The organism is Robertmurraya siralis (genome assembly GCF_005502275.1).
Taxonomy (GTDB): domain Bacteria; phylum Bacillota; class Bacilli; order Bacillales; family Cytobacillaceae; genus Robertmurraya; species Robertmurraya siralis.
The window spans coordinates 1-57671 of record NZ_SWLZ01000025.1; the positions used below are offsets into that span (position 1 = coordinate 1).

Annotated in this window: 48 protein-coding genes, 8 tRNA genes and 1 rRNA gene (1 of these 57 running past the window's edge); 52 read left to right on the forward strand and 5 right to left on the reverse strand. The window is 34.5% G+C overall.

The genetic code is table 11. The features are described from left to right. Position 1 precedes the first annotated feature (1 nt). The 10 genes from rrf to rocF all read left to right on the forward strand — a co-directional run bounded on the left by rrf (position 2) and on the right by rocF (position 2642). A 5S ribosomal RNA gene (gene rrf, locus FCJ93_RS20610) occupies positions 2–118 on the forward strand. Positions 119–278: 160 nt separating this feature from the next. After that, a tRNA-Asn gene (locus FCJ93_RS20615) sits at positions 279–353 on the forward strand. Positions 354–397: 44 nt separating this feature from the next. Next, positions 398–470: transfer RNA gene (locus tag FCJ93_RS20620), tRNA-Thr, on the forward strand. Between the two features lie 18 nt (positions 471–488). Continuing rightward, positions 489–560 (forward strand) — tRNA-Glu (locus tag FCJ93_RS20625). 27 nt (positions 561–587) lie between these two features. Further along, positions 588–663 (forward strand) — tRNA-Val (locus FCJ93_RS20630). 92 nt (positions 664–755) lie between these two features. Continuing rightward, a tRNA-Thr gene (locus FCJ93_RS20635) sits at positions 756–831 on the forward strand. A gap of 12 nt (positions 832–843) precedes the next feature. Beyond that, a tRNA-Tyr gene (locus FCJ93_RS20640) sits at positions 844–927 on the forward strand. Between the two features lie 162 nt (positions 928–1089). Next, a tRNA-Gln gene (locus tag FCJ93_RS20645) sits at positions 1090–1164 on the forward strand. A gap of 6 nt (positions 1165–1170) precedes the next feature. Then, positions 1171–1243, forward strand: a tRNA-Lys gene (locus FCJ93_RS20650). Between the two features lie 502 nt (positions 1244–1745). Next, complete coding sequence (rocF, locus tag FCJ93_RS20655; protein WP_095314603.1) at positions 1746–2642, forward strand: arginase; 897 nt, start codon at positions 1746–1748, stop codon at positions 2640–2642. A 72-nt stretch (positions 2643–2714) separates the two neighbouring features. Here rocF and FCJ93_RS20660 read toward each other — a convergent pair whose 3' ends face one another. Beyond that, complete coding sequence (locus FCJ93_RS20660) at positions 2715–2873, reverse strand: aspartyl-phosphate phosphatase Spo0E family protein (protein ID WP_095314602.1); 159 nt, start codon at positions 2871–2873, stop codon at positions 2715–2717. 219 nt (positions 2874–3092) lie between these two features. Between FCJ93_RS20660 and sigW the strand changes: the two genes are divergently transcribed. From sigW to FCJ93_RS20725, 14 genes are all read left to right on the forward strand, one after another. Continuing rightward, positions 3093–3656, forward strand: a complete 564-nt coding sequence (sigW, locus tag FCJ93_RS20665; protein ID WP_137744581.1) for an RNA polymerase sigma factor SigW — start codon at positions 3093–3095, stop codon at positions 3654–3656. A 15-nt stretch (positions 3657–3671) separates the two neighbouring features. Further along, positions 3672–4337 (forward strand): anti-sigma factor family protein, encoded by a 666-nt coding sequence (locus FCJ93_RS20670; protein ID WP_095314600.1) that lies wholly within the window; start codon positions 3672–3674, stop codon positions 4335–4337. Positions 4338–4627: 290 nt separating this feature from the next. Then, entirely contained in the window at positions 4628–5455 is an 828-nt protein-coding gene (cdaA, locus tag FCJ93_RS20675) for a diadenylate cyclase CdaA (RefSeq protein WP_137744582.1), read from the forward strand. Beyond that, positions 5448–6683: a CdaR family protein gene (locus FCJ93_RS20680; RefSeq protein WP_095314598.1), complete on the forward strand. Its 1236-nt coding sequence runs from the start codon at positions 5448–5450 to the stop codon at positions 6681–6683. The genes cdaA and FCJ93_RS20680 overlap by 8 nt, the downstream gene beginning before the upstream one ends. A gap of 29 nt (positions 6684–6712) precedes the next feature. Continuing rightward, on the forward strand, positions 6713–8062 hold the full coding sequence (glmM, locus tag FCJ93_RS20685) for a phosphoglucosamine mutase (protein ID WP_137744583.1): 1350 nt from the start codon (positions 6713–6715) through the stop codon (positions 8060–8062). Positions 8063–8774: 712 nt separating this feature from the next. Further along, entirely contained in the window at positions 8775–10577 is a 1803-nt protein-coding gene (glmS, locus tag FCJ93_RS20690) for a glutamine--fructose-6-phosphate transaminase (isomerizing) (protein ID WP_137744584.1), read from the forward strand. Positions 10578–10648: 71 nt separating this feature from the next. Continuing rightward, complete coding sequence (locus FCJ93_RS20695; protein WP_137744585.1) at positions 10649–10927, forward strand: hypothetical protein; 279 nt, start codon at positions 10649–10651, stop codon at positions 10925–10927. An 820-nt stretch (positions 10928–11747) separates the two neighbouring features. Next, positions 11748–12233 (forward strand): YkyB family protein, encoded by a 486-nt coding sequence (locus FCJ93_RS20700; RefSeq protein WP_235879557.1) that lies wholly within the window; start codon positions 11748–11750, stop codon positions 12231–12233. Positions 12234–12310: 77 nt separating this feature from the next. Beyond that, positions 12311–12484, forward strand: a complete 174-nt coding sequence (locus tag FCJ93_RS25110; protein WP_170211369.1) for a hypothetical protein — start codon at positions 12311–12313, stop codon at positions 12482–12484. 552 nt (positions 12485–13036) lie between these two features. Beyond that, positions 13037–13555 carry a hypothetical protein gene (locus FCJ93_RS20705; protein ID WP_137744587.1) on the forward strand — a complete coding sequence of 173 codons (519 nt, stop codon included), beginning with the start codon at positions 13037–13039 and terminating at the stop codon, positions 13553–13555. 77 nt (positions 13556–13632) lie between these two features. Then, entirely contained in the window at positions 13633–14208 is a 576-nt protein-coding gene (locus FCJ93_RS20710) for a hypothetical protein (protein WP_137744588.1), read from the forward strand. A 161-nt stretch (positions 14209–14369) separates the two neighbouring features. Continuing rightward, a complete protein-coding gene (locus tag FCJ93_RS20715) occupies positions 14370–14990 on the forward strand; it encodes a hypothetical protein (protein ID WP_137744589.1) in 621 nt (206 codons plus the stop codon). A 131-nt stretch (positions 14991–15121) separates the two neighbouring features. After that, on the forward strand, positions 15122–16480 hold the full coding sequence (locus FCJ93_RS20720) for a homing endonuclease associated repeat-containing protein (RefSeq protein ID WP_137744590.1): 1359 nt from the start codon (positions 15122–15124) through the stop codon (positions 16478–16480). A 193-nt stretch (positions 16481–16673) separates the two neighbouring features. Continuing rightward, entirely contained in the window at positions 16674–17279 is a 606-nt protein-coding gene (locus tag FCJ93_RS20725; protein ID WP_137744591.1) for a hypothetical protein, read from the forward strand. A gap of 94 nt (positions 17280–17373) precedes the next feature. Here FCJ93_RS20725 and FCJ93_RS20730 read toward each other — a convergent pair whose 3' ends face one another. Then, a complete protein-coding gene (locus tag FCJ93_RS20730; RefSeq protein WP_137744592.1) occupies positions 17374–17982 on the reverse strand; it encodes a helix-turn-helix domain-containing protein in 609 nt (202 codons plus the stop codon). Between the two features lie 225 nt (positions 17983–18207). On the opposite strand from FCJ93_RS20730, the gene FCJ93_RS25115 reads away from it, so the two are divergent. The 13 genes from FCJ93_RS25115 (at position 18208) to FCJ93_RS20790 (ending at position 37465) form a co-directional block, all read left to right on the forward strand. Continuing rightward, positions 18208–18357: a hypothetical protein gene (locus FCJ93_RS25115; RefSeq protein ID WP_170211370.1), complete on the forward strand. Its 150-nt coding sequence runs from the start codon at positions 18208–18210 to the stop codon at positions 18355–18357. A 241-nt stretch (positions 18358–18598) separates the two neighbouring features. Continuing rightward, on the forward strand, positions 18599–19027 hold the full coding sequence (locus FCJ93_RS20735; RefSeq protein ID WP_137744593.1) for a helix-turn-helix domain-containing protein: 429 nt from the start codon (positions 18599–18601) through the stop codon (positions 19025–19027). A 403-nt stretch (positions 19028–19430) separates the two neighbouring features. Next, positions 19431–20528: a hypothetical protein gene (locus FCJ93_RS20740; RefSeq protein ID WP_137744594.1), complete on the forward strand. Its 1098-nt coding sequence runs from the start codon at positions 19431–19433 to the stop codon at positions 20526–20528. Positions 20529–20672: 144 nt separating this feature from the next. Then, on the forward strand, positions 20673–20924 hold the full coding sequence (locus tag FCJ93_RS20745; protein WP_235879558.1) for a TIGR04540 family protein: 252 nt from the start codon (positions 20673–20675) through the stop codon (positions 20922–20924). Positions 20925–20951: 27 nt separating this feature from the next. After that, positions 20952–21548, forward strand: coding sequence for a DUF1819 family protein (locus tag FCJ93_RS20750; RefSeq protein WP_137744596.1), 597 nt, complete (start codon positions 20952–20954; stop codon positions 21546–21548). 3 nt (positions 21549–21551) lie between these two features. Beyond that, a complete protein-coding gene (locus FCJ93_RS20755) occupies positions 21552–22118 on the forward strand; it encodes a DUF1788 domain-containing protein (RefSeq protein ID WP_137744597.1) in 567 nt (188 codons plus the stop codon). Positions 22119–22137: 19 nt separating this feature from the next. After that, complete coding sequence (gene brxC, locus FCJ93_RS20760; protein WP_137744598.1) at positions 22138–25710, forward strand: BREX system P-loop protein BrxC; 3573 nt, start codon at positions 22138–22140, stop codon at positions 25708–25710. 10 nt (positions 25711–25720) lie between these two features. Then, entirely contained in the window at positions 25721–29176 is a 3456-nt protein-coding gene (pglX, locus tag FCJ93_RS20765) for a BREX-1 system adenine-specific DNA-methyltransferase PglX (RefSeq protein ID WP_137744599.1), read from the forward strand. An 88-nt stretch (positions 29177–29264) separates the two neighbouring features. After that, positions 29265–30128 (forward strand): hypothetical protein, encoded by an 864-nt coding sequence (locus FCJ93_RS20770; RefSeq protein WP_137744600.1) that lies wholly within the window; start codon positions 29265–29267, stop codon positions 30126–30128. A gap of 168 nt (positions 30129–30296) precedes the next feature. Further along, positions 30297–31850, forward strand: coding sequence for an RNA-directed DNA polymerase (locus tag FCJ93_RS20775; protein ID WP_137744601.1), 1554 nt, complete (start codon positions 30297–30299; stop codon positions 31848–31850). Positions 31851–31939: 89 nt separating this feature from the next. Further along, positions 31940–34498: a BREX-1 system phosphatase PglZ type A gene (gene pglZ, locus FCJ93_RS20780; protein ID WP_137744602.1), complete on the forward strand. Its 2559-nt coding sequence runs from the start codon at positions 31940–31942 to the stop codon at positions 34496–34498. Positions 34499–34516: 18 nt separating this feature from the next. Continuing rightward, positions 34517–36574: a protease Lon-related BREX system protein BrxL gene (brxL, locus tag FCJ93_RS20785; protein WP_137744603.1), complete on the forward strand. Its 2058-nt coding sequence runs from the start codon at positions 34517–34519 to the stop codon at positions 36572–36574. A gap of 87 nt (positions 36575–36661) precedes the next feature. Next, positions 36662–37465: a Shedu anti-phage system protein SduA domain-containing protein gene (locus tag FCJ93_RS20790; protein WP_235879559.1), complete on the forward strand. Its 804-nt coding sequence runs from the start codon at positions 36662–36664 to the stop codon at positions 37463–37465. Between the two features lie 75 nt (positions 37466–37540). On the opposite strand, the gene FCJ93_RS20795 is transcribed toward FCJ93_RS20790, so the two are convergent. Then, a complete protein-coding gene (locus FCJ93_RS20795) occupies positions 37541–37822 on the reverse strand; it encodes a hypothetical protein (RefSeq protein WP_042357726.1) in 282 nt (93 codons plus the stop codon). Further along, positions 37819–38796, reverse strand: a complete 978-nt coding sequence (locus FCJ93_RS20800; RefSeq protein WP_137744605.1) for a ParM/StbA family protein — start codon at positions 38794–38796, stop codon at positions 37819–37821. The genes FCJ93_RS20795 and FCJ93_RS20800 overlap by 4 nt, the downstream gene beginning before the upstream one ends. Positions 38797–38994: 198 nt before the next feature. Here FCJ93_RS20800 and FCJ93_RS20805 point away from each other — a divergent pair, with 198 nt between their 5' ends. The 7 genes from FCJ93_RS20805 to FCJ93_RS20835 all read left to right on the forward strand — a co-directional run bounded on the left by FCJ93_RS20805 (position 38995) and on the right by FCJ93_RS20835 (position 46341). After that, the gene (locus FCJ93_RS20805; RefSeq protein WP_137744606.1) at positions 38995–39696 is read left to right on the forward strand and encodes a hypothetical protein; all 702 of its coding nucleotides are present in this window, start codon (positions 38995–38997) and stop codon (positions 39694–39696) included. An 83-nt stretch (positions 39697–39779) separates the two neighbouring features. Continuing rightward, complete coding sequence (locus tag FCJ93_RS20810; protein ID WP_170211371.1) at positions 39780–40487, forward strand: helix-turn-helix domain-containing protein; 708 nt, start codon at positions 39780–39782, stop codon at positions 40485–40487. 137 nt (positions 40488–40624) lie between these two features. Continuing rightward, complete coding sequence (locus FCJ93_RS20815; protein WP_137744608.1) at positions 40625–42391, forward strand: hypothetical protein; 1767 nt, start codon at positions 40625–40627, stop codon at positions 42389–42391. Between the two features lie 1439 nt (positions 42392–43830). Further along, complete coding sequence (locus tag FCJ93_RS20820) at positions 43831–44745, forward strand: DnaB-like helicase C-terminal domain-containing protein (protein WP_137744609.1); 915 nt, start codon at positions 43831–43833, stop codon at positions 44743–44745. Positions 44746–44774: 29 nt separating this feature from the next. Next, complete coding sequence (locus tag FCJ93_RS20825) at positions 44775–45167, forward strand: four helix bundle protein (protein ID WP_137744610.1); 393 nt, start codon at positions 44775–44777, stop codon at positions 45165–45167. Continuing rightward, positions 45167–45571: a four helix bundle protein gene (locus FCJ93_RS20830; protein ID WP_137744611.1), complete on the forward strand. Its 405-nt coding sequence runs from the start codon at positions 45167–45169 to the stop codon at positions 45569–45571. Before FCJ93_RS20825 ends, FCJ93_RS20830 begins: the two co-directional genes overlap by 1 nt. Further along, entirely contained in the window at positions 45568–46341 is a 774-nt protein-coding gene (locus FCJ93_RS20835; protein ID WP_137744612.1) for a hypothetical protein, read from the forward strand. The genes FCJ93_RS20830 and FCJ93_RS20835 overlap by 4 nt, the downstream gene beginning before the upstream one ends. A 139-nt stretch (positions 46342–46480) precedes the next feature. Here FCJ93_RS20835 and FCJ93_RS20840 read toward each other — a convergent pair whose 3' ends face one another. Further along, a complete protein-coding gene (locus FCJ93_RS20840) occupies positions 46481–47227 on the reverse strand; it encodes a peptide arginase family protein (protein WP_158022204.1) in 747 nt (248 codons plus the stop codon). 327 nt (positions 47228–47554) lie between these two features. On the opposite strand from FCJ93_RS20840, the gene FCJ93_RS20845 reads away from it, so the two are divergent. The 8 genes from FCJ93_RS20845 to qatC form a co-directional block, all read left to right on the forward strand. After that, positions 47555–48124 carry a recombinase family protein gene (locus FCJ93_RS20845; protein WP_137744613.1) on the forward strand — a complete coding sequence of 190 codons (570 nt, stop codon included), beginning with the start codon at positions 47555–47557 and terminating at the stop codon, positions 48122–48124. 154 nt (positions 48125–48278) lie between these two features. Beyond that, positions 48279–49136 (forward strand): TnsA endonuclease C-terminal domain-containing protein, encoded by an 858-nt coding sequence (locus FCJ93_RS20850; protein WP_235879560.1) that lies wholly within the window; start codon positions 48279–48281, stop codon positions 49134–49136. Continuing rightward, the gene (locus FCJ93_RS20855; RefSeq protein WP_170211373.1) at positions 49114–51186 is read left to right on the forward strand and encodes a Mu transposase C-terminal domain-containing protein; all 2073 of its coding nucleotides are present in this window, start codon (positions 49114–49116) and stop codon (positions 51184–51186) included. The genes FCJ93_RS20850 and FCJ93_RS20855 overlap by 23 nt, the downstream gene beginning before the upstream one ends. After that, a complete protein-coding gene (locus FCJ93_RS20860) occupies positions 51179–52762 on the forward strand; it encodes an AAA family ATPase (protein WP_137744616.1) in 1584 nt (527 codons plus the stop codon). The genes FCJ93_RS20855 and FCJ93_RS20860 overlap by 8 nt, the downstream gene beginning before the upstream one ends. After that, on the forward strand, positions 52763–54622 hold the full coding sequence (locus tag FCJ93_RS20865) for a TnsD family Tn7-like transposition protein (protein WP_137744617.1): 1860 nt from the start codon (positions 52763–52765) through the stop codon (positions 54620–54622). It abuts the gene before it with no gap. A gap of 121 nt (positions 54623–54743) precedes the next feature. Next, complete coding sequence (locus tag FCJ93_RS20870) at positions 54744–56621, forward strand: KAP family P-loop NTPase fold protein (protein WP_042357707.1); 1878 nt, start codon at positions 54744–54746, stop codon at positions 56619–56621. 1 nt (position 56622) lies between these two features. Continuing rightward, the gene (locus tag FCJ93_RS20875) at positions 56623–57342 is read left to right on the forward strand and encodes a hypothetical protein (protein WP_137744618.1); all 720 of its coding nucleotides are present in this window, start codon (positions 56623–56625) and stop codon (positions 57340–57342) included. Beyond that, positions 57335–57671 carry the 5' end (the start) of a Qat anti-phage system QueC-like protein QatC gene (gene qatC, locus FCJ93_RS20880; protein ID WP_137744619.1) on the forward strand. The gene runs 1091 nt beyond the window's last position, so 337 of the gene's 1428 nt are visible here — the first part of the coding sequence; it begins with the start codon at positions 57335–57337; its stop codon lies off the right edge, out of view. Before FCJ93_RS20875 ends, qatC begins: the two co-directional genes overlap by 8 nt.

Here is a 57671-nt window from a genome sequence, read left to right on the forward strand (position 1 = left end):
GTCCGGTGACGATAGCGAGAAGGTCACACCCGTTCCCATACCGAACACGGAAGTTAAGCTTCTCAGCGCCGATGGTAGTGAGGGGCTGTCCCCTTGTGAGAGTAGGACGTTGCCGGGCGAACATTTTATTAATTTTCCGCGGTAGCTCAGTGGTAGAGCAACGAGCAAAGCATCATGAAAGTGCTGCGAGTTGTACTCATCGAGCTGCTACTTGAGCTAACTTTCTGAGATGAGGACAATCGGGAAGTATTCAAGGTAGAGGAATGTATTATTAATTTTCCGCGGTAGCTCAGTGGTAGAGCAATCGGCTGTTAACCGATCGGTCGTAGGTTCGAATCCTACCCGCGGAGCCATTTTAGTCACTTTATTAGTAGTATAATTGTGAGCTAGAATGCATGCTTCCATAGCTCAGCAGGTAGAGCACTTCCATGGTAAGGAAGAGGTCACCGGTTCGAGCCCGGTTGGAAGCTCTTTGAAAATGACATTGCGGCCCCTTGGTCAAGCGGTTAAGACACCGCCCTTTCACGGCGGTAACACGGGTTCGAATCCCGTAGGGGTCATATTAAAGTTGCACTTGTTGCAACTTTGGAGGATTAGCTCAGCTGGGAGAGCACCTGCCTTACAAGCAGGGGGTCGGCGGTTCGATCCCGTCATCCTCCACCAACATTTTTTCGCGGTAGCGAAAATAATGTACTTCTTTATTTTTTCGCGTCAATGAAATAATATATCTTTTAATTTTTTGTGTTAATATGTATGCCGGCCTAGCTCAATTGGTAGAGCAACTGACTTGTAATCAGTAGGTTGGGGGTTCGAGTCCTCTGGCCGGCACCATTTTTATGTTTCGGAGGGGTAGCGAAGTGGCTAAACGCGGCGGACTGTAAATCCGCTCCTTCGGGTTCGGCGGTTCGAATCCGTCCCCCTCCACCAACCTTTTTTCGCAATAGCGAAAATAAGGCACCATTATTAATTACAAAGTCAGTAACAAATTTTCATTATAGGGCGCTAGTGGAAATAAGAGTTATATCATAAAAACATAAAAACAGGACAAGCTATAAGTAGTCCTTTTTATTTTTGAATTTTACATATTATTGGGCTATAGCCAAGTGGTAAGGCAACGGACTTTGACTCCGTCATTCGTAGGTTCGAATCCTGCTAGCCCAGCCAATTTTAGAGCCATTAGCTCAGTCGGTAGAGCATCTGACTTTTAATCAGAGGGTCGAAGGTTCGAGTCCTTCATGGCTCATACCTCTTAAGATAGTTATCTTAAGAGGTTTTTTGTTTTATCATGCTATCATGAATCTATGATAAAGGCGGTTATTTTAGAATTTCGATAGGTTTCAAAAAATTTCTAGACTTAAATTATTTCCAGAATAATGATTCGTGAGGGAAGTCCGATAAAGTGACTATTACATTAAATCATCATGTAAGTAAGTCTATTTATAAAAAATCATTGAAAGCCCGTATGTACATATCTAATTATTTCTACGATGTATAAGTCATTTATAGTCTCGAGCTATTATTGCTCTTCAGCTGATTCTCTTTTCCCAGCTTTAAATCTCCATTTTATGCGAATATTAACTTCAATATTGTTCAAAATACTCCATGTATTTATATGAATGTGTATGCTCTGGTATTTGGATTTTACTGAATTTTCAAACGTATATATATACATTATTTTGTCGAGTTGAGTCAAAGGAATGTAAGCGTATAAAATAAGAGTAAGACAAGATGGGAGGGAAAAGCAGGTGCGAAAGTTATCTATTATCGGGATGCCGATGGATTTGGGGCAAATGAGGCGTGGTGTAGATATGGGGCCAAGTGCCATTCGCTACGCGGGAGTAAATGAAAGGTTACAAATGTTATTTGATGAAGTGATTGATCTTGGTGATATTTCAATTGGGAGACCGGAGGTTCGGATTGATAAGGAGTCAAAGCTAAGGAATCTTGAATTGATTGCTGAGAAAACGGCTATCCTAGCTGACAAAGTAGATGAAGTCATTCAATCCGGCGCCTTCCCTTTAGTGTTGGGTGGCGATCATAGTATTGCCATAGGAACTCTAGCAGGTGTATCTAGGCACTATCAGAATCTGGGCGTAATCTGGTACGATGCTCACGGTGATCTAAATACGGCTGAAACATCACCGTCTGGTAACATTCATGGAATGCCCTTAGCTGTCAGTATTGGTTTAGGGCATCCGTTGTTAACGAAGATAGGCGGTTATCAACCAAAAGTAAAACCTGAAAATATCGTGATTATTGGCGCTCGTTCATTAGATGAAGGCGAGAGAGCACTCATTAAAGAAAAGGGAATTAGAGTCTATACAATGCATGAAATTGATCGTTTAGGGATGACAAAGGTCATGGAAGAATCAATTCAATATTTACAGGAACGGACAGATGGGGTACATTTGTCACTGGATTTAGATGGGTTGGACCCAACAGATGCGCCTGGAGTCGGAACTCCGGTGAATGGAGGGATAAGCTATCGTGAAAGCCATTTAGCGATGGAGATGTTAGCTGAATCGGAAATTATCACTTCAGCTGAATTTGTTGAAGTAAATCCAATCTTAGATGAGAAAAACAAAACAGCGTCAGTGGCGGTGGCTTTAATGGGTTCCTTATTTGGTGAGAAATTATTATAAAATGTAATAGAGAGACATATTTGATAGTAAGGGCTGCACCCCCAACGCTAGGTATGGGGGTGCAGTTTACTATTATTTTAGGGTTTCTTCGTATTCTTGATACTGATTTAACAAAACATCAAGTTCTTTGCTAAGCTTAAGTACTTCTTCATCTGTAAGTGAAGTCGAGGCGGCAATGGAGATCATTTGATTACGACACGATTCAATTTCCTGTAATAATTTTGTCCTCATAACACCATCCTTTAAATTCTTTATTCCCGATGTCCAAATTCTTAAACCTTTTTGTTAAAATAGAAGGTATATAAATAATCATGGTTCCATTTACTTACGTAACTTTGATACTTTAGCTTAGAATAGAGAATTAATAAATTGTTCTCGTAAATAAATGAAACTTTTTCTGCTATCGATTCGTATATCGACTAGCCGCATAGAGCGGAGGTAAATAGAAAAATGGATGCAATAGTCAAAAAAAGAATTAAGCAAGTACTGAAAGGCGATCAAAATGCCTATGCGGAAATAGTTGAAATCTATAAAGATAAAGTATTTCAACTATGCTTTCGAATGCTGGGGAATCGCCATGAGGCTGAGGACATGGCACAGGAGGCATTTATCCGAGCATATGTAAACATTGCAAGCTTTAATATTGATTTAAAATTTTCAACGTGGCTATATCGAATTGCCACAAATCTGTGTATTGACCGGATTAGAAAAAAGAAACCGGATTTTTACCTGGATGCGGAGGTCTCTGGTACAGATGGGTTAACGATGTACTCGCAAGTTCCTTCTGATTCAGCGTTACCAGAGGAAGAGGTCGAAAGTATTGAACTACATGAAACGATCCAGAGAGAGATCGCAAAATTACCTGAAAAGTATCGCTCTGTCATCGTTTTAAAGTATATCGAAGAACTTTCGTTAAACGAAATCAGTAAGATTCTGGATATGCCTTTAGGAACAGTTAAAACCCGAATTCATAGAGGGCGAGAAGCGTTGAGACACCAATTACGGAATGTTTAATGAGAGGTGAGAACAGTGAGTTGTTCTGAAAAATATGTTGCTTATATGCATGAATATTTAGATGAGGAGATCTCAACAGAGCATGAAAAGGAACTGAAAGAACATCTTCTAAAATGTCCTGAATGTCAAAAGCATTTTCAGGAACTAGAAAAATCTTTGGCTTTAGTAAAGAGTATTGCCCATGTGACAACATCAGATGACTTTACATTGAATGTGATGAATAGATTGCCAAAAGAAAAGAAAAAAGTAGGTTTCCAAAGATGGTTGAGGCATCATCCGCTGTTAACCGCGGCCTCTTTGTTTCTAGTTTTGATGGTGGGCAGTCTTTTTTCCTCATGGAACACAGGCCATAATTTGTCTGTCTCGAAACAGCCAAACCTGATTGTTAAAAATGATACGGTTATTGTACCAGAAGGCGAAGTTGTCAAAGGGGATGTTGTTGTTCGAAACGGCAGCCTTAGAATTGACGGACAGATTGATGGGAATGTAACCGTTATAAACGGAACGGTTATAAACGGGGAGAAATATTTAGCTTCCGCCGGAGATGTTACCGGAGAGATTGAGGAAATCAATGTGATCTTCGAATGGGTATGGTATCATTTGAAGAATATGGCGAAAGAAGCGATTAACTTCTTCGAAGAGTCGGAGCAGTCACAAGGTGTGACTGCTTTTCTATGGTGAATAATATTTAATGGATCGATATCTATTGAACTTTAAGGTCCTTTTTATTTGAGCATTGAAGAGAGGAAGTTTTTAACGAAAGCACTATACCCTCCAGTATGTATGAAGGGTTCATTCTCGCAGGTAACGTTTTTTTTCGATTTTTCCGAAGGCGCACTGAGCTTTTTTTGTATTGCGGATCTTTCACATGTGATTAAAATGGCGTTTCTTTGAAATATGGTATACTATAGGGTAAAATGAATCGAAATCAAAGCATGCTTGCTTTTAAATATATAATTGGAGGAAGTCCCATGTCGATTGGAAATTTCAATCTCTTTGATCTACTGATTAATGCCATTGACATTCTCCTAGTAACTTTCGTGATATACAAGCTCATCATGGTGATAAAAGGAACGAAAGCTGTTCAATTGTTAAAAGGAATCTTTGTTGTTTTGATTGTAACTTTGATCAGTGACAAGTTTCATTTACAAACGCTTAATTGGATGATGGAGCAAGTACTCATATGGGGAGTCGTCGCATTTGTGATTATATTCCAGCCAGAGTTAAGAAGAGCCTTGGAACAATTGGGAAGAGGCGGCTTTTTCTCGCGCTCTGGGCATCAGGAAGAGGATGAACAAGAAAAAATGGTAGAAGCCATTGTGAAGGCAACAGATTATATGGCAAAACGACGGATTGGAGCCCTTATTTCCGTTGAGCGAGAGACGGGGTTAGCAGACTATATAGAAACTGGAATTCCACTTAATGCGAATATATCATCAGAGCTATTAATCAATATTTTTATCCCAAATACACCGTTGCATGATGGCGCAGTAATTTTACAAAAAAATTCTGTTGCCGCAGCAGCATGTTATTTGCCCTTGTCGGAGAGCCCTTTTATTTCAAAGGAACTAGGGACAAGGCATCGGGCAGCATTAGGTATTAGTGAGGTTACAGATAGCTTAACAGTCATTGTTTCAGAAGAAACGGGCTCGATTTCATTAACGAAGAATGGCGAGCTGCATCGTGATCTGAAGCTCGATAAATTCAGAGAGTTAATAGGAGCGGAACTACTGTCCGGGGTAAAAGCTAAACAGACTTCTTCAGGTCGCTGGAACTGGAGGGGGAAAGCGAATGGATAAATATATTAATAAATTGATCGAAAATAAATGGTTTATTCGCGTGATAGCGCTAGTGTTGGCATTATTACTTTTTGAAAATGTGAATGAGGAAAATAAATCGGTTGTCAATGTTCCTCAGGATCAAGAATCTGAGGTCATTGAAGCAGTGCCGGTAACAAGCTATTATGATGCGGACAATCTTGTTGTAACAGGTGTGCCGGAAACTGTGAAGCTGACGTTATCGGGTCCTCGCTCAAATCTTCAGCAAGCTCTAGCGCAAAGAGGATTTGAAGTATACGTTGATTTAACAGAAGCAGAAATTGGTACCCAAGAAGTACAAATTCAGATTCGGGACATATCAGAAAGATTAAAGGTTAGCATTGATCCTGCGACCATTACGGTATCCGTACAAGAAAAAGTATCGAAGGAATTTAGTGTCGAAGCAGAGTTCGATAGCAATATTTTAGCAGAAGGTTATGTTTCAGATGTTGCCGTTGTAGAGCCGAATAAAGTAACGGTGACAGGGGCGAAGGATGTCGTTGAGAGCATTACGTATGTGAAGGCGACATTAGATATAAAAGGGCCAATTAATGAAACGATCAAAAGAGAAGCAAATATATTAGTCCTTGATCAAGCTTTAAATAAATTGGATGTTCTTGTTGAACCTAGCACGGTTCAAGTGACAATTCCGGTAAAAGCATCAACGAAGACAGTCCCGATCAACATTGTGCAATCGGGAAGATTGCCAGCGGGTGTCACGATTGAATCGATCAGATTGGAAAAAGATGAAGCGAAAATCATCGCCCCTGAGGATGTATTAGACAAAACCGATTCAGTCCGGGTAGAACTAGATGTAAGTGAAATTGAAAAGGATACTGAGCTGACCCTACCTGTCATTATCTCTGAAGGGGTTATTGCCGTTGACCCACAAGTCGTAAAAGTATCGATTCGGGCCAATAAAACAGAAGATCGAACGTTTTCTAATATTCCTATTGGTATAGAAGGACTATCAAATTCATATGAAGCTGTGTTTCGTGAACCAGCGAATGGCTCGACAAGCCTGACGCTATCAGGCAGCAGTGGAGACATCGCCTCCTTATCAGCATCAAGCTTTCGCCTTTTTATTGATGCATCAAATTTGGAACCAGGGGAGCATGAAGTCAAGATTCAGGTCGATGGACCGAACAATGTGGAATGGAAATTAGCGAGAGAGACTGTGAAAATATTAATAACTCAAGAAGATGAGTAGTGATTGAATAGGAAAAGGAGCGAGAATAGATGGGTAAATATTTCGGTACGGATGGAGTTCGCGGAGTTGCCAATAGCGAATTAACGCCAGAGCTTGCCTTTAAATTAGGCCGCCTTGGAGGATATGTTCTAACGAAGGATCAGCCTAGACCAAAAGTTTTAATTGGTCGCGATACACGCATTTCAGGTCATATGCTAGAGGGAGCGTTAGTTGCTGGGTTACTATCGATTGGTGCGGAGGTCATGCGCTTAGGTGTTATTTCCACCCCAGGGGTCGCCTATTTAACAAAAGTACTCGGGGCGCAAGCTGGAGTCATGATTTCAGCGTCGCATAATCCAGTTGCTGACAATGGGATCAAATTTTTTGGTTCAGATGGTTTTAAGCTTTCGGATGAACAAGAGCAGGAAATTGAGCAATTATTGGACATGGCAGAGGATGAGTTACCAAGGCCAGTCGGTGAAAATCTTGGACAAGTTAATGATTATTTTGAAGGTGGTCAAAAGTACCTGCAATTCTTAAAGCAAACGGTGGACGAGGACTTTTCCGGCATACATATTGCTTTGGATTGTGCTCATGGTGCGACATCTTCATTGGCAGCACACTTATTCGCTGATCTTGAAGCGGATTTATCGACAATGGGGGCTTCTCCTAATGGTCTTAATATTAATGATGGGGTTGGTTCTACTCATCCAGAAGCATTGGCGGCCTTCTTAAAAGAAAAAGAAGCAGATGTCGGTCTTGCTTTTGATGGAGATGGCGATCGCCTCATTGCCATTGATGAGAATGGAGACATCGTTGACGGTGATCAAATCATGTTCATATGTGCGAAATATATGCATGCCAATGGACGCTTAAAGCATAACACTGTTGTTTCTACTGTGATGAGCAATCTTGGCTTTTATAAAGGCCTTGAAGCAAATGAAATCAAGAGCGTACAAACAGCAGTTGGCGACCGTTATGTGGTTGAAGAAATGAAGAAAAACGGTTTTAATTTGGGGGGCGAGCAGTCCGGCCATATTATTTTCTTAGAATACAATACGACAGGTGATGGTCTGTTGACAGGGCTGCAGCTCGTCAATATTATGAAAATGACAAAAAAGAAGTTATCAGAGCTTGCCGCTGAAATGGAAAAATTCCCGCAAAAGCTTGTCAATATTCTTGTTACAGATAAACATCATGTCACCGATAACGAAAAAGTAAAAGCGATTATTGCAGAAGTAGAAGCTGAGATGAATGGCAATGGTCGTATTTTAGTTCGTCCGTCCGGAACGGAGCCATTGGTTCGTGTTATGGCAGAGGCGCCGACAGAAGAGCAGTGTCAATCATACGTAGAACGTATTGCTGAGGTTGTTAAAGAGGAAATGGGACTTCAAGAATAAAGAGAGAGATCCTATTAAGGATAAAAACATACTGCAGAAATTTTTATTTTGAACTCTAATATTTAGTGTTATACGTCTAGCGCAAGTAGCCTTTCGCCTATATAACTTTAGGTTCTCCTACGATAGATTAATTTCGATTCGCTATCGCTTATCGATTTTCGTTATCGAAAGACCAGACCCTTCCAGTTTGTGTGGCGATGTTCAAGGCACTTGCGCATTTGTTTTGCATAAGGGACTTTTGACAGCCCTTATGCATATTTTATGATTAGAGAGCTTTTTGCCATCCAGTTATTAGTTGACGTGAATAGAATTCTAGGTTATGATGAACCTGTTTTTGTAAGAAATTCTTTTTTCTTGTAACCTTTCACCATCTTGGTTCGTCTATTGTATTTGTAACAAGAATTTTTTTTGCAAAAGCTTTACTCAAAATAGAAAGGTGGGCAGAAGGCATTGATTTTTTAAAGCGCCTGAACTAATTACTGGAGCGAAGGAGTAGTTAGTTGACGAGGAGGAGGTTTATCGAATGTTCGGCGGATACCTCCCGGTTGTAGATGCCAACCGTCATTTCTTCTTTAAAACATCAAGGCGACTTGGTGGACAAAGAGAAGAAAAGCTGCATCACATCATAAGATTTTAAAATACAGAGATAAGGGGGCAAGTGCCCCTTATATGTAAAGGATTCTTGCCCCCTTGTTTGGGAGGAAGAATAAATATGTGCGGAATCGTTGGTTATATTGGAAATAATGATGCAAAAGAAATTTTAATTAAAGGCTTAGAAAAGTTAGAGTATAGAGGCTATGACTCAGCAGGAATCGCTGTAATGAATGCAGAAGGCGTACATGTTTTTAAGGAGAAAGGCAGAATAGCCGATTTGCGCAATATTGTTGATACGAAAGTGGCAGCGAGTATGGGGATCGGTCATACCCGTTGGGCGACACATGGTGTTCCAAGTGTGGTTAATGCTCATCCACATCAGAGTACAACAGAACGATTTACCCTTGTTCACAACGGTGTTATCGAAAACTACGAGCTTTTAAAAGAAGAATTTTTAATGGATACAGCTTTAAAAAGTGATACGGACACGGAAGTAGTTGTTCAGTTGATCGAAATCTTTATAAAAGAAGGGCTTACTGTGGAAGAAGCATTCCGCAAAACGCTAAAGCTTGTAAAAGGTTCTTATGCGTTGGCTCTTTTAGATTCAGACAATCCGAATACGATTTTTGTTGCCAAAAATAAAAGCCCGTTATTAGTTGGTCTTGGTGAAGGTTTTAATGTTGTGGCAAGTGATGCGATGGCGATGCTGCAAGTGACCAATCAATTTGTTGAATTAATGGATAAAGAAATGGTTATCGTGAAGCAGAACGAAGTCACGATCCAAACGCTAGACGGTGAGGTAATGAGCCGTGCTCCATTTACAGCAAAGCTTGATGCAAGTGACATTGAAAAGGGTACGTACCCTCACTACATGCTTAAAGAAATCGATGAGCAGCCACTAGTGATTCGCAAAATTGTTCAAGAGTATCGTGCTGAAGATGGCTCTCTACACATTGACGATGAAATTGTTGCTGCCATGAAAGAGTCAGATCGAGTATATATTGTCGCAGCAGGTACTTCTTATCATGCTGGATTGGTTGGAAAACAACTGATTGAAAAGATGGCGAAAATTCCAGTCGAAGTGCATATTGCAAGTGAGTTCGGCTACAATATGCCATTGCTATCTGAAAAGCCATTGTTCATTTTCATTTCGCAAAGTGGAGAAACAGCAGACAGCCGTGCCGTACTTGTTAATGTAAAAGCGCAAGGCTATAAAGCATTAACGATTACAAACGTACCAGGCTCTACTTTATCACGTGAAGCAGATTATACACTGCTTTTACATGCGGGTCCTGAAATTGCTGTTGCCTCTACGAAAGCTTATACAGCTCAAATTGCTGTTCTTTCCATTTTAGCGGCTGTAACTGCAAAAAGCCGTGGACATGAAATTGACTTTGATCTAGCAAAAGAGCTTGGGATCATTGCTAATGCGATGGAAGTTCTTTGTGATGAGAAGGATGACTTCGAGCAAATTGCCCGTGATTTCTTAGCTGATACACGCAACGCTTTCTTCATCGGCCGCGGTATTGACTATTATGTAGGTTTAGAAGGCTCTCTGAAACTGAAGGAAATCTCTTATATCCAAGCAGAAGGCTTTGCAGGTGGAGAATTAAAGCACGGAACGATTGCTTTAATCGAAGACGGTACACCAATCATTGCCTTAGCTACCCAAGAAATTGTCAACTTAAGCATCCGTGGGAACGTAAAAGAGGTCGTTGCCCGTGGAGCAAACCCATGCATCATTTCCATGAAAGGCTTGGAAATGAACGGAGACACATTCGTTCTCCCAGAAGTGCATGAACTATTAACACCTCTTATCTCTGTCGTACCATTACAACTAATCTCCTACTACGCAGCGCTGCACCGCGGCTGCGACGTAGATAAGCCGCGTAACCTTGCAAAGAGCGTTACGGTGGAGTAGGTAGATTGGGGTTTAAGGAAGTTTTTGTAGATTTGGAATAAAGTCGCGAAGCTTTTCCCCTTTAGATATGATTGTCTAAAGGGGTGTTTTTATGTCAAAAAGAAAAATTAGATGAAGTAAAAGACTTACTAAATTTAAAGAATAAACAAATGGAAAAACATTTAGATATATTGATTAAGTATAAGTTTCTTGATGAACCAGAAGAAAGTTATGAGTATCGAGGGTATATAAGTAATTTTAATCAGGTTGATGGATGGCCAATGTGGAAAGATATTAAAGAATATTGCAAGAAGAAATCAATAGTTTTATATTCTGTAGTTTATGATTTGAACTTTAAGTTGTTAGATTAAGGTTAAAAACATTCAATCTTTTTTATAAGAACTAACTCCACTTTAAAACCCAATTCATTCATTTTGGTCAGTCTTTGTTCAAAATAAATGGGTTTCTATTTATATAAAATCAATGTTTACAGCTCTCTTTTAATGTCTTCACCCAATAAACTCGCTCCTGACCAAAAAAACTCGGTTCAGGACAAAAAAAGTCGGTAGAGTAGAAACAAGGGTTAAGGAAGAAATAGGGAATTAAAGAGCAAGATTAAAATTGAAAAAAGCCAGAAGGAATAAGGGTTTTCGAGCCTTTATTCCTTTTTCTTTTCCCCTAAAACCTAATCCCTTAACTCTACTCTGGAACGACTTTTTTAGTCCAAAATGGTTGTAAAATCTGAACAAAAATTAGATGAATGTGGGGAAAATGCAGGAACGACTTTATTAGGCGGAGAATATTGGAAAACGGCTTGAGGCGTTGGGAGAGTAAGAGTTGGTAAGGTTTAAGGGAGGAGGGGAGTTGGAACGAGTTTTTTGGGTGGATACATAGTAGAGGGAAAGGTTTTAGGATTGTTAATTCTAATGGACCGATGTTTTTGTGATGCAGAATTGGAAATAAATAACCTACACTTTTACACTTGCGTTATATACTATCAAAAGATTTCTATAATATAGAGGCTTTAAAAAATAGGTGTCTATTAGACATAATCGTAGGAGGAATGCTATTGAATAATTAATATACAGTTTTAACAGGGATAGGTATTTGCGGAATCTACCAGAAAATGATTTAAAGTAGTTTTAAGATATGTTTAATATGTTAAAGGATAGAAAATAGGAGATGGTAACAGTGAAATCTAAAAGAAAAAGATACCAGAATGATCGACATATTGATTTAGAATTTACAGTGGAGAACTTATCAAAGGCTATTTTTGTCGTAAACAAGCATGCAAAAACAGCAGTTGAACCCAAGTTTTTATACGAGCTAAAGAAAAAAGCATTAGAGAAAATGTTAGAAGAAGGTAAAGCCAAAAAATTAGGTTTACACTTCGTAAGGACCCCCAAATTTTCTATACAATCTTCTACTGTATTAATTTCATGTGGAGCATATCTTTTTCACCTTCCCCCGAAAAAAGAAGACTTTCAAAAATTAAAGCATTTAGGGCATTTGAATGATGATTATAGAAACCCCAAAACAACTAATTTATCCTTAAATAGAGCAAAAGCACTGTTAATTGCTTATACTGGACTTAAAGAAACAAAACAGACTAATCCCTTCTTTTTTCAACATCTAAACAGTAATATAATCATTACTAAAAGCTATAGAGAACGTTGATTTTACTGCATAAAGTATAAAATCATATGGATTGGATAGTTAGGTATTTGATATTTGATTAGGTAGAGGTGATTTATTTGGAATTGTTCAAGGAAATAAAATTCTTTGATGACCATTTTGAAGATGGGGTTTTTTCGATACCCGATGGAAAGAAGGTGAAAGTTCGGGCTTTATATGAGTATTGTAAGGAAAAAGGAGTAGTAGCTCCAGACGAATTATCAGAAGAAGAGTTAAAGATGTTTGTAGAATGAATATGTAACTATCTAAAGCTGTTGTTTAGGTGGTTAAATTTGGTTATAATTAAGGGGATAGGATACTTCGCAATATCACTATCGCAAAATTTGCTTCGGCAATAAGTAAATCCATGTGAAGAACCACTCCGCTTACCAGGCTTCGGGTGGTTCTTTTTTATGTATCTAATTCATTTGAGTTATGATTGTAACTCAAATGGATTTTTTTGGATAATTTTTAAAAAATCTATTGACTAAATGAAACAAGTCGTTATATTATGACTACAGTTAATTTTTTATATATTTTTTGATATTTAAAGCTAATTTTACTTAGATTTTTCAATTTCATACGTTTAACTTTTTTATCCCAAGGGGGAAGTATGCCCTTCTTGGAACAGAAGTTAGGCGTTTGCATTGATGTCTAAGTAAGATTAGCTTTTTTTGTTCCTTGAAAACTGAATAATTTAACTTTTGTTTATTACGACTCCTAAGCATTTTTTACATAGGTTAGTGGTTGTAACTATACACAATCTAACCTAATAAATTTTTGATATTTGAAAGGAGTTAAAACAAATGAATGTACAAACTTTTGCGGTAGGAGAAACATTTCCACTCATTGATTCCATTTCGAGAGGTGAAGGAACTGCACTGAATTATGTTTCAGATGGTTCATTGTTCATCACTGTAAAATGGAGCAATATCACTTCAAAAGAAAAAAAGGAATTAAAAAATGGCGTGATTCGTTTCCGTTACGTTAAAGATGGGGAGTACCTTCTTTTACTAATGCGTATAGGAACTTTACCGCCAATGGAATTCCCTTTTGATCCAACTATTTACGGAAGAAAGGGTATTCCATTTAGCATCCAGTCGAACAAAATAGATATTTTTGTAATTGAACACACTTCGTCTAAGCTCATGGTTATGCGAATGATTGGATTTAGTGAAAAGTTCATGAACCTTTTAAAGGATACTTGGAAAGAGAATATCTTAGCAAAGGATTTTGCTTATAATAGCTGGCTAAACAATCTAATCAAAAGATATTCAACAAACGATCTTTGGGATATGGGAACTTCTATAGATTGGCAAAATTAAAAAAAACAAAAGGGAGAGTAACGCTATTATTCTCCCTTCACAAATAAAAATAACAATTATTATTGGAGGTTAGAAAAATGATTAATGCAAATTTAATTAGAATTAGCGAAATATCTACAACACTGGAAATAAAATCTCTATTAAATTCTTCCGATAAAGTTATTCACCTTTCTGTTACGAAATCAGAAGTACAGCAAAAAGAATACAAGAAAATAAATAAAGTGTTAAAAGTATTAAAGGATTCTCCTAAGTTTTCTTGTGGGAGATTATTTTTGACTTTTGAAGGGTACTTTTGGACTCCACTTGAAATCTATGAGAATAAAGAAATTAGAAAATATGTACAGGGATTATACAAAAAAGAGTCGAACCTGTTTTATTTTTTAAGTCCGATGGCAGAAAACAACTTTACCATAATGCGATGCTTGTTTAGAAATAATAGGATTTCCAATAAAGGTGTACAGGTTCGGTACAACGTTGAAGTTGATTGGAAAATTGCCATAAAAATCGTTGAATCATTTATCAATTATTCACAGCGTCATAACAACGTAACAGCACAGTCACAATGGGTTTTTAATAATTTAATGCCAACTGAATACTTTGCACAAGTTTGTGAATTGTTAGGCTTGGAAAAAGAATTAGTTACAGTATCGTAAGGAGTTAAAATATTTTAACAGCTCCTCCTTTCAAGGAGCAAGCAAGTCAATGTACCTTTCCAGATTTTTTCAATCTTTTTAATCGGAATAAAACTAATCTGGAAACCTTCAAGAATCTCTCATAGATTAATTGAGATATCGAATTTAAAGGAGGAATATTGATGAGTAATGTTATTGAATTAAATACTTGGAGAAAATCAAAAGAGGGATATTTAGAGCAAAGAGAATCATTTAACACTTCTGTTCCTGTTTCTTTCATGTACGGTGAAAAGACAAATGAATTATTTAGAACTATGAAACTTTTGGGAACAAAAGATTTATCAAGCATCGAAGTTCTTAGAGAAGAAATTGAAGAACAAAAGGAATCCATTAAAAAAGGACATGATGAAGAGGGGGGTGAGATTAACACAGATGTAATCTTTCCAGGGGGAGAGGATGAATTCATAGTTTGTAAGGAAGGGATCTTTCATTGGGATTGGGATATTGAAGATTACGAGTATTATGGACAAGCTAACGGATATGTTCAGAAAAAGACTGTTACGATGCTAAAGAACTTGGACATTAATTTAGGTTCTGAATATATCCGTCTAAATCGGGGTACTTCATTTCTTTTAGATGGGGAATATATATCCTATGATGATCAGAATCAACCTGTGATAATGCTTGTGATTAAGGCGTTAGGATGTATTCCAATTTCTATCCAATATGACAAGAAAAAAGTTCAAATTAGTCAAGTTGATTTTGCTATAGTGAACTATCTGGATATAGAAGAGATTAAGTGATTGTTACAGTTATTAGCAATTTATAAATATAGGAACCCTTAACCCTGGTCGCTTTTATGCCAAGACTTTTATTGGTTTCTCCAATTATTAATGCTGAATCATTGAGAATTGTAAAATAAGGAGCGATGTATATGGCTAAAGTAAATCCAAATTCATTAAGCGATGAAGAATTACTGGCTATTATTAAAGAAGAATATGATGCTATTCAGCCGAAGGGATGTCATGACTTTTTTAAAAGAAGAGTAAACACTCCCTCACGCACTTATCTAAGGAAGCGTTTTGGTATCACATTTAATGAAATCCTAATAAAAGCAGGTGTTCCAAAGGAAGAATTAAATTTGGTAAGGAGTAAAAATTCAGGTGAAAGTTTAGATAAAAACCAATACCTAAATAACCTTCAACAATTGGCAAATGAACTTGGTCGTACTCCAACTGTTGTTGAGTATAATAAAAAAGGGTATTCATATCGTAATCTTACGTTGCTCTTTGGCACTTATAACCAAGCATTAATCGAAGCGGGACTGAAACCAAATTTTGAACCAAAACCAAATAAAATAATTTCAAAGAAAGTATTGCTAACATTCTATAAAAATTTAAGTCAGACATTAAATAGACCTGCAACCATAAATGATTTAAAAAAATATTGCAAGGAATATAGATTATCTGATTTCCTTCATACTTTTGGCGGGATGTATGAATTAAAAAAAGAAGCGGGATTTAAAGAAAAAAATAAAACAAAGAAAAAAAAATATACAAAAGAAAAACTGATTGATTTACTAATAACTGAATACGAAAAATGTAAGAAACATTTAACCGCAAGAGAAATAAATGCAAATACTAATTTGCCTTTGCATTTTACAATATTGAATTATTTCAAGGCTGGCTCCTTATCCGATGTGTGGGCAGAGGTTGACAAAATAATGGTGGAAAGAAAAATATTAGAAAAGCAAAAAAATAAGAAAACGAGACAAAAGAATACTCAGCATTATGTAAATTTAGGTGAGAAAAATGTGAGCCACCAACTAAATTTTTTAAATCCAAACTACTACAAAATCTATAATAATATTTTTTTGAAGTTTGATGATTTAGTTCAACAAATTGACCATTTAGTCGTCGGTCGAAATGGGATTTTCCACTTAGAAACAAAGAATTATAAGGGTACTATTTCTATTGATAGATTTGGTAATTGGGAAAGAACCTTTAATGGTGTTATGGAACAGATTGACAATCCAGAAGGGCAGATTTTCCGACATGAAGAGTTATTGAATAGAATTTTAAAGGGTTCATATGATGTTGTAAGTCTGCTTGTTTTTTCACATCCAAGGTGTGCATTAACAAACATGGATAGGACAATCATAAATGTTCTAAAAGCAGAGCGAGTAGTACCATATATTAAATCTTATCAATCCCCTACAAAGAAGATTAACATTACCGAAGTATGCAATATCATCGAAAATCATATAGTAACTCCTCATAAAACAGCCATCTAAAATTACTTTTTTTCAACCAAAATGTCCAAACAGTATTTTAAGTTAGTTCTCTGCTAAAAGTTAAAATGAAAAACCCAGGAATGCTGTTATATCAACATTCTTGGGTTTATATATATTTTTTTGCAAAATGAAAATTACCAAATATAATATTAGTTAGAATCATAGGATATTTTTGTGGAAGGGGATAGAGCTTATGAATAAAGACAACCTTGAATTTGAAGAAGTACGTTACATATACAATATTCCCGATATAGGAATATTTGAATCAACAACTGTAATTGATGAACTTGAATTTGCAAGTGTTAAAGATTTAGAGAAAGAAATAGAAGAACAAGCGATATTCTTAAGGTTTATTCCGAACACATCTCAATTAGAAGAAGGTAGTCCACTAACTGACTATAAGGGCAGAGGTGGAGATGATAAATTTGTAGTTTGTAAGGAAGGTGTATTTGGATTTTATAATGATAAATATGAATATGCTGGGGGATTTTCAAGAAATAATCTTCAACGTGTAAGAAAGCTACATATTCCGAATCATAATTTTGTGAACTATGATTCCGATATTCAATTAATTATGCCTGGACATTATGAAATATTGAATACTGGGTATATCGTATTAGAAAACGGTGTTAAACATAAAATATTTGAAATAGAAATTGATGTTTATAATATTTATACTTCAGAACAAAAAATTAAGGTGAAAGTACCTGATAATCCTGGCGTTTTTTCAATAGATGAGTATGACCTTTTAGCCATAGATTTTACTAAGGAATATTTGAAACTACTGGGTTTATTTTAAGTGTTCATAATAGAGCCATCTAATTTATATTAAGAAAGGTGAACTTATCTGCATATAACCAGAAAAACTCTTCTGGTTATATGCAGAACTTAATTTATAATTTTACTTGCATGAAGCCTTGATCAATTTTTACCTTTTGTATCATCGGATTATCTTTCGAATAGATTTCAATAACAACAGTTATCCAATTATCGTTATTAACTTGGCGGAGACCAAAAATCCATAATCCACGCTCTTCTAATTGTTTTATTTGTTCATTTAACATTATTTCTAATTCAAATCTTTGTCCAATCTCAATCATATTCCATATATCAATTACATCAGCAACAGTAGCTAAAAAGCCCTGCACAACTTCAATTTGTTCTTCTGTATTACAGTCATGGTAGTCGTACCCAAAGCTATGGACAGAAGAGATCATTCGAGCAAGTTCTCTCCCGTTCATAACTCTTTGGAGAAACTTTGTATCTGCAAACTTTTGTTTTCCCTCATCTTTAAGCACATCTTCATTATCAAACAGACTTTCAAGTTCTGCCAGGTTAGTTTCTAATGCATTTAAAATAGAGAGTAAAGTTGCACTCTCAGCTTTTCCTGTGGCTTCTAATCTACGTACAGTCCTTTCACTTACTTTTGCACTTTCGGCTAACTGAGCTTGAGTCCATAACTTTAAATTTCTAAGTTCCTTTACTTTATTTCCAATGTGCATTGATAACAGCTCCTCATCGCTATATTTGATATTATTATATATCTTAGAGTAAGAGTATTTAAGGTCAGCGATAGGACAATAAGAGGTCAATGTTAGGACATTGAGAATTTTAATAGTTTATACAAATATACATCAATCATATACTCTAATCACAAACCTCGATTACTATCGCAATTATTTATTTCTAACTATAATATAGTTAAAAATTTGCGGAGGATGATTGAGATGCTACATGAAAAGATGACGAAGAAAGAGCAAATACTACGGCTTCATAAAAAGGGGATGAAGCAGGTGGAAATTGCGAAGGAACTAAAAACTTATACAAATTACGTATGGAAAGTGATAAATGAAAACAAGGGTAAAGATACTATTTAATGCTATAACAGTCACTCGCTTCAAAATGAGTGGCTGTTTTTTGTGCTAATTACGATACAGTTAAAAGCAGAACTTAATTTAAATTTTCCCTTACTACATTTACAAAATAACCTGATAGAAATGTAAGAAATCTTTATTGATTTAAGTTATCAAAATTCTTCCTCATAACTATGATAAAACGATCATTCGATCAGAAAGCAGGATTTCCATTCTGGAAAATGTAAACGAGGAGAGGATTAAATTGAAAAAGGAACAGATGAGTGATGACTTCGGGAAGATGCTGAAAAAACTGCGAGAAGAGAGAGGAATGTCTCTTGGCAAGCTTTCAGAGTTAACAGGAATCTCAGCTTCATATCTTAACCGATTGGAGCGGTCAAAAAGAAAGTCTCCAGGGTTTCCTAAACTAATGGCACTTGCAGAGGCATTAAAAGTGGAACCATGGACATTGGTTGGCTCCAGTTTGAGCTGGGACAAGGGTGAGACAATGAGCATTAAGGAATTGATATTCAATCATCAAATCCAACACAATGGAAATTTGCTCACTGCAGAAGAAAAAGAGCTTCTTCTTGAAATAATTGAATTCATCTTGGATGCTGAATGGTCAAAAGAAAGTATTCTATCCGATCTCCAAGAAATCGGGGAAATGATTAGCGAAATAAAGGAGCTATAATTGCCTCGGCGGTAACAGACTTACTGTTGCCGTTTACATACGGAATAGATATAAGTTATTAATGGTATAAATATAAACTTCATATAAAATAAAGATTTCTCCGATACCTGGTATATAGAGCTTTACATAACATATATAGATGTTATTCATATGATATATATATGGAATGGATGTTCGTTTAGAATGCTTGACTATAGCCAATAACGGCTTTATAATTCACAGAAAATAGAAAAAATGGGGTGGGAATATGGTTTTGAAAAACCGGCAGAAGAACAATTTTATAAGTAAAAGGCAAAGCACTTACCGAATCTGTAGATGAATTTGGTAGGTGCTTTTTTCATGTATTTATTTTTTACCAAAATTGATGAGTAAGGTATAACCAAATATCGAAAGGATGTATGGCATGAGTAAGAATGGTTCAATAAAAGAAAATATATTGTCTATATTCCTAAAGGAACATCCGCAATTGCTTTCAGATTCACTGGGTTTTCAAGTGGATAATATAATTCTGGAACAGAGACATGCTCATCGTAACATAGATATTCGGGGGGTTGATTCTAAACGAAGAATTCCCTTATATATTGAAGTTCAGCTTACGAAAGCAAATAACACATATTTGAATCGAGTGATAGAAATGATTGGGAGATATAATGAATCAGTCATAGTATGGATTGCAAAGTCATTTGATGAAGAAATTTTGGAAGAGCTAAAAAAATGGTTTACATCGTATCAGAAGGAGTTTGTTGATTTTTATGCATTATCGCTTCATGAAGATGCTATTGGTGTATTGCAAAAACTAAATGAAATGTATAGTTTGGACATATATAAGAACTTTCATTTACTAAGGGAAATGAATCCCCTGCTAAATGTTGAATTAGTGAACCTGCAAATTCATCCATCGCATTGTGGGCAGATTAATACAAATCCAACACTACCTGACTTTGATCGAACTGAAGATGTAAAGAGAGCAATGTTACAAGTGTTGCGTAGCAAGATACCGTATTTTCTTAATTTTCATTACGATAAAAAGACAAATCGAAATGATCGAATCCTTAGTTGCGGTGGGGGCAAAACTGGTTTAATTTATAGATGCTCAGCAAAAGATGTTCGAAATCTTGCATTTGTGGAGTTATACTTCGACAAAGCAGAAAATGATTGGTACGAAGCATTTGAAAATATTGCAGACGAACTTCGTAAAAGTGTCTACCCTCATCTTACATTTGGAAAGAGAAGAATAGGGGTATATTTCAAACCAAAAGATAGTTACGAGCAGACTTTCGAGGAGATTGTAGTTGTCTTTAAGAAAATGATAGATGGATTTTCTCCTTATATTCTTGGAGAAAAAGAAATTGGTATGACTGTTTCTGTAAAGGATCATGATAATAATATCATGAAAAAATTTGTTCAAGTTCCAATCGAGTTACCAGAGCAACCACTTCCAACTGAAGATAGTTACAGAATTGAAATTGAGGAATTATCCGAACTGTTGTTAACAAAGTAACACCATAGAAGGCTTCGTGTCTGTTGAGATGCGAAGTCCTTTTTTTGTTTCTTGTAACATTTTAAGAGAATAAGTCGAATAGCCAGGATAAAATTGAATTAAGAAATGAGTAAGAGTAAAATAAGAATTAAGTGAAATTCAGAGGTGAGTTTTTTGGAACTAAGACTTTTCTATCGTACACAGAGAGATTTAGCAATAGCTTTAAATCAATTGGTGGATGCGTACTGGCAAGAAGAAATCAAAGAAGATGAGCTGATTGAAGGCGTTAAAGTTATGTATGAATATAATCGGGAGAAGCTGATAAAGAATAATGAATTTACCAAAGTAATTCAACAGCAAAGCGGAAAAAGACGATTAGCTTTAATTGGTAAAATTTTAGAAAACGAAATAGGTTAATAGTCTTGTGCGAAAGGTAGGATTTGGGTGACAATAGAGTTGGAATATTCTTCAAGTTTAAACGGTGCTTCCTATTTACTATTTGAATTAAAACAGGTCGTAAAATTGAAGCGAATGAATTTAACACCAGAAGAAATTAGAAGAAGGGTAGTTGAAGAAAACCTCTTCCAATTTGAGAAAAAGGGGAGAATTAATAGAACATTACCTTCCATTATGAGAAGAGCCGAAGTAATAGATTCTGTATTAGCAGATTTTATAGTAGAGGGTTCAATTGAAATGAGTAAAGTAATTAATTTGTACGCCATTATGAAAACAGACTTACTGTTCTTTGAATTTATGAACGAAGTCATAAGCGAGAAATTTCGCAATAATGATTACCTTATTGAGAAAAAGGATATTAACGTATTTTTTACTGCAAAAGCTGAACAAAGTGAAAAGGTTGCCAGTTGGAGTGCCATTAATAGGGAAAAGTTGAAACGGGCATTTATGCAAGTGCTTTATGAAAGTGGACTATTAAAGGAACGGCGTAGCAATGAGTTAAATCGCCTTATCATTGATCAGCAATTAAGAGAGCATCTAATCCATATTGGTGATGCACAGTATGTCCATGCGATGGGAGAGTAGAATATGACAAACATCAATGCCAGACTGGATAAAATCATTCCTAAAATACGAGAAGACAAGTTTATTGAAGGAAGAGGACTTGGAAATGAAATTAGCTTTTATGTCTTTGACTATGAACCTGAACATGAATTAAAAGTCAGAGATTATGTGAAACACATAAAAAAAGAATTTTCTTATGAAGGTAGAAATAGACGAATAATTGAGTTTGACCTATATAAAATGCTCATTGAAATAACAAAAGAAAAGAGGATTTTTGATCGGATATTTGAAATGGAAAAAAGGCAAGGAAAAGATGCACTTTTTAAAGCGATGACAACCTTTGCCAAACCAGATGTTTTTCTGCAAAAAATTAAAGAGCAGATTGAAGATCACAATGTTGTCCTTTTAACAGGCGTGGGGAAAGTATACCCGTTCGTACGGTCACACAATATTTTGAATAACCTTCAAGAAGTATTGGATAAAACGCCAGTCATTATGTTTTTCCCAGGTCAGTATGATGGTCAATCGCTTCAATTATTTAGCAAATTTAAAGATGATAACTACTATCGTGCATTTCGCTTGGTTGAATAAATGTTAAGGGGGAAATTAGATGCTACTAAAAGAAATGTTTTTAAAAGATATTGAACGTGATATTCGTGGGGTTATTAAAGTTGCCCAAACAAACGAAGCAGATATTTATCAAGAATTAGACGAGTATGTTGTAACACAGGAATTACATAAACATTTTTCGAAGTTCTATGAAAACTATCTAAAAGGAGTCCAAGGTAAGACGGATAAGATGGGTGTGTGGATCAGCGGATTCTTCGGTTCGGGTAAATCGCACTTTCTTAAAATTCTTGCGTACCTTTTAGAAAACAGAGCAGTAGAAGGAAAGAAGCCTGTTGATTTCTTTGATGAAAAAATTAAAGACGCTCTTGTGTATGCCAATATGAAGCGGACAGCAGACGTGGATACAGAAGTCATTCTATTTAATATTGATTCCAAAAGCTCCTTAGATAACAAATCAAAAGAAGATGCCATTTTACGTGTATTTATGAAAGTGTTTTACGAGCATCGTGGCTATTACGGTGACATTCCTGGTGTTGCTGAGATGGAAAAGTATTTAGATAAGCAAGGAGTTTACGAAATATTTAAGAATGAATTCCATGCTCTTGCGGGTGAACCATGGGAAGAACGCCGAAACAGTTTCTATTTTGATGCAGATTATGTCATTGGAGCATTAGTAAAAGCGACAAACATGACAGAAGAATCTGCACGTAATTGGTTTGAAAGTGGAGTTAACAATTTCGAAATTAGTATTGAAAAATTCGCAAAAGATGTAAAGGAATACATTGATAGCAAAGGTCCAAATTTCCATCTGGTATTTTTAGTCGACGAAATTGGTCAGTACATCGGGGATAACCGTAACTTGATGTTGAATCTACAAACGTTAACAGAAGATTTAGGGACATATGCACAAGGTAAAGTCTGGATTATGGTCACTTCCCAAGAAAGCATTGACTCGATTATTAAAGTCAAAGGTGATGACTTTTCACGTATCCAAGGTCGTTTTGACACACGTTTATCTCTATCATCTATCTCGGTTGATGAGGTTATCAAAAAGCGTATTTTAGAAAAATATCCTCATGTGTTAGACAAGTTAAGAGCTGATTATCCGAATAGAAGTGCCATCTTGAAAAATTTAATTAGTTTTAAAGAAAGTACAGCAGATCTTCGTGGCTATGAAGATGATATTGAATTTGCGGAAGTGTATCCATTTGTACCATACCAATTTAAACTTCTTCAAAATGTCTTTGAGCAAGTACGTAAACATGGTTCTTCAGGAAAACACTTATCTGAAGGGGAACGTTCGATGTTATCCGCATTTAAGGAAGCGGGACTTCAATATAAAGATGCAAAAGAAGGTTCACTTATTCCATTTTATGCGTTTTACGATACCATTAAGGAATTTTTAAACCCATCCATTTCAAGAGTAATCGAAGGGGCAAGCATGAACCCAGCTTTAAAAGATGATCCGTTTAACATTGATTTGTTAAAAGTGCTGTTCATGATCAAGTACATTAAAGAGCTTCCAGCTAACATTGATAATATTGCAACTCTAATGGTCACACATATTGATGAAGACAAATTAGAGTTAAAAGAAAAAATCAAAGTGGCACTACGGAAGTTAATGTCACAAACACTAATCGGAAAGAACGGAGATAACTACCTGTTCTTAACTGATGATGAACAAGACATTAACCGAGAAATTAAACAGTTGAATGTTGATGAGAGCTTGGTAAAACGTGAATTAGCCCAATATATCTTTAATGACCTCTACGAAGAAAAACGGTTCACTTATTCAAAGGAATATTCTTTCTCTTACAATCAAGTGATGGATGAAAAACCTTATGGTAATCAAACGTCAAACATCGGTATTCAAATCTTGTCACCACTATCAGACCATTATGCTAAGTCTGACCAAGAGCTAATGATGATGTCATCTGGCAATGGGGAAACGATATTGAAACTTGGCGGCAACGAAACATATGTAGAGGAAATGGAAGAAGCATTGCGTATTGAAGAATACCGCAAGAAAAAGAACATTACTCAACTACCTGAAAATATTCAAAATATATTAAATAACAAACAAGCTGAAGCACGTGAAAGAAGACGACGAGTGCGGGAATTATTGGAAGAAGGGATAAAAGACGGTGCATTCTTCGTTAACGGCGACAAAATGGACATTAAAGGCTCTACCGTTAAAGAAAAAATGACTATAGCATTTAAGCATTTAGTCGATAACGTCTATACGAAATTAGGCTATGTGAAAGAGCATTTGGATAATGAGAGAGAGCTCATTTCTATTTTAGCTTCGGATGACCAACAAATTTCCTTTGACGAACAAATGATTCAAAGTCCAAATGCCCTTGCGAAAAGTGAAGTATATGAATATATCGACTTGCAGGAGCAATTGAATAAACAAGTACGAGTGAAACTTGTGTATGACCGTTTTGTAGACAAACCTTATGGCTGGAAACAGCTTGATATTGCAGGTCTTCTTGCACAATTGCTAAAAGAGCAACGCATTCGGATTCGTTATAATTCGGAGTATTTAGAGCCAGAAATCGACACAAACAAATTATTGACGGTTTTCGGAAAAACAACGGAAGCGGATAAAGGGATTATTACAAAACGAGTGAAAGTGGATGAAGCCCTTCTTCGTACTGCAAGAAGAATTTGTAAAGAAGTATTTAATACAACAGATTTAGCAGATGATGAAGACGGTTTGGCAAAGGATATTCGTTCGCTTATTGCCAAGCAAATTGATGAAATCAATTCATTCAAATCACGTTATGAAGGTAGAAAATATCCTGGTTTGAGTTTATTAAACAAAGGGTTAGAATACTTCGGGCAATTTAACAATCAATTGGATAATGCCTCTTTCTTTTTGAAACTGAAGGAAATGGAAGATGATTTAGCTGACTGGGAAGAAGACATTGTGTATGTAAAGAGCTTTTTCGAATCGAATCAAAAGGATATTTTTGACCGAGGATTAGCAGGACTTGTAAAGTACGAAGAAAATAAATCGTACTTATCAGGTAACGAAGTAGAAAAAGCGATGCATCAACTTCGTAACATTGTGGAAGATCCGATTCCTTATAAAAACATTCGGGACATCCCTGGTTTACTTCATGCATTAGAGCAACAAATAGATGCTGTGTTAGTAGAGAAAAAAGCGAATGCCCATGAAAAATTACAAGCTGATTATAATGAGTTAGTTTTACAAGCAACTCAGTATGGTGTTTCAAATGAAACGAAACAACGAGTTGAACAATATTATCAAGGATTAAAGGCGAGCCTTGAGCAATTTACAGATATATTCAAGGTGGATGCAACGATTTCGCAAAGTAATAGTTATAAAGAAAAGACACTAAAAGAAATAAGACAAGAAATTATAGAATGGCAACGAAAAAAAGCCGAAGAACAAAAGAAAATTGCGGGAACAGTTGTAGAGCCACCAATTGCACCAGTTGTTCAGAAACAGACGGTGAAAGTAAAAGAACTTGTGACGGTGAAAACCTTGTCGACAGAAGAAGAAGTTGATTTGTACATCAATACGCTTTCCCATAAACTAAAGCAAATTATTAAAGCAAATAAACAGATTGAGTTTATTGAATAGGGTGAAATAGATGAATAAAAGTGCATTGAAAAAGTTCGCAACCGAAGCACGAAAAGAGTTGCTGGAACGAGTAGAATTGCAAGCAAGAAAAATCGGGATTACAGCAGAATCAATCCAAAAAGCGAATGTAGAAAGTTCCGATGCCGTCTTTATCGACGGCAGACAGCTTTCGGATGTAGAAAGACGACAACGTAACAAACTGATTGCTCGAATTAACGAAATTGGTTTCAATCAAGTTATGGAGGAAACAGCATACACATGGTTTAACCGTTTTATTGCATTACGTTTTATGGAAGTGAACGACTATCTTCCTACAAAAGTGCGGGTTTTATCATCAGCAAATGAAGATAGTGCAGAGCCAGATATGATGAGAGAGGCATTGTCTCTTGATTTAGACTTGGATAAAGAATATGTTTATGAACTGAAAATGAACAACAAGACAGACGAGTTGTTTAAGTACCTCATTAAAATGCACTGTAATGACTTGAACCGTTATATGCCATTCATGTTTGAAACACTGGAAGATTATAAGGAAATCTTATTCCCAGAGGGGTTACTTGGTACAGATTCATTCATTCGTCGTATGACTGATACGGTAGTAATTCCAGAGGATGTCTGGGCTGAAATTGAGGTTATAGGATGGCTATATCAATACTATATTTCAGAAGAAAAAGATCAAGTATTTGCCAACCTAAAAAAGAATATAAAAATAACTAAAGATACTCTTCCAGCGGCAACTCAGCTTTTTACACCAAATTGGATAGTCCGCTATATGGTAGAAAATTCATTAGGGCGTATCTGGGTTGAGAGCTATCCAGAAAGTCCATTAAAAAATAATTGGAAATATTTCTTAGAAGAAGTTAACCAAGAAGATGATGTAATAAAGCAACTTGATGAGGTTCGTTATAAAAATGTGAATCCTGAAGAAATAACGTTTCTTGATCCTTGTTGTGGAAGTGGACATGTTCTCGTATATGCATTTGATGTTTTCTATGATATGTATCTTGAAAAAGGTTATATGGAGAATGAAATACCACAGCTGATTTTAGAGAAAAACTTATTTGGATTAGATGTAGATGATCGTGCAGTTCAATTGGCTTCCTTTGCAGTTACAATGAAGGCAAGAAGTAAATCACGTAGAATTCTTAAAAAAGCAATTTTGCCAAATGTTATTGCAGTGCAAGAGAGTAATTGGCTTACTGATGAAATGATTTCAAATGTTTCTGGGGATAATGAAGAATTTAAGGATCAACTTAGTTCTATTCGTAACATCTTCTTGAATGCTAAAGAAATTGGATCGTTGATTAAAATAGACGCATTAAATTATCAACATATTGAAGAAAATCTTAAAGAATATGCTGATAGAGAAAATGATCTTATAGAATTAATTGATAAAAAGTTAATTGATGAAAAGATGCCATCTTTATTGGTGCAGAGTAGAATTATGGAAAGAAAATATGATGTTGTTTGTACAAATCCACCATATATGGGCAATGGTAATATGGGGGAAGATTTAAAGAGATACATTCAAAAAGAATACCCCAACAGTAAATCTGACTTGTATAGTGCTTTTATTGAATTGTGCTTGTTACAAACGAAAAAAAATGGTTACTGTAGTCTTGTTACAATGCATTCATGGTTCTTTTTGAGTTCATTCGAAACTCTTCGAAAAGAGATAATAAACAATGTAACGATATCATCTATTTTACACTTAGGAATGGAGGCATTTGAGGGGATAATTGGTAAAGTAGTTCAGACTGCGGCATTTGTTCTTAAGAAACACCATTTAGAAGAATACAAACCAACTGGTATTAGATTAGTTGATTTTTATGATGGTAGAAAACACGAAAAGGAAAGTCAGTTTTTTAATTCTTCTAATAGATTTTGTTCTGTTAAACAGAATGAATTTAATAATATACCAGGAAGCCCCATTGTATACTGGGCAACAAGAGGAGTTTTTAAAGCTTTTGGCAATCCCAAAAAAGTAAGTTCATACGGGATTCTGCATGAAGGAGTAAAAACTCGAGACAATGAGCGATTTTTAAGATTTTGGCATGAGGTTCATTTAGATAATTACGAAAAGTGGAAACCATACAGTAAAGGTGGAGGCTTTAAAAAGTGGTATGGAAACAATGAATATGTAATAAATTGGTATCTTGACGGAAAAGAAGTAAAGAACTTCAAAAAATCCAGCGGAACAAATTTTAAGTATTATTTTCAAGACACAATTACATGGTCTGCTATTAGTAGTTACAAATACTCTGTGAGATATTTAAGTAATTCCATTTTTGGTGGGGGAGGTTCTGGTATTGTAAATATTCCAGTAGAATATTTCTATCCTATTCTCGCATTTCTAAATTCTAAGGTTGCAAATGAGCTACTAAACGTCATGAGCTCAACAATGAATTATGAAGTAGGTAACGTTTCAAATATACCTATATTATTTGACGAGCTGGAATTAATTGAAGTTAATAATTTAGCTAAACAAGCAGTAGAATTATCAAAAAATGATTGGGATTCTTTTGAAATGTCATGGGATTTTATTCAACATCCGTTAATTAATTACAGCTCGGAAACAAATAAAATAAAGCTATCTCATAGAAAGTGGGAAGATTTTAAAAAAGAGCAATATATTAAATTGAAGGGCATCGAAGAAGATATTAATCGTATATTTATAGATATTTATGCTATGCAGGAAGAGCTATTACCCTCAGTTGATGAGAAGGACATCACAATTAGAATGGCACACTTGGAAACGGATATAAAGAGCTTTATCTCCTACGCCATCGGCTGTTCATTAGGTCGGTACTCACTCAATGAGGGAGGTGTAATTTATACTGGTGGTGAGTTTGATCCATCAAGATATAAAACGTTCCCAGCGGATGAAGATAATATTTTGCCAATATTACCAGGTGCGTATTTCGAAGATGATATTGTATCAAGATTTGTAGATTTCGTACGAGTAACTTTTAGTGAGGAGACTCTTGAAGAAAATCTTGATTTTATTGCGGATGCAATTGGGCGTAAAGCAAATGAAACGGCAAGGGAAGCGTTGCGTCGTTATTTCTTGAATGATTTCTATAAGGATCATGTCCAAGTTTACAAGAAACGACCGATTTATTGGTTATTTACTTCAGGTAAAGAAAAGGCATTTAATTGCCTCATTTATATGCATCGTTACGATAAAACAACGCTTTCTCGAATTCGTACAGATTATTTGCATGAAGTGCAAATACGGATGGATGCAGAAAAGAAAGACTTACTCGAAATTATAGAAGGCGATTTTACAGCAAAAGAAATTAGCAATGCAAAGAAAGAGCTAAAGGCACTGGATAAAAAAATCGACGAGTTGAAAGCTTACGATGAAATATTGCATCATATGGCGGATATGCAAATTGAAATTGACTTGGATGATGGTGTCAAAGTAAATTATGAGAAGTTCGAAGGATTAGTGGCAAAAATTTGATTTAATAAGGAGAGGCAGTTTCTATTACTTGCTTCTCTTTACCTATTTTTAAAGTGAGTATTGTTAGGAAGATGTAGGTGAATAGCATTTGGCAAAGATTGAATGGGACACATTTCTTACAGATTTTTTTTCTGGTGTTGCTGTACTGATATTCGGAGCATTAATAGGGTGGATTACGGGCTTCCTTCAAGGAAAGAAAAAGTCATCATTAGGAATTGAGAGAAAAAATGAAATTTATCAACCTTTGTTGGATGAATTATTTCCATTAAGTCAATTTGAATGTAATGTTTTGATTACACAAGAAGTTCCTATTCTTAAGGAAATAGTTACAAATGAATATAAATATGGTCTGTCAAAAGAGTTACAGGGAAAATGCAATAATTTATTTTCACTAATAGAACAGTTTAATAAAATCAATTTAGTTTCAATTGCTCACAATAAAATAATGATAATTTTTCAAAGAGGATATGAAGAAATATTTGGGAGTATTGTTGAAGGAGTAAGTATTCATACGGATAGGGAAGGAAACGAATGGGAAGAAGAGCATATAGCTTTACCAATCGAATTAATCCGAAGGGGAGATTTCGAGAAGGATATCATTAGTCTTCTAAATAAAGAGGAGATGTATGATTATGAAGTTTGTGTAGATAGAGAAAACAGTAATTATGTTCCTGTTTACGGGGATTTAGTGTATATTTATGATTCGGTTTTAAATGCTACCATTAATGGGGAAAGTCACAAGTTGCCACCTTTGAAAAGGGAATTAAATATGTCACCAGCTGAATATATTGCTCTTCATTATGACTTTTTTGAAATATTTAATGAGGATAAACAAAAATTATTAAAGTTTGAACTGAGAGAAGAAATTAATTTAAAATCCCAAGAAATAATAGATGAATTAAAAGGAATTATTAGAAAAATTGTTAAAACATATGAAATCGAAGAAATATAATAATGCATTTCTCGAATGTAAATTTTTAACAATAAGGTTATGGAGCTGACCGAGAGTATTATTTGCAATTGGCAGTCAAACAGATGATTAATAATGGTATAACATTTCTTTAATTACCTTTTAGTATGGATAATTTCTCGGTTAAGCAGATTGTAAGGGGAGGTTACTATGATTAGAGACTATGAACAATTAGTAGATGATATAAAAAATAGAGGTCTGTTTTCAGAATATTTACCTTCCAATTTTAACTTAGAAAGCGATAGTATTGATTTATTCGATTTAGATATTAGTGATAAAAGCGAGTTTATAGAACCAATAAAATTTACAATGAGTAGATTTACAAATGATGGTCAACGTAGACTAATTTACATACCAGAGGTAACAGGTTATTTGACCTTATTGAATTATATGAATGAAAAAAATATTATAAACAGTTTAATTGAAATTTCCTTAGAAAGTGAGAACTCATTCTCTAAAATTGTGCAACAGAACGGTACAATGCTAAAACATGAGAGTAATTATAATTATCCGCCTACTGGTCAAGAAAATGATATAGTAAAATCAACATATATAGATAATATAGTAGAGAAAATTAATCGAGCTAAAGGTGCAAAAGGGATATTATTTATTGATATTGCAAATTTCTACGGAAGTATTTATACGCATATCCTTCCTGCAATACCGTTAGGATTCGAATCAGCTATGGAACAATATAAGATTTTTATATCGAATCAACAAGCCAGTGAGATATCAGATAAATATAGAAATTATGTTGGATTAGATGGGAAAATTCGGCTGTTAAATGGTGGAAGAACAAATGGGCTACTTACGGGACCTAAAGTATCATTTATGATTGCAGAGGCTTTACTTACACGTATAGACAAAGAACTAAATGAGCAAGGATTGAAATTTGTTAGATATATGGATGATTACGAGATTTTTATATATGATGACTTTTCTATAGAAAAAGTAAAAAGTCAAGTAACAAAAGTTCTCTCGAAATACTATTTAAGTTTAAATAATGAGAAAACAGAATACCGAAAGTATCCATATTATAAATTGAAAAACTTGGAAAAGATTTATCAAAGTTTTGCAGAAAATACACTCGATTCATCAGATATTATTGAACTCTTTAATAAGTTTTTTGAAATGGAAGAAGAGGGTATTAAAGGTGCTGTAAAATATTTGGTTAAAACAATAGATGACAACTTTGAAACTGAAAACTTCCAATTATTCTCTTCTTTTCTAATAAATGTATTAGTAAATGATAATCGTTCATTAATTAAAGTTTGTGAGTTATTAATTGATGAAAAAGAAAATTTGGAGATTAACAATGAATTTGTTGAATTAATCGAAAAATTAATAATTCAATACTCTGATACCCATAAGGATTTAGAAGTAATATGGCTTGTATTTTTATTGAAAAATCTCAATATAACAAGCATTAATCATGAGACTATTAATCACATAATTGATAGTGGAAATGAATTAGCAATAATAATTATTATGGAGGAGTTTTGTAGTTCACTAACAGAAAGCATTTTAACAAAAATAATAGATACTGCTAAATCATGGATATTAGTTTACCAACTCTACTTAAAAGACTATATATCCATGGATGAATTTAAAGGGAAGATAAAAATAAGGCATAATTTAAGATTTTATAATAAATTAAAGCACCATAGATTTACGTTTTATAAATGTATTAATACAGATACTTAGGATAATGTTTTAACATCATCACTTTTAACAGTTAGTATTTGCTAATGGATGTCAAAATCCGACTAAAATAGATGTTGGGGGTGTAATAATTGAATATTATCCAAATCATTTCTGCCCTTCAAGATATTTTTCAAGAGCCGTTAAAAGACGGGGAGCAACGAAAAATTGTCTTTTGGGTGGATAAGGATCAGGAGTTTATTGAGGAAATTGATCAATTGACAATGGATGGAGTTAAAGTCCAAACATTATCGGAAAACAATCAATTTTATATGAAGCATTTATTAGAGGAAGAAGATCCATCTTCTCATTATTTGATATACACAACGTTAGAATTAGGGTTAGAAGATAACTGGTTAGCAGATACAGTGTTCTATTCGAAAACGTTTTATGCAGACCGTATTTCGCTTATATTAAGTGAACTTCAGATAGATCCTTCTCTACGTTGCGTTATTAAAAAATATGAACGTTTCTTCCATAACAAAGAGCGTTATCGTAAGTTTCAAGCACTGGGTATTGAATCGTACAGTGAAGAAATGATCGAGCTTGCGATTATGAGTGTGCTTTGTAACGTAAAGGTTCCTGACTTTGAAGAAGTGTTAAAAACTGTGCTAATGGATACGCTGGAAGATAGCGATAATAAGTTTTTAACGCAGATGGACAAGTTTTTCGATGTAGAAGTATTTTGGAAGTATGTGTTCAAACAGTATGGTTATGAACGTGAGGCTAAGACATTAAAAACATTGTTTATACATATGGCCGTAACGGCATTTAGTCATTCTGTAAATGAGCAATATTTGACAAGTATAAAAGATTTTATTGCTGTGCGTAATCGAACGAACTGTCTTGTATTCATTGACCATTGGATGCACCATAAAACTGATTTTGAAGTGTTTGATGAATACGTGGAAATGGCAGAAAAGGAAATACAGATGTCACAAGTTTTACAAACTGTGCCAATTGAAGAGTTTAAAAAAGCCGAAACGTTCCCTTATATTGACCGAGCAATCATCATTTACATTGCCAATAGTTTACTTGAGAAACTTGAAGATTATGACGAGTACAAGAAATTAATTAAGCTAAGACGCTCAAAACACTTTTACGAACGATATGCAAATGTTTATGAGGCACTTTTTTACACCGTTAAAATGCAGGAATTCTATAAAGAGTATCAACAAGGAATTCCAACAGGTCGGGTAATAGATATTTACGAAGCCTATCAGAGCAAATATTATTTGATGGATACGTATTATCGTAAGTTTTATGTAGCTTATGATGAAGAAAGTAATCATGAGATACTTAAGAAATTAAAAGAAGTGGTAGAGCATTTATATACACACTGGTTTATGGGCGAATTAAGTACGAACTGGTCTCAAGCTGTAAAGGCTGAAATGATGGAACAATGGTCATTACCAGGTGTGTTAAACCAACAGCAGTTTTATTCTTCAATTGTAGCTCCACACATTCGAAAAGGTGAGCGAGTTTTCGTCATTATTTCCGACGCATTTCGATATGAAATTGGGGTAGAACTGACAGAACGATTGAACGCTGAGACGATTGGTACATGTGATATACAATCCATGCTTGGAGTCATCCCTTCTGTTACAAAACTGGGTATGGCATCATTGCTCCCACACAAATCAATAGATATTGATCCGAAGGGGCAAGTATTCGTAAACGACAAGGATTCATCAGGGCTGGAAAACCGCAAAGCCATTATTGAATCGACTGTTGAAGATAGCATGGCTGTCCGTTTCCAAGATGTTGTGAATATGAACAAAGCAGGCAGACGGGAAACATTTAAAGGGAAAAAACTGATTTATATCTACCACGACAGCATTGATGCAATGGGTGATAAAGCATCTACGGAAATATATACGTTTACTGCAGTAGAAAAAGCACTGGATGAACTATCTACGCTAATAAAAATTATTCGTGACGACCTATCAGGAACGAATATTTTAGTAACGGCTGATCATGGCTTCCTTTATCAAAGAGAAGCTTTAGAAGAAAGCGATAAAATAGAGAAAGTACAACTGGAAACAATCGAAATAAAACGCCGTTACGCTTTATCTAAAGAAAAACAGGACATTCCAGGGCAATTAACGATTGATTTGGCTTCTGTTATTAAAAATGAACAGCAACTATACGCTTATGTGCCAAATGGAATTCTTCGCAATCGTATGCAAGGTTCTGGTGTGAATTTCAACCATGGAGGGGCAAGTCTACAAGAAATAGTTGTTCCACTCCTATCCTTCAAGAATAAACGTGCTGGTCAAAAGGGAGTTCAGGCGATTTCAAAAGTCGATATTAAGTTGACAAGTACGGCACAAAAAATTACAAATAGCATCTTTAACTTAAACTTCTTCCAAACAGAAAAAGTGGAAGAAAAAACAAAACCTCGGACTGTTGTCATTTATATGGCTGACGAAGAAGGGAACATACTCTCAAATGAAGAAACCATTATTGGTGATCGTTCATTTGATAATCCTGCCGAACGTACATTCAAGATACAGTTTGTATTAAAAAGCATTCCGTATGATCGGAATAAGACCTATTATTTAATCATCAAAGATACAGAAACAGGAGTAATTACAGAAAAAGTTCCGTTCACGATTAACTTGGGAATTGTCGGTGATTTTGATTTCTAATAGATTGGAGGGGTGAGAATGGATGAAAAAGTAGAGGAGACAATGACACTTGATCTTGATAAAAAGTTAAATAGTGTCTTTGCAGGTCGGGTTGTTCGTAAAGATTTGACAAAGCTCATTAAGGAAGGGGCAAACGTTCCTATTTATGTGTTGGAGTATCTACTTGGTATGTACTGTGCCACTGATGATGAACAAAGCATTCTTGAAGGCGTAGAACGTGTTAAAAAAATCTTGTCGGATAATTTTGTTCGACCTGACGAAGCAGAAAAAATAAAATCACGTATTCGAGAACTTGGTCAATATTCGATTATTGATAAAGTTACCGTTGCACTAAATCCAAAAATTGATACGTATGAGGCGGAATTTTCGAATTTGGGTTTAAAAGGAGTTCCAGTTCCAGCCAACTATGTGAAAGAGTTTGACAAGCTCCTTGTAGGTGGTATTTGGTGCATGATCAAGCTCGATTACTTTTATGATGAAGAAGTACGGAATATGAGTCCGTTTACAGTAAATAACTTAAAGCCAATTCAAATGCCAAATATGGATATTAACGAGGTTTTTGAAGGTAGGAAGCAATTTACGAAAGAGGAATGGATTGATGTATTAATTCGTTCTATTGGGATGGAGCCAACACAATTAGAAGATCGTGTGAAATGGCATCTATTGTTAAGACTCGTTGCTCTTGTAGAAAATAACTATAATATGTGTGAATTAGGTCCAAGAGGTACGGGAAAATCTCATGTATTCAAGGAAATCTCACCGAATTCGATTCTTGTTTCAGGTGGTCAATCGACAGTTGCAAACCTCTTCTATAACATGTCTTCAAGAAAAGTAGGACTTGTTGGGCTTTGGGACTGTGTTGCTTTTGACGAAGTAGCAGGAATTCGCTTTAAAGATAAAGATGGAATTCAGATCATGAAAGACTACATGGCATCGGGTTCTTTTGCCAGAGGAAAGGAAGAAAAGTCCGCCTCTGCATCAATGGTGTTTGTAGGAAACATCAACCAAAGTGTAGACACATTAATAAAAACATCTCACTTATTTGCACCATTCCCACCAGAAATGGCAAATGACACAGCGTTCTTTGATCGTATGCATTATTACCTACCTGGCTGGGAAATTCCAAAAATGCGACCAGACTTCTTTACAGATAAATACGGATTTATTGTAGATTATATTGCAGAGTTTTTCAGAGAAATGCGAAAACGTTCGTTTGCAGATTCAATCGACCGTTTTTATAAGCTTGGGAACAATTTGAATCAACGGGATACCGTAGCGGTGAGAAAAACGGTGTCGGGTATGGTTAAACTAATTTATCCTCATGGTGAATACACGAAAGAAGATATTGAGGAGATTTTAAAATATGCCCTTGAAGGCCGCCGTCGTGTAAAGGAACAGCTCAAGAAAATAGGAGGCATGGAGTTTTATGATGTCATGTTCTCGTATCTTGATAAAGAAACGATGGCTGAGGAATATGTCTCTGTACCCGAACAAGGGGGCGGGAAATTGATACCCGAAGGCATGGGTAGACCTGGACATGTATATGTGGTTGGACATGGTAATTCAGGTATGATTGGAGTATATAAGCTGGAAAACCAAGTCGTATCAGGGACAGGGAAATTCGATAAATCAGGTGTAGGCTCTTACCGAGGAGCTAAGGAAAGCCTTGATACAGCATTTCGCTTCTTTACGGCGAATAGCAAATCAATTAGCAACACGATCAGTACAAAGACAAAAGACTACTTGATGCATATAAGCGATTTGCAAGGGATTGGGTTAACAGATGAATTAGCAATAGCTGAACTCATCGGTCTATGCTCAGGAGCCTTAGAAAAGCCAGTACAAGAATCATTAGTTGTCCTCGGAACCATGACTGTAGGAGGCACTATTTCGAAAGTAGAAGAGTTTGCGAACATGTTGCAAGTATGTGTGGATGCAGGTGCGAAAAGAGTATTAATACCAGCCATTTCAATTGTTGATTTACAAGCAGTGCCTTCAGATTTATTAGTAAAAGTTCAACCTATCTTCTACTCAGATCCAATTGATGCGGTGTACAAGGCGTTGGGGGTAAGTTGAAAAGTTGGAATATAATTAAAGTAAAGGGTCGGTTATACCGATTCCTTTTTTCTATATATCGAAAGAAAGTCGGATGGGGAATGTAATGTGAAAATTTATTCAAGAGATTATACTGTTTTAACAACAGAAGAATTAAAAGAATGGGAAATTTTAAAGGAAAAAGAGGTTGTTCATAAATCAGGAAAATTTGAAGTTAGGAAAAATAAGTATAGAGAATACCCTGTTGCAGTAAGACACTATGAAAGTTTGTTTCCAAATAATCATTTGGATATAGTAGATTTACAGAAAATTGATCAGCTTTCAGAATTAGCAGAAGAATTCCATGAATTAATATACAATTCTACTTCAAACGAAAGGTCTATTCTCAATTGGATTCGTGAAAAAAGTGCTTACTTTATAATTGCATCTATTATGAAAGGTCCTTATAATTTCGGTCATCATGATGCATTTATTTTTCCAGAATTTCAATTAGGAAACTCATATCAAGTTGATTACCTACTTGTTGGGCGGAATTCTGGGGGTTATGAATTTATCTTTGTAGAGTTGGAACATCCGAATAAGCATATTACTTTAACAGATGGTCATTTAGGTGATGCAATTAGAAAAGGAGAGAGGCAGGTAATAGACTGGAAATACTGGTTAGAAGCAAATTATGCGACACTTTATGAAACGTTTAATAAGTATAAAGATCCCAAGAAGTCGTTACCAGTTGAATTTATGAAATATGACAGTACCCGTATTCACTATGCTGTTGTTGCTGGAAGACGAAATGATTTTAACGAGAAAACTTATCAATTGAAACGACAAAAGAAATCAGAAGGTATTTTATTACTACACTACGATAATCTATATGATTCGGCAAAAGCTTTGATTGGTGAGTCTACGTATTAATTAACGTACTCGGATTTAAAGGCTATGCAAAGAAGCCAAATAGAGAAGAGTAGCTATTCGGCTTTTCTGCATAGCTTAGAATAGTTGATTAATAAGGCTTTTATCTTCTAAGCTCACTGACATTTCAGAGGGCTTTTCTTGTTTAGAGGGAAGGCTTAAATTGCTATTTGCTATTTTGCTTGCAATCTTATCTGCAAGTTGGTCGAGGTTGTTGATAGGGGGATTGTCATTCATATCTTGGCGAATCAGATGGCGGATATAGGAGCTGATAGTACGTTCAGTTTTAGTCTTTTGAAGATGTTCAATAATATCGTCATCTTCTGTTAAAAAACTGATGGTGATTCTTTCCCGATTCATAGTCCATTCTTAATCTCCAGAATTCGTAGAAAACTTTTTACGTTTGCAAATTGGGGATTAATAACGATACGTGCATGAGGAAATTCTTTTTGAATGATATCACATAGCATATACGCCCCTCCGCCAACAAAATCGAGACTGATGTTATTAAAAGTATAATCACGACTTTTCGCAAACTCGACTATTTCACGAAAATGTTGTTCCTTTATTTGTTGAATTAATTTCTTACTGTTCTCATTTATCATTCCCGCATGTGAAAGATAGCCAGTTTGCAGTATTCTTTCAAGATCATTGGGAGTAACTGCAACCCCGAATCGTTCGTTAATAAGTTTACCGATTTTTCCCTTCATGATATTAATCCCCAAGTTAGAAACGGTCATTGAGTCAAAAATAGGATTAATACCATTAAACATGCAATAAGTGGTGTTCAATCCTCCGATATCAACTACCGCTGTATATTTACCTTTCATTTGCTCCATTTCGTCATAAATAATGCCAACACCCTCGAATGCAACGACTACATCCTTTAAATGAAGATAGTAAGTCTTCCCATTGAAATCAAATAAAATTGGTTCTCCATGATTTTCAATGAAGTTTATATACTCTTTCTTTGAGGTTGCATCTTTGTAAGCTGAAATAGGGATGTTTATAGCTAATTGAATTTTGATGTTCTCTGTCTGAAGGTTTGTTAGTTGAAGAAGATCAGCAATTGCGGTGTAAATGCAGATTTTATGAAGGTCGATTTTCTTAGTAAGGTCAAAATTGCTGAAAGATTCATTTACGGTATCGCCGACCAGGTAAGATTTTTTGTTGTAAGTTACTTCGTAAGATCCTGGATTAACTTCAATCCCGACCTTTTCCACCTCCTGCATTTTTGTTCGAAATACTGTGATAGCATGCTTGTCTTTGCTTTTAAGAATCGCTTTAGTTGCATATTTTCCGCAATCAACAGCGATTAGAACTGGTTCTCTCATTGTTCAATAATCTCCTTTCTATTTGAATTTACTAATCTATCATATACACGCCGTTAAAAATTATAAGAAATTTCATAAAAAAGGTTGTCGGAGTCCCAAGAAATTGATGAAATGTCATAAATAATCAATTATGCTTGAAGTAGATTTAGGAATGGGAACTTGTTACTTTCTTAACGACAATGGGGAAAGGATGTTTTTATGTCATTAGCTAATAAAGGTAGTCAATATCAATTACAGAAATATGTAAATGTATTTACTCAAGAACTTAATAATGCTATTTTGCAGAATTCACCATCGCTATTAACATTTACCAATGACTCTTTTGAAATTCAGTGGAAGTCACCTGTAATGGAAGATGGTTATTACGAATATCAAGATGATTTTCTTAAGGTTATTACTAAAGATGACACAGTATTAAATAACTATAAGATAACTCTTAATGATTATTGGCCAAGAAGGGGACCTGTTTGGGATGGTATTGCAACAGTGACAGGTCAAAATAATAAAAAAGGAATACTGTTTGTAGAAGCCAAGGCACATATTAGTGAAACAACTTCACAAATAAAAGCGACTTCAGAGAAAAGTAGAAAACTAATACAAGCAACACTCCATGAAGTCCAAGCTATATTTGGTTCAACGAGTTCTATTGATCCATGGCTTAATGATTATTATCAACTTGCAAATCGTTTAAGTTTTTTGCACTTATTAAATGAAAAGTTGAAAATACCAACTTGGCTTGTATTATGTAACTTTGTCAATGATGATACACATATATCAACGAATTTAGATGAATGGCTTCTTCATTACCATACAGTCTTTAATAAAATGGGTATTGATTTTAATGCAGGAATGATGAGTAAGGTGATAATGTTATTCATCCCTGGAAAAGAGGAAGAATGAGCAGAGGTGTTATTAGTTATTTTCTAACTTTTGATATACTTAAGATAGTTGTGGCATATATGCAATAAATGGAGGTGTTTTGGATGGAAAACACGTTTGGTCTTATAGTACAAAGAGAACGAAACAAGCAGGGTTTATCACTTGCGAAGCTATCGAGTTTGCTAAATAACGAAATAGATCCATCTTATATAAATCGCTTAGAAAAAGAGCAGAAAAACCCGTCTTTTAAAGTGGTTTGTTTGTTAACAACAGCGTTGAACTTGGATGTCAGAGAGGTTTTTCGTGCATTTGGTTTTGAAAACTTAATTACTAATTATGATGAAGAAGCTGTCTTTGCAATAGATGAATTTATTCGGTTACATAAGATAAAGAACCCGCATAATAACCAAATAATCAGTAAAGAAGAGCAAGAAACGTTGATTAATATAGTCCATAATGTTTTTGAACTTTCGCAAGCGGAACTTGATTTAGGTCAACTTTCCCCTTTGTTAAAGGAAATACAAAAACTAAGGGATATACATTTGTGTGAAACTACTGAATTTATTGAAGTACCATTTATGAACACTACATTTACTGTGGATATAAAAGCAGTGTCAGCTCAAAATAGATCGTTTGATAGGGAGAAGGCAATAGTTGCAATTCAAGATTTAGTATCTAAAAAAGGGACAAAGCTTTTAGACATTAAGGATGGTAGCATTACTGTAGATTTAAACGGAGAAAGTTGGCTTGCACAAATAAAAGGGGAAAGAGTTACTTTCATAACAAGAAAGAAAGAAATTATTGATATATAGAGGATTTACTCTGTCAGCAAAATTTAAAATATTGTTTATATGAAATGAATTTTATTAATATTGCATATAGGCATTGACAAAAAACAACGCTCCTTTTATTATCTATTTAGATATTAGTAAAAGGAGATGATTTTGACTTGGAAAACTTAAAGGCAACGCATCAGCATAATAATAGTTTTGTAGTGAATTCAAGTTACTTTGAGCAACTCAAGAAGCAAATTACAGATCAGTGTCGATGGGATAGTAACATTTTTCATGTGTTTAATCACGAAGCGGGAACAGGGAAAAGCCAATTTACACTGGCTGAAATTGCAGAATTGGTAGTAAGGACAGATTATAAAGTTCTGTATGTTCAAAAATTTAAACGTGGCGATGCACTTATAGATACTGTAAAAACCATCAACTCCCATGCTGTTTATTCGGTAGCAGAGTATATTGACAGTAAGGACAATAAAGATAGAAATAGTAAAATAAAAAATGAAATTCGAAACAGAAAATTAAACGCAAAAGTGTTAGCCATTACTCACAACATGTATATGCGAGTGTGTTTCGGAAAACATCAGGAAATATTAGACGGAAGGCATATTCTTATAATAGATGAGTTTCCAGACTTTTTGGAAAGGGTAACGATTTCATTAAAAGATCTATCCAAGTTGTGGGAAAATGCCTATCGTTTCAAAGAGAAAGAGTTCATCGAAAAACTTGTTACCGATTTAAAAAATATTGTCACTCAAGAAATAACTAACCCTCATAATACTCGAAATTTGCCATACCTCGATTTTTCTTCGAAATACTTTGATCCTTATAAACAGTCCCTCCCAACGATAATAAAAAACTACCAGCAGTTGAAAGAAACTGAAGTTCTATCGAGAATCCTACAAATTTTAAATAATGGCTGTCGCTATAGTAATAATGTCTTACACACATTTAATAGTGAAATAAAGCCTAAACTCCTTAAAAACAATATTATTCTCGATGCCAATGCTGGTTTCGATTATCGCTACGAATTATCTAACCTCTTCGTTGTTCATCCGCAAGATAAATTCTATGATTACTCCAATTCAACCTTCACTCATTATTGTGTTAAAACAAGTAAAGAAGCCTTATCTCGTAATATTAACTTCTACCAAAAAGCCCTTGAGAAACTTGCCCTCTCTTACAAAGAAAAAATCCTATTTGTAACAGACAAAGATAATGAAAATACCTTGAAAAAGGAAATTCGAAATTATCTCGAATTAGTAGGGAAGACCGATAAAGAAATTCAAAATATAGAAGAGACCATCATAACTATTGAATACTTCGGTAATATCATTGGGGTAAATGATTATCGGGATTATGAAACAGTTGTGATAATGAAAACACCTAACTTCGATTATGTAGATTATGTCCTTCAACATGATTATTACAAACCATTAAAGCATCTGAATGAGGACATTCCAATCTTTAAAGATTCTACGGTTGAACAAATTCGAAAAACAATGATAGCGGGGGAAATTTATCAAGCAATGAAACGAATAAATCGAGATAACAGCAAAAATGCTCACTATATTGTTTTTACTGCAAATAATGATGCCGTTGATATAGTCAGACAACAGATGCCAGGAATTAATTATTATCAGTATGAATTAAACGTCGATTACACAGCAAGAAAAACTGAAGAAGAAACGAAAACTGAAAAAAGACAAAAGAAAATTCTGGAATTCCTTTACAACTGCAAGCAAGAGGGGAAAGAAAAAGTTACCAAGCGAGAAATAAGGGATGTAATTGACTATCACGATGTAAAGAACTTTGGAAAGTTACTAAAATCAATAGAAGTCTTTTTAATAAGCAATCAGATGTATGCAAAGGGGCAACATGTTTATATTAAACAAGAGGAAGAAGCAGAAGAGAAAATAGCAATATAAGTTTACTTGACCGCAGAGATTCTCTGCGGTTTTTCTATATCCAATAGTCGTAAAGCTCATTTATTTTGATTAAATGAAAAAAGTAGATTCTTCGATAAAAGAAATTTTACGATAAAAAATCTTAGTTGATAAATAACCATATCAAGGGTGATGAAATGCATTGATATTCTGCATAACAAAAGACAATGTTCATATTAACAGTGAATTTATTTCAATATCCATTGTGAAGATTGAACATTTCTATCTTATAAGGGTTTAATGCTTTCATCCTTTAGGAAAGGAAATGAACTTTTAATCATTGCCAAGCATTATTGGATGTAATGCAATTATATCAACTTGAATCAGCAGTTATATTTGCAAATAGAAGAGTAACTGCAATTGCCCATTAAGGTATTTGCTGAAAAACTTCTATTTGCATGACTTTTAATCAGTTCATTGCATTTTTGCTAATATATCAAGGAGTAGTGCATTTTCTTAATATGTTGATGCTTATATAAAGGTTTTAATGAACTATGAAAACAGATTAGTAGATTTTAACATGTACTTGATATAACTGCATAGCCTCTATAATCTGTTTTGCATAGATTAAAAGTTCTTTATTATTTACAATTACATTAGTTTGGTGCATGTTACTGGTTATTCATCTAAAGCTACGAGGCTTCTCTGGTGGATCCATAAACCAATAGTTGTTTATTCATTAAAAGGGGTTATTTCTTATAATGTCAATACCTTTAAGGAGATTGTTCAAATAATCAAGGTGTTGCTGGTTCTTGCATTATCATTATGGGGAATATGCAATTAAATAGGGCTTCTCTAATAATCGCAAATCAATTGATACTGTAGCAATGAACAATGATTTCAGTACATTAATACAAAAAAGTCGTAAAATAAGTATTCTCCCTTATATATAAGATATAGAAAATACGACTTTTAGAATTAAGAGAGAACTCAATTGATATCTTTCTTTTATTCAAGTAAATGAGCTTTACGACTTTTTAAAAGTATGCTCTCTGTAGGGTATATGTGTATTGTTTATATTAAATAAAGCAAATTTTATTGCATATAAGCATTGACAAGTATTTAATAGTTTTATAAAATTAAGCTATAAACTTCTCCTTATTCCACATTTCTTGAATCATTCCTACGATTTTAGATTAACACATTTAATTCCAACTATTTTTTACATACAGATTATAGGTTTCATAATTATCTATTATCTGTAAAATTAATGTTAAGGAGTGACTGCACTATGCAAAATCAAATTGATTTTGGATCAGATTTTTATGTTAGTAGGAAAATGGCACATCGGGAGCCATACAACATTCTCTCCGACATAAATTTCGTAATATTGTATTTTCCCCAAAACTCTTAGTAAATAAAAAACCGCATTTGACTAATTCTTATTCAATATCAATAGTTAGAAGGAAAGGTGAGAAAGAATGATTCTAATGAATAATGAAACAAATGAAGCTGAAAACGAAACAAGAGAATTAAAGGGAACAATAAATGCATTATGGCATTACTTCGAAAGGGACTTTATAGAAGAATCAACTGCCCAATACGAGCAAAAAGCAATATCTGGATTGTCGAATTTAGATTTTGCTCTTAACGGAGGATTTTCACCTCAACTGTATTCTTTAATTGGCAGAATGGGAGACGAACGAAATGCCTTTTTATCCTTTATGGCTGAGCATTTTGCAACAACTGGATATACAGTTTTATATTTTACAAACCATGATACAGAAAATAGCCTTTTACAAAAGATAATTGCCAGACATGATTACAAGGAACACCGAGACCAAGCTCATCATCTCCCCGAAATTATTAATAAAATTTCTTCATCTCCCCAAACTTTTCAGGAATATCAAACAAGCTTGTACCCACTCTTAACTAATATTCATGTTGAAACTTGCAATTATGTTGATTCTGATTTGTTAGTGGATATGATTAAATCTTGTAAAAAAGCGAATCAAAAGGTCGCAGTTCTTATTGATGAAAAAGTGCAGTTGTACAATCAGCGTAATATTGACCGATTGTTGCATCAAATTCATTTAAGAACCATCAATAAAATAGCAAATGAATATGAAGTACCAATCTTTATGAATGTAACATTGGCTAAAGGTGACTTTGAAAGAGTTACCGAAGGATTCAGAACCACCATAGAAATTGAAACAAATGCCGATAACATCATACTCTTTAGCAATTACGTGTCTCCCTATAATAATGAAACACTCCACTCAACACTTAACCCATATGTTATTAAACTGTTAATTCGAAGTAATAGATCCCCATATAAAACTCAAATTACTCATCTAACCTACCATCCTACCCATTTCTATTTCCAAGATGCTTAAAATCAAAAACAATTTGAGGAGGAAGAACTATGGCAGAAAAGAAACGGTCTATTGGTGATTTTAGAGAATTAGAGGTGTACAAAAAAGCACTTATCTTTAGTAACAAGATTTATAGAACAGTGGAAAGTTATCCGTCTTATGAGCGGAATAATTTGGTCAATCAGTTGCATAGAGCAAGTTCCAGTGTGTACAGTAACATCGCAGAAGGAAATTCAAATTATTACTATGGTAAAGAATATGACCGATTGAACACAGCGTTAGGGAGTATTGCAGAGTGTCGGGCTTTCTTGGACATGTCTGTTATGCAGAAATATATCACCAAAGAAACTTATGAATATTTGGATAAAGAAGCTGAGGAAATCGTCAAAATGCTGGTTGGTTTGATGAATCGTATTGAAAGAATTGAAGGAGAGGCTTCCTAATGAAAGTGCGTGACTTTCGTAAGAATGCATTGTATCAGCGTTCCCTTGATTTAAGTCATGAAGTATACCGAACTATAGAGGAAGATGGTGAGAATATTGGAGAAATCGAAGCATTGCAATTACGGAAGCAAGCAGTGCGAATAACGAAAAAAATAACTCATGCTATCGTTCAGCAAAATATAAAGATAAAGTTCAAAAATTTGAATGAAGCAAAAGTGGAGCTTGAATTACTTTTAAAACAGGTGTACAACCTTTGCGAAAGAAAATGGATAGATGAATTCAATGGATTCAATATTGATTTCTATGCAGATCAAGTAATGAAACTATTGAATTTCCATTTTGGAGAGTATAAGAAAAAAAGGAATTGCATTCAAAAAATAAAATTAAGGAGTGACTCAGAATGAAAGAAGTTACAGTAATAAAACTTACGGATGTGTATGAATTTAATTGTGATTACTATTCTAAGCAATTTGATTGTATCAGGAATGACTATGATAAGATAGGCTGGTTTTGGACAGATCGCCATTATATTGTGGATATTTTTGAAAATAGTGTTACGGAGGATTTACCGAGTGTACAGGAAGCAATTAAAGAAGGGGCTATCTTAAAAAAGATGTACTTTGTTGAAGATAGAGATTATGAGAGTCGTTACAATAAAATTTATGATATTTTGGGAAACGATGGTTGGGATGGTGTAGAAGGACAAGAAGATTATGGTGTAATTTTTGATAGTTATAGTGATGCAATGGATTATCAAATTTGTGTAAATTTTTTAACTAACAATTACCAAAGGGATTTTGACTCTTATGAGGATGCTATAGAAAAAGAACTTGCGTTGTATATTATTGATCGTATTTCTTATGAGGAGGTGGCAAGAAAACTCTTACGCTATCAGAAATATGGCATTCAAGGAGCTGTCTGTTATCTTGATATATTCACAGGGTTAATTTATGGAGGAATAGAAAAAGAACAGCTTTCTTGGGGGAAAATTCCGTTGGCATATTTAAGTAAAGATTACAATCGGGTTGAAAAAAGGATTGGAAGTGAACTTTCGAATTGTGAGAGAAGCATTGCTATGTATGATGCGTTTAAGTTGGCATGTATAATGGAATTTGAAGACTTTGAAGAGGCACTGGATGAATTCTATGATGAATATTATGAATCGCTTCCTTGAACTAACATTTTAGTATAATAAATTTTAAAAGGATAATGTGCTTCAGCTTGCGACTGCAAGAAAAGCACATTACATATTTGAGGATGTAAAAATAATAAAATTGGATACGTTAATTGAAAATCGAATTATAATGCTAACTTCATATCTCAATAATATATTCTTTAATTATATCGAGCATAAAATCCGCAGTTTTTGGAGTATATCCTGGTGATTGACAGAAAACCACATAATCAAATTTCTTTTCTGTACGATAGTTTTTCCAAGGAATCAAAGTGTATGGTATTTCTTTATCAATCCGTATAGGCGATATTTTCCCTTGAACAATTCTCTCGTATGACATACCAATATCTATGCCTTTAGGATATCCCTTAAATTGAAACGCTTGTTCTTTGTCAGAGAAGTTTTTCAAGTGTGCAGAAATAATATCATTATCCCACTTTTCATGTAATACAAAATCAACATTACTTATCCACCCACAAGCTAAAGCATAGGACAGGTAATTACTCATGAAAACCTTTTTTGTATCTAAATTATTTCGCCTTTCGCCAATTGGATGGTTAAGTAACTCGCCCATTATATATACATAACCACTATCCCCCAAACCTGTGTCGGAATGAGCATCTATGTGGGTTACTTTGAAAGGTGTTTTTACTTTTTGAGAACTAATTAGCTCATCCCAAAAGAAAAATGCTTCATGATGATTTGTAACTATTTTCCCTTTAGTCGGATGACTTTTACTTAATAAACATTTTTCTTCGAGAAAGAACCTAAAATCTTTTTCGCTCCAAGGATTATACTCATTTTCATCTAAGCGATTGTCCCCAGTTACCCAATGAGCTATATCATCTATGAAAAAATCCATATCAATGTCCAATATGCTATACAACATCTCTCTCCCCTTATATAAAACTAATTATCTCCTATAATTTCTTCTACCACATTCTATCATGATTTTAGTTATATTTGAGACAAAATGAAAGAACATCTAATTAGAGGAGTAGCTAAAAATGGTAGAGTCAGATTGAACAGTTATTAGAACAATAGTATAGAAGTGACTCAAAATCTAAACATTGTGAGACATTAAAATCAAACGTGAAATTGTGTAGCAAAACCTTATTTTAATATTGCAACATGTAATAGAAATAGGACTTGACTTTTTGCTACAAATAAAGATAATAAGTTCTTAAGAATATCCAAATTGGAGGGATTTCTGATGAAAATCGGGTACTCTCGATGCTCCTCGGAATCGCAAAATTTGGATAGACAATTAGTTGCATTAAAAGAGGTTGGCGTTGAAAAAATCTTCGCTGAAAAAATTAGTGGCAAAAATATGGAGAGACCACAACTGAAGGAAATGTTAAGTTTTGTTCGTGAAGGTGATGTTGTCTATATCGAGTCCATTTCACGTTTGGCAAGAAACACATTGGATTTCCTTACAATTGTTAAAGAACTGAACTCTAAAAAGGTGGAAATTGTAAGTTTAAAAGAGAACCTGGATACAGCCACCCCAGCTGGGAAATTCATGTTAGTCGTGTTTGGTGCTTTATATGAACTGGAGCGAGATAACATCAGAATGCGTCAAGCTGAAGGTATAAAAATTGCACAAGCCAAGGGAATTCGGTTCGGTCGTCCAACGTTTAATATTGATGAGCATTTTTTAAAATTATACCGTCAGTGGAAGCGAGGGCAAATTACGGTTACAGCAATATCTAAACAGCTTAACATTTCAAGAGCCACCTTCTATCGAAAAGTAAAAGAAATTGAAAAACAAAAGAACGAATAAGTCATTCTTTATAAGTCATTTGCGATTAAAAAAAATCGTTGAAATTGACTATGAAGAATGACTTTTTTATTTTTGCCCAACTGATTATTGCAACTAATTCGTTTATCCAAATCAATCCGAGGCTTTAATTTAAAAGGGAGTGAGTGTTTTGCCAGTGATTAAATCTAATCAATCATTGAAAAAGATTAATAAATTGATAGAGGAAGGTTACGGACAAGGAGAAGGAAAAGATTATAAACCATTTATTGACGTGATTCGAGTGTCTACCAAGGGAAGAGCATCAAGGATAAAAGGTTGGAAAACTCAGAGGGTACACAATTTTTTATCTGACTCTGAAACTCGATTCTTTTATTTATTAGATTTTGATGACGAGGTGATAGACATAAGGGAACATTATCCTTTGATTACAGATTTAGAAAAAATCACGCCTCAACTTGATGAGCAGTTATTAAAACGTTTAATAAACCAAAAAACGGGTGAGCCAATCATCTTGACAACTACATTTTTTGTGACCAAAAAAGAGAAAAATGGAGAAGTAAATTACTATGCAAGATCAGTAAAGGATTATCGCCAATTAGAAAATAATCAAGTAATTGAAAGGTTTGAGATCCAACGGCGTTATTGGGAAGAAAGAGGTATTAATTATGGAATTGTTACGAATAAAGAAATACCTAAAACGTTGGCAAAGAACATTGAATATATTCATTCCTCTTATTTTCTTGATGAATATGGGATTACATCATCACAGCAGGAACTTTATCAAGATATTTTGTTTCATTTATTAGTTCAGGCTGGTGATATGCCATTAAATGAACTGTTAATGAATTTTGACAAGGAAGTAAATGCAGACAAAGGTACAGGTCTTCTGCTTTTCAAACATCTAATAGCTCATAAACGGTTATTAGTCGATATGTTAAAAACCCTCGATTTAACAATGTCAGCAAATCAAGTGCTTATAAATGAGGGTGGTGAATATAGTGGTCATTTCCTTGAATCAGTTGATTCAATATAAATACAACCATAACCATATCGAAAGAGTCATTTGGATAGATGAAAAATACCAAGTGTGTTACCTTGTGAACATTTTCGACGATACATTACCGAATAAAAGGTTAATAAGCGATATCGAAGAAATGATTACAAATAAACATATTGAATTCATACAAACGGATCCATGGGCAAACCTCCATATAGACTCGCATATTAGTAAGAAATCGTTAGCGTTACAAGAGCAAGCTTGGAAAGTTATCAATAAACTGTTATCAAATGGTGTGGAAAACCTGTTGATAAGTGAAAAAAGAAATGAACTTATCCATGAATTATCGACAGAAATTGAACTCTCAAAGAAAACGATTTTGAAATATTTAAAACGATATTGGAAACGTGGAATGACTAAAACTGCTCTACTTCCAGATTTTCAAAACTGCGGTGGTAGAGGAAAGGATAAATCCGATAGTACCGTAAAGCGTGGGCGACCAAGGAAATTTGTTGGAACACAGGGAGTTAATATAGATGAAGAAACTAAAAACGTATTTAGAATCGCTAAAAGAAGGTTTTATGAGAAGAAAAACAATGTAACTCTGCGTTTTGCATATGAACAAATGATTAAAGAATTTTATAAAAAAGAGTTGAAGGAATGTCCTGAATTATTACCTACTTATAAGCAGTTTGTGTATTGGTTAAGAAAGGAGCAAGATGATAGAAAAACAATTATTCTTAAAAACGGAAAACGCCACTTCGATTTGAATTATCGACCACTTTTAAGTAGTGCTACAAGTGAAGTTCAATTTCCTCTTGAAAAAGTTCAAATTGATTCTACCGTAGCAGATGTGTTTTTAGTGAGTGAATTTAATAGAAATTGGATTATCGGGAGACCAATTCTATATTTTTGTAAGGATGTTTGGTCAAGGATGATCGTTGGCATCCATGTTTCTCTGGATGGACCTAATTTTGAGCAAGCACGAATTGCATTGATGAATATGGTAGAGAACAAAAAGGAGTTTTGTAAAAGGTATGGCATAGAGATAGATGAAACAGACTGGCCAACAGCCCATTTGCCAGCATGCCTTGTAGCAGATAGAGCAGAGCTATTATCGAATGCATCCAATATTTTAACAGAAGAGCTAAATATTAAAATAGAGAATTCAGCACCATATCGGGGCGATTTCAAATCTATAGTGGAACAGCACTTTAGATTACTAAACATACAGGTTAAGCCCTTATTACCTGGAGCAGTTCATTCGGACTTTCAAAAGCGAGGTGCAAAAGATTATCGCTTAGCAGGGAAGCTAACGTTAAAAGAGTTTACACAAATTGTAATTAAGTGTGTTCTATATTATAACAATCATCATGTTATTGACCAATACGTGCGAGATAAAGACTTAATACAGTCTGGAATAGAAGCAGTTCCTATAAAACTATGGAATTGGGGTATTCAAAATAGAGCAGGGAAACTAAGAACAATTTCAAAAGATTTAATGATGCTTCATTTATTACCAAGAGCAACGGCAACTGTAACGGGTAAAGGAATAAAATTTAAAAATATTTATTATGGCTCTACTTTAGCACTTAAAGAACAGTGGTTTGTTAAAGCCCGTTTAAACGGGAGTTGGAAAGTTGACATCACTTACGATCCGAGAGAAATGGATTTCATCTATATCAGAGGAATTCACAAAAACAGTTTTGAGAGATGCTTTTTATTGGATCATCAACATCGTTATAGATCTACCTCAATATGTGATGTGGATTATCTGCATCAATATGAAAAGATGAAGAAAACCGAACATAAACAAGAAGAATTAACGGGGAAAATTCAATTGCTGGAAGATATAGAAGAAATAGTTAAAAAAGCTGAAAAACAGGCTAAGAAAGAAGTTGTTGAAATTAGTAAGAGTAGTCGGTTGAAAGGGATTAAGAGGAATCGTCAATTTGAAAAAGAAACGCTATTACAAGAACGTGACTTGAAAGATAGAACGAATGGAAATAAAGAAAATTCCCTCGATCCTGATTTACTTTTAATCAAAAAATTTCAGAAGAAAGGATTGAAAGGAACGGATGAATGAAAATTTCCATCAGGCGGTGTATCGTGAACAGGTTATTAAAGAATATCAAAATCATCCATTAATAGAAGCACTCCCAGAAATCTATTCTAAATCAGATGTTGTAGAGCTACTAAGTTATTACCCGTTTTTCGATAAGCAAGAAAGAGAGTTTGATGGACAACATCGGCTCCACCTCATCCAAAGGCTATTTAATATATTTCAAGTGCTTCCCGCACATATTGATATGGAAAGTCGTATTTCAAGACTCATTAGACAAGGATACATTGGCAGGAATCCCTTAAATCCAATGTATGCCTCTACGATGATTCAAGGTCATGAAGCAATCTTGTCAAAAAGTAATACATGGTTCAATCAAGCTATTCCAAGAAGCTTTACTATTATTGGTCCATCGGGTGTGGGAAAAAGTACAGCAGTAGCAAAAATTTTAGAATTAATGCCTCAAGTGGTTGTACATTCGGAGTATAGAGAGCGTGAATTTAATTTTACACAACTGGTTTGGCTACGATTAGAATGTCCACACGATGGATCAGTTAAAGGATTGGTTAACCAATTTTTTATATCAGTTGATGGTTTGCTTGGAACTGAATATTTCAATAAATACGGTCGTGCAAATAAGTTATCAGTAAATACTCTAATTCCTATCATGACGCAAATATGCAGGAGCATTGGTCTTGGCATTTTAGTAATAGATGAAATTCAAAACATAAGTCTACGGGGTACGGGAGCAAATTTAATGCTGAACTTTTTTGTCACTTTAAGTAATGTGATTGGTACACCTTTAATCCTAATTGGTACACCTAAAGCAATGAATGTTTTACAACGTGAATTTAGGCAAGCTCGTCGTGGAAGTGGACAAGGAGATATGATCTATGAACGATTACAGCAGGATGAATATTGGAGAATATTCTTGGAGGCTATTTGGCAATATCAGTGGGTGCAAAAACCTGTTGAACTAACCGATGAATATGTCCATGTAATGTATGAAGAAAGTCAGGGAGTCATTGATATAGCACTTAAATTGTTTGCCTTGTCTCAAACAAGAGCAATTGCTACGGGAAAAGAAACATTATCCTCGACATTAATCAGTAAAGTTGCAGATGAAAATCTTAAGTTAGTAAAACCAATGATAAATGCACTAAAGTCAGGAGATATCAAATCAATAGCACAATACGAAGATATCTATTTACCGTTTGATGAAGCCATGCAAACGGAACGAATTAATTTGGAAAAAACCTCTTTTGTTAAATCTGCGAAACAAATAAATAGAAGCAGTGATACCAAGCAATTAAAAGAAGAAGCTATTTTTCGTTTGAACCTGCTCGGTCTTTCAAAAGAAAGTGCTAAAAGGGCTGTAAATCAAGTTTTGGAAGAGAATCAACTTACTGATTTACAACAGATAGTTAAAAAGGCTTTTCAAGCATCCATAGAGATCAAGACTGGAGGAAAGGATGATAATGTGAAAAACACCAAAGATGATTTAAGAAATATTGTGAAGACTGGAAAGGAACAAGGACTAACAAATTACGAATCACTAAAAAGAGCGGGAGTTATTAAAGATTTCAAGGGGGTAAGTTAGATGTTAATATTTTTTCCTACTCCTTATCCAGATGAATTGTTGTATAGTATATGTGCCAGATACCATGTACGTAGTGGGAATATAAGTTACAAAAGAACTTTAGATGATATTTTTGAAAATCGGGGCTTAACGGCTTCGGTTTTTTTACCATCTGGCATTGGCTCTTTAGTAAAGAGTATAAATAATGCTGGTACATTTAATGAGCAAAAAGTGATTTATAAGCATACGATGTTTTTGTTTTTTACTGCTTTTCATTCCGAAGAGAAAAGTCAGCAAATCTATCAATCTATGTGTAGTGACGATGGTAAATCCATTTATGTAAGAGCTGGGATAAATGCAAGTGGCGTATCTCAAAATAAAAACTTACGCTTTTGCCCAGAATGTATGAAAGAAGATAAAGAGAAATATGGCGAACATTACTGGCATCGTAGTCATCAAATTCCTGGAATTCACTGTTGTTTAAAGCATTTATCTCCTCTATATAACAGTGCTGTAAGAACAGTTCCAGATAATAAACACCAATTTCATATACCGACATCAAATAATTGCATCGTAGCAAAAGAATCATATGTATTCAATGGAGTTAAGAAGGAAACGAAAACAGCCTATTTGGATATTGTCGAAAAGTTAGCACCATATATAGAGCAGTTAATGAGTGATCCTTTCCCAAAGCATGATTTGCAATGGTTTGATCATAAATATCGGAGCAAGTTAGTGGAAATGAACATGGCATATTACACTGGCAGGGTTAAACAAAAAACATGGCGGGAGTATTTTTCTTCATTTTATGATAATGAAGTTCTTCAGTTGTTTTTTTCCTCATTAAGTAATGAAGGTGATTGGTTATCAATGATTGTACAGAAAAATCGAAAGTCGTTTCATCCAATACGACATTTATTAGTGATGTCGGCACTGGGCTTGTCGTTAGAGGATGTATTTATTCAAGAGATTGAAGAACCATTTGGACATCCAAACTGGTATTGTCTGAATACTGTATGTCAGTATCACCATCAACCTGTAATAGAGGAAGTTATCATTACATTATGTGAAAAAACAAAAACTCCAATTGGTACATTCACCTGTCCTCGTTGTGGATTTAGTTACACAAGAAGAGGACCAGATAAAAATAAAAATGATCGTTATCGTAAAACAAGGGTAAAGCAGTATGGCCATGTTTGGAATGAAAAGTTGCAGGAATATGCAGGAATGGGGCTTGGGTTAAGAGAATTGTCTCGGAAAATGGGAGCGGATACAAATACAATTAAACGTTATTTAGCATTAGACGAGAATAAAAAAGAAATTGCAATTGAGCAATGTGATATAGACTTTGAAAAGCAAGTTTGGCTTAAATTACAAGAGAAAAATCCACAAAAGTCAAAAACGGAACTGAGAAAAGAAAATAAGGCTTTGTATATGAAGTTATATAGAAATGATAAAGAGTGGTTAGAAAAGAATAGCCCAAGTCCCGTAAAAAAGAAATCGGTTGAAAGTGTTGATTGGGGATTTAGAGATAGAGAGATGCTTGAAATGGTAAAAGAAACTGTAGAGAGACTGCTTTGTACAAATGAAAAACCAGAGAGAATTACAATAAGTAGGATTGGTAAGAAGCTTGGAAACTTGGCATTGTTGGAAAAACATATGACAAAACTCCCTATGACAAATGTTTACTTAAAGTCTAATATTGAGACTATAATTGATTTTCAAAAAAGAAGAATAAGATGGGCAATAGACAATAGTGAAGCAGAGGAATCAGCGTGGTGGAAGATAGCAAGAAAAGCTGGTATACGTGATATAAAAAACGAAGCACTAAAGGATTATTACATGGAATATGTAAAATGTAAAAAAGTGAAGGACACCTGATACGAAGGTGTCTTTTTTAGTTAGAAAAAAATTGAAATTAAATGGTAGAAAAGAGAGAATAGTAATAAGGAATTTCTTGGCGGAATATTAAAATAATTTATATATTGGAGTGAAATAGTTTATGTGGGCTGATGATGCTTCAAAAATTGATATGCTGGCGTATCGACCATATGCCGATTTGATTACTGAAATTGCGATTAGCGAACGAATGAATCCGTTAACTATTGGACTTTTCGGAAATTGGGGAAGTGGCAAATCAACATTATTAAATTTAATAGAAGAACAAACAAATATCTATACCGATAAAAAAATTGCTGTAATAAAAGTGAATGCATGGATGTTTGAAGGATACGAGGATGCAAAGACTGCTTTAATGGAAGCAATATTGCAAGGTATGAAAGAAAATAAAACATTTTTTGAAGGCTCTAAAGATGGAATTAAGAGTTTAATGGAGAGAGTTAATTGGATGGCAGTAGGGAAAACAGCTTTAAAACAGGGTATTCCATTGGCAATAAGCGGAATAACTGGTTTACCACCATTAATAATGATGCCGAACTCTTCCGAATTTGATACTCCAGAGGAAGTACAGAAGCAAATTGACAAGGCACAAAATTTTAAGCAAGAATACATGAAAACTAATTCAAAGGAAAATGTTGTTGAAAATATACGAGGATTTCGTGAGGGTTTTAGTACATTAATCGAGAAATCCTCTGTAGATAATCTCATTATTTTAATTGATGATTTAGATAGGTGTAATCCTGATAGAATCATAGAGACTCTTGAGGCAATAAAATTATTCCTCTCAGTTCCAAGAACAACCTTTATTATTGCGATGGATGAAAGTATAATCTCATACTCAATAAAAAGAAAATACCCACAGTTAAACGATGAAGGAATAAATGTTTCAGATGACTATATAGAGAAAATTGTTCAGCTTCCTATCAAAATTGCAGAATTAGCTGAAAGTGACGTTAAGAATTATATGCTATTGCTTATCGCAGAAATGTTTTTGGAGGAAGAATCGTTAAATCAACTTATTGAAAAATTAAAAACGAAAGGTATTTTTATCAAGGGAGAAATAATATCTGGAACAGAGATATTGGATATTGTTCAAAAAGACATAACAGTCAATGGATTAAAATACAAAGGTGGTACTACTCAGGAGGAATTTGAACAACAAATTCAGATTTTTAATAGTATAGGAAGTATTGTTGCTTCTTCATTGAAGGGAAACCCACGTCAAACTAAAAGATTTTTAAACACATTTTATATTCGTAAAAGACTCGCAGAAATCCAACAAATAGAGTTTAATTTAGCTATTTTAGCTAAATTGATGGTATTAGAATACTTTGATAGTGACAGAGATTTATTTAAAGAGTTATTTCAGTGGCAATTTGAACATAGCGGTAAACCAATACAGCTAAGTACGCTTGAAAAAAGAATTTTGGATGAAAGTGAAGATGGAGAACCGATAAATATAGAAGATATCAGTAAAAATCCAGCCTGGACAAGCGATAAGATGAAAAGGTGGTTTGGAACAGAGCCGAGATTAGCTGATGTAGATCTCTCACCTTACTTTTATTTAGCAAGGGATTCAGTGGCGGAGAAAAGGTTATTCTCGACAAACTTGAATCAGGAGGAAAGAAAATATATTAATCAAATATGCAATCTGGAAACGCATATAGCATTACGAAGAAAGAAGATAGAGCAGATGCTCGAAATGGATGAAGTCACAAGAAATGAAATATTTAAAGGGGTATTAGAGAAGTACCACCAAGATAACACTCAATTAGAAACATTAATTGAATTTTATAAATTACTACCTCAATATAAGTCTAAAGTTTTTGAGGAATTTAAAAAGCTAAAAGTTAAAGACATCACCTTAACTGAAATTCTACTTTTCCAGCAACTGGACGATGAATCGTTCCAAATACTCAAAAAATATTATGTTGAAGAGAAAAAAGCAGATATAAAACTTTGGGATTTGGCAGGTGTATAGAATGGGAACATCAAAAGGATATTTACCACCAACAGGATATTTATGGCGAGACGTAAAAAGAGATGTGACTAAAATGGTGAAGGATAATTTCTCAACAACATCAGTTGATAAAGCTGTCTCAAATTTCGCAAAAGCGATGAATAGTTCTGGAGGTTCGGGGACAAATGCAGGTAGGGCAATACAGTCGAGTCGAAAAGCTCTTAGCTTTATTGATTCGGTAAGAAAGTATGGATTTTCCGAAACATTAGACAGATTTGGGTTATCCCATTTAAAAAATGAAACTCCTGAAAATGTTCGTAAAGGTCTTCTACAATATTTCAGTGATAGTGGAAATGAGTTCTATGATAGTATTTCAAACCAAAGTATGAATGAGTTGATGAGGGAGCTTTTTAAAGGGGTAAATGACATCAGCGAATATGAGGATGTATTGAGAGCAATAGATACAGGAGACTTTATTAGAGAATTTATTATTAAGTTTATACAAAATTGCTTTTTTGCTAATTTCACAGAAAAGCTTTTAAGTTTATTTGATAACTTGGAAAAACATAAGATTGCGGAGAAAAATATAAAAACACATATTAGGAATTCAATTGAAAAGAATTATCCAATAAGGAAAATCCAAGAAATAGATTGGAATGGTCAAGAAGGTAATAAAATCATAAATAACACATACAAAAAATCTCTTGAAATGCTATCTGCTTGGAGTGAGTTAAATGAATAATATATGGATAAATAAAAATAGGGATGATTTTAGTCTAACCGAAACAACATCGGAATCTTTTTTTATCTTTAGTATGTTTGATAAACAAAACAAGTCTAATGTCAAAACTGATATGGAGCAACTATGGAGACGGTTTGGGAAAAAGAGTCTTTCAAATATTAACGAAGATTTTCTTCTTATTGCTTCAAGTGTATTTTGTGCAGACAAGCGGATGCCCAGAAATCATTCCCTCGATAATTGGTCAAGAACTATAAAATTATTTATTCCAGTCTTGGAACTTGAGAAGTGGAATTCTGTTAAAAAAGATTTAGAACGTACAATAGGTTTTT

Bases quoted from the DNA above. Each gene is read 5' to 3' on its own strand.
- FCJ93_RS20660 (WP_095314602.1), bottom strand. From the start codon at position 2,873: ATGAGGACAAAATTATTACAGGAAATTGAATCGTGTCGTAATCAAATG.
- sigW (WP_137744581.1), top strand. From the start codon at position 3,093: ATGGATGCAATAGTCAAAAAAAGAATTAAGCAAGTACTGAAAGGCGAT.
- cdaA (WP_137744582.1), top strand. From the start codon at position 4,628: ATGTCGATTGGAAATTTCAATCTCTTTGATCTACTGATTAATGCCATT.
- FCJ93_RS20680 (WP_095314598.1), top strand. From the start codon at position 5,448: ATGGATAAATATATTAATAAATTGATCGAAAATAAATGGTTTATTCGC.
- glmM (WP_137744583.1), top strand. From the start codon at position 6,713: ATGGGTAAATATTTCGGTACGGATGGAGTTCGCGGAGTTGCCAATAGC.
- glmS (WP_137744584.1), top strand. From the start codon at position 8,775: ATGTGCGGAATCGTTGGTTATATTGGAAATAATGATGCAAAAGAAATT.
- FCJ93_RS20705 (WP_137744587.1), top strand. From the start codon at position 13,037: ATGAATGTACAAACTTTTGCGGTAGGAGAAACATTTCCACTCATTGAT.
- FCJ93_RS20710 (WP_137744588.1), top strand. From the start codon at position 13,633: ATGATTAATGCAAATTTAATTAGAATTAGCGAAATATCTACAACACTG.
- FCJ93_RS20715 (WP_137744589.1), top strand. From the start codon at position 14,370: ATGAGTAATGTTATTGAATTAAATACTTGGAGAAAATCAAAAGAGGGA.
- FCJ93_RS20720 (WP_137744590.1), top strand. From the start codon at position 15,122: ATGGCTAAAGTAAATCCAAATTCATTAAGCGATGAAGAATTACTGGCT.
- FCJ93_RS20725 (WP_137744591.1), top strand. From the start codon at position 16,674: ATGAATAAAGACAACCTTGAATTTGAAGAAGTACGTTACATATACAAT.
- FCJ93_RS20730 (WP_137744592.1), bottom strand. From the start codon at position 17,982: ATGCACATTGGAAATAAAGTAAAGGAACTTAGAAATTTAAAGTTATGG.
- FCJ93_RS25115 (WP_170211370.1), top strand. From the start codon at position 18,208: ATGCTACATGAAAAGATGACGAAGAAAGAGCAAATACTACGGCTTCAT.
- FCJ93_RS20740 (WP_137744594.1), top strand. From the start codon at position 19,431: ATGAGTAAGAATGGTTCAATAAAAGAAAATATATTGTCTATATTCCTA.
- FCJ93_RS20755 (WP_137744597.1), top strand. From the start codon at position 21,552: ATGACAAACATCAATGCCAGACTGGATAAAATCATTCCTAAAATACGA.
- brxC (WP_137744598.1), top strand. From the start codon at position 22,138: ATGCTACTAAAAGAAATGTTTTTAAAAGATATTGAACGTGATATTCGT.
- pglX (WP_137744599.1), top strand. From the start codon at position 25,721: ATGAATAAAAGTGCATTGAAAAAGTTCGCAACCGAAGCACGAAAAGAG.
- FCJ93_RS20775 (WP_137744601.1), top strand. From the start codon at position 30,297: ATGATTAGAGACTATGAACAATTAGTAGATGATATAAAAAATAGAGGT.
- brxL (WP_137744603.1), top strand. From the start codon at position 34,517: ATGGATGAAAAAGTAGAGGAGACAATGACACTTGATCTTGATAAAAAG.
- FCJ93_RS20795 (WP_042357726.1), bottom strand. From the start codon at position 37,822: ATGAATCGGGAAAGAATCACCATCAGTTTTTTAACAGAAGATGACGAT.
- FCJ93_RS20800 (WP_137744605.1), bottom strand. From the start codon at position 38,796: ATGAGAGAACCAGTTCTAATCGCTGTTGATTGCGGAAAATATGCAACT.
- FCJ93_RS20805 (WP_137744606.1), top strand. From the start codon at position 38,995: ATGTCATTAGCTAATAAAGGTAGTCAATATCAATTACAGAAATATGTA.
- FCJ93_RS20810 (WP_170211371.1), top strand. From the start codon at position 39,780: ATGGAAAACACGTTTGGTCTTATAGTACAAAGAGAACGAAACAAGCAG.
- FCJ93_RS20820 (WP_137744609.1), top strand. From the start codon at position 43,831: ATGATTCTAATGAATAATGAAACAAATGAAGCTGAAAACGAAACAAGA.
- FCJ93_RS20825 (WP_137744610.1), top strand. From the start codon at position 44,775: ATGGCAGAAAAGAAACGGTCTATTGGTGATTTTAGAGAATTAGAGGTG.
- FCJ93_RS20830 (WP_137744611.1), top strand. From the start codon at position 45,167: ATGAAAGTGCGTGACTTTCGTAAGAATGCATTGTATCAGCGTTCCCTT.
- FCJ93_RS20835 (WP_137744612.1), top strand. From the start codon at position 45,568: ATGAAAGAAGTTACAGTAATAAAACTTACGGATGTGTATGAATTTAAT.
- FCJ93_RS20845 (WP_137744613.1), top strand. From the start codon at position 47,555: ATGAAAATCGGGTACTCTCGATGCTCCTCGGAATCGCAAAATTTGGAT.
- FCJ93_RS20860 (WP_137744616.1), top strand. From the start codon at position 51,179: ATGAATGAAAATTTCCATCAGGCGGTGTATCGTGAACAGGTTATTAAA.
- FCJ93_RS20865 (WP_137744617.1), top strand. From the start codon at position 52,763: ATGTTAATATTTTTTCCTACTCCTTATCCAGATGAATTGTTGTATAGT.
- FCJ93_RS20870 (WP_042357707.1), top strand. From the start codon at position 54,744: ATGTGGGCTGATGATGCTTCAAAAATTGATATGCTGGCGTATCGACCA.
- FCJ93_RS20875 (WP_137744618.1), top strand. From the start codon at position 56,623: ATGGGAACATCAAAAGGATATTTACCACCAACAGGATATTTATGGCGA.